The following is a 57,671-nucleotide window of genomic DNA, read 5'->3' as shown; positions in this document are numbered from 1 at the left end:
ACGCAAGGAGGAACAGATTAGACAAAGTATAGACCTTACCATAGCAAAAACAACCTACCCGGTTACAGAAGAGAACTTGGGCCTTATCTTTATGACGGACATTTATGAGATTGCCGTAGTTCAAAACATGAACTTTAACCTTTACAGTTTGGACGGGGAATTAATAAAGAGTTCCCGACCAAAATTCGAAAACGATTCCATATCCATTTGTATAGAACCGGAAATCCTTAATAAACTGGAAAGTAGTGTGGACAAGCGCTATGTGATGGAGACTGCGGCGGCCGGAGACAAATATCAATCTTCCTATACCTATATAGCAGATCGAAAATTTAAGCCTATAGGGATTTTAAACCTTCCTTATTTCGAGGATAATTCCTTTAACGACAAAGAATTAAAGGAATTTCTTATGCGACTGGGAGGCGTATACCTCCTAATGTTGGTCATGGCCATTGCCTTGGCCTTTGTTATCTCGAAATATATTACCCGATCTTTGGAAACCATTTCAAATATGATGGAACGCACCAACTTAAACCGTAATAATGAAAAGATATTCATAGACAGTCCGGGAGAAGAAATAGAAAAACTGATATCCTCTTACAACGGCATGATCGATGAACTAGGACAGAGTGCCGTAAAACTGGCCCGGAGCGAAAGAGAGCAGGCTTGGAGGGAAATGGCCAAACAGGTAGCCCATGAAATCAAGAATCCGTTGACCCCCATGCGTTTGACCGTTCAGAGTTTTGAACGCAAATTTGACCCTGAAGACCCTAATATTAAAGAAAAAGTAAAGGAATACTCCAATACGCTTATACAGCAGATAGATACCATGAGCAGCATTGCTTCGGCATTTTCTAATTTTGCAGAAATGCCCGCACAACAGAACGAGACGCTCAACGTGGTTAAAATTGTGAAACTGGCCCTGGACATTTTTAATGAGTCCTATATTCATTTTAGTGCCGATGAAGAAGAGATCATAGCAAAACTGGACCGTACACAGTTGATCCGTGTAGTTACCAATCTGGTAAAAAATGCGATACAGGCCGTACCGGAAGTCTTGGCGCCAAGGGTATTGGTCTCGGTTACCAGTGAAGGCGAATCCGTGAAGATTTCGGTAGCGGACAACGGTATTGGGATTCAGGAAGAGAATCGGGAAAAAATATTCGAACCTAAGTTCACCACAAAGAACAGCGGTATGGGATTAGGCCTTGGTATGGTGAAAAATATCGTGGAAACCTATAAAGGAAGTATCGATTTTACCTCGCAACCCGGTAAAGGCACCGTGTTCTACGTGAAATTTCCAAAAGAAAAAACAATTTAAAAAAACAGTAATCTTATGTCTTACAATACCCTATTAACCGCACAAGAGGAATCCATAGCAACCGTTACGATTAATCGCCCAAACAAGCTGAACGCCTTGAACAAGGAAACGATCGGCGAGCTGCATGCTGTTTTTAGCGAACTGGAAAAGGATGAAAACATTAAGGTCATTATCCTAACGGGTAGCGGAGAAAAGGCTTTTGTAGCGGGAGCGGATATTTCTGAATTTGCTCAATTCTCTGAAAAAGAAGGTGGCAAGTTAGCCGCAAAAGGTCAAAAACTATTGTTCGATTTCATAGAACATCTTTCTACCCCTGTAATTGCCGCAATTAACGGTTTTGCTCTGGGCGGAGGTTTGGAACTGGCCATGGCCTGCCATTTTAGAGTGGCTAGCGATAATGCTAAAATGGGCTTGCCAGAAGTTTCATTGGGCGTAATTCCAGGATATGGAGGTACCCAAAGGCTACCTCAACTTATTGGGAAGGGAAGAGCTATGGAAATGATCATGACGGCCGGAATGATTCCTGCCGAACGGGCTTTGTCCTATGGCTTAATAAATCACCTTACCTCTCCCGAAGAACTGCTGCCTTTATGTACTAAAATCGCCAAAAGAATTACCAATAACTCCTCCGTGGCCATATCTTATGCAATAAAAGCGGTAAATGCTGGTTTTATGAGTACTGTAAACGGTTACGAGCAGGAAATTAAAGCCTTTGGTGCTTGTTTTGGAACGGATGATTTTACCGAAGGTACATCGGCCTTTTTAGAAAAACGCAAAGCAAATTTCCCTGGGTCGTGATATTTAAACGGTCTAAACATGTTCAGGAAACACCTTTTTTTTGTCTTACTATCCATAACTATTTGGGGAAGCTATGCCCAAGACACCCAACTAAACTATACCATTGGCGAAACGCTTAAAGACAGGCACCAATACTCAAACCTGTTGTCCATTGCAGAAGATGGAAAAGGAGGCACCGTTATAGTCCGTTCTTATTACAGTGGCATCGTACTGAAACCAAAAGGCTATCTCGTAGAGCATTACAATAAAGATTTAGAGCTTATATCAGAATATAACTATAAACTCAAGGATGCTAATTTTGTAGAGGCATACATAAAAAATGGTCAGGTATATTTGTTGTTCTTGGAATACAATTACACCACATTGGCCTATGAGTATATAGTTCATCGAAGTCCGTTTACGGAATTCAATTTTACGAAAGAAACTTTATTATCCATCCCATCGGACTTGGTACAGCAACCGTTGGACAGAAATTACTACAATCGGAATTTCGCTTCGGGCTTTACGACCTCGGTCCTATTCAATGACGAAAAATCGGCCTTTGTCATCACCACCCATTACAAAAAACGAAAAGAGAACAAACATGTTATTCATGTATTCGATGCTAGTCTGCGTAAATTGATACAACATGATTTTTCAGACGAGGTAGAGGAGAAAAACTATGCCTTTGAAAACGTAGTATTCTCTACCGACTTAACGAATGTATACTTGGTAGGCAAAGCTTATTTTAAAAAGAAACGTTTTACCGCCAAGGAACGCAAATTCCAATATGAGTTGGTCCGTATTTCATCCACCGGAAAAAACATACAGGCCTTTGATACTCCGGGAAAATTCCCTGAAGCCCTAAAACCTGTCTTTAAGGGCACTGAACTATTATGCTTAGGTTTTTATGCCGACCGAAAAGATAACCGGTACAACGGTATCGCCTATTATAAACTACACCCCGGGAATTTGGCCATTCAAAGCGAGAAATTTAATCCGTTTTCGGGTCAGTTCATGACGGATAAATTTGGAAGGGGAGATGACACCACGGTCAAGAATTTAATCTTTAAGGGCATGGATATTACGGATGATGGTCATATCCTGTTCAACGCTGAAGAATATTTTACCAGTAACAGCATACAGTCCAACACCAGTGGTGGCCGCTTAATGGTTCGGCGTTATCATTACAATGACATCGTGAGCGTAAAACTAGCCCCGGATGGAGATTTGGTCTGGGCACGAAACATCAACAAGACCGAGGTTACCCAAGGTGATGGCGCCTATACGTCCTATTGCTCGTATACCAAGAACAACAACACCTATTTCTTCATTAGTACAGCTTCCGAAAACCCACAACAAATGAGCGGGGAACGCATCCAATTTAAACAGGGCTTGGGTAGAAACAGAAATATTTTTCTAATTAAGCTCGATGAACATGGGCAAATGACCTTCCAAAAAGCGATCGACAATAAGGAAATACGCCTACCGCTTATGGTTTCCAGACCTTTAAAGGACACTAGCACAGACGCATTATTATTTTATGCCAAGCGGGGAGCTAAAAAACAATTGGTTCAGGTGAGTCTTTGATTTTTTGCATACCTTGTACCGGTGTAGTCAATATTTTTTATATTGAGTTATTATTGGCATATGATCGCTAATATCTAACCATTGTTCAGCAGTTCCAACTTCTAGTTTTGTCAGAATATTTATAAATTCTATTGAACCAAAAACATAGTCAATGTGGTATGGTCTTTCAATTTTTCTTTGAAAATATAAGGTAGGTATACTTTCCTTACCTTGTTCTTCGCCATTTATTTTATGGTAAAAACTTTCCATACCTAGCTCTTTGAGCTCATTCACGACATCTGAATGATTCCACCACCTGTCCCATTCATCCCATATTTTATTGCTATTGAAATCGCCAATCAAGAGAATATTTCTCATCTTATCTCGGTTAACTTGAAGATATTTCCAAAATTGCCCCATGTAACCAAAGTTTGGCGAGTTGTTTCTATGGGTCCAAACAGCCTACAGATTAAATTGTCCATTAATTTCGCACGGTAAAAAATGTTTTACCTTATGGTTTTTAAATTCGTTCGACCAATTCAATTTTTTTAATGTTATTTCTGGTTTGGCGAATATCGCAAGGCCTTTATTTTTCGTATCTCCGTTCCAAATATAATTACCGGCCCAATTCTGATATTCTTTATGTTTGGATTCGATTGGATTTTCGCATTCCTGAATTACATAAATATCCGCATTTAGTTTAGCAATTCTGTCAAACTTCTTTCTAAATGCTCCATTACAATTCCAAGTTACTATTTTCAATTTTAAACGGTGTTTTTTAAAGCACGCCAACTTCCAAATATTAAAAGATATTGAATGGCAAGAACTAGACTTGTTTTCATTATCGGTTATAGCTAAATTTTATCCGTACATCTAAAAACATAGACTACTCCCCTTTTTCGTACACCACTTCCCCATTAAAAATGGTCATTGCAATTTCCGTTTCCAGAATTTTATTCTCGGCTACGGTCATCAAATCTTGATCATATATCGTAAAGTCGGCCAATTTTCCTGGGGTGATAGATCCTTTTATATCTTCTTCAAAGGCACCATAGGCCGCATCCAAGGTATAGGAACGTAGCGCCTGCTCCCGTGTCATTTTTTGTTCAGGTTCATAGCCACCCTCGGGTGTGCCCTGTAAGGTTTTACGGCTCACACTAGCGTAAAAACTAGCGATAGGGTTCAAGGGTTCTACGGGTACGTCGGTTCCGTTTACGATAGGAATACCACTTTGCAGCAAGGCTTGCCACATATAGGCGCCTTCCTTAATTCTTTTTTCTCCTAGACGGTCAATGGCCCAAGGCCTGTCCGATGACATGTGTACCGCCTGCATTGCAGGAATTACACCCAGCTCGGCAAATCGTGGAATATCGTCCGGATGCAGGTGTTGTGCGTGTTCAATACGGTACCTGTTATCATTGGTTTCATTGGGCATCTCCGTAAAGGCCGCTTCGTATCGGTCCAATATTTCTTTATTGGCACGGTCCCCAATAGCGTGGGCACATACCTGAAAGCCGTATTTAAGTCCGTTAAGTGCCGTTTCCTTCACAAATTCCATAGGCAGGGTTTCATGACCAAAATGTCCGGGCCTATCCGTATACTCATCCAATAGCCAAGCACCACGGGAGCCCAAGGCACCGTCGCAATTCAATTTTACAGAACGAATGGTGAACAAATTATCCTTGTCTACCATTGGCCCTTGCGCGTACCATTTTTTTAAAAGTTCCTTATCCCACCCGGTTAGCATGGCATAGATACGAACCCCCATCTTACCTTCCAACTTCATTTTTTCGAATAAGGAAATCGTTTCTTGACCAATACCTGCATCATGGAAGCCTGTAATCCCGTTTCTGTGGCAGGCGGCTACGGCGAGTTCAAATGCTTTGGCATCCTTCTCCGGAGTGGTCTCCGGAATGTGTTTTGCGATCAATGACATGGCGCGCTCGTTAAAAATTCCGGTAGGTTGTCCCAAATCGTCCCGCATCACTTCGCCGCCCTCCACTTCCAGACCATCTATGCCTTCTTTGGCCATCACCTGTAAACCCGCAATCTCCATGGCCTTAGCGTTGGCAAAGGCCGCATGGCCACTGGCATGTCTTAAAAACACAGGGTTTTCTGGGGAAACACTACTAAGCAATCCATGTGTTTGAAATCCGTTGACCGTTTCCTCTGGCATTTCGGTCCATTTGCTTTGGTGCCAACCGCGACCGGTAATCCATTCGCCCGGTTTCGCTTTTTCTACCGCTAGGGCTACGGCATCCACAATTTCTTGGTAGCTGGTGGTATTCATCAAATCCAAATTGAGCTCGTTATAGCCCAATCCCATAAAGTGACCGTGACCTTCAATAAGGCCGGGCGTCATGGTTTTTCCTTTCAGGTCTATTATTTTTGTTTGCTCCGTCTTATACGCTTCAGCTTCAGAAAGGCTTCCCGCAAAGAGAATTTTACTGTCCTTGGTAGCCACTGCTTCTACCTTGGTCTGTACACTATCCACCGTATAAATAGTTCCACCATGGATGAGCAGGGTTGCCGCTTCCTTTTCAGTTTTAGCACAAGAAGAAAAGACCAATACCACTAGGGCGATAGTCCATAAGACCGATTTTTTAATTGACATGAAATTCGTTTTAGGTTGCTATTTGGCAGCTAGGAATAATTACACAAATTGATGCATAAGAACCCAGTCTGCCACTCGTACGAAATATAGGAAAAATCAAGATGAAATAATAGGCATGGCACGCTAAGTGTTGTTTTAAAAATATGGGCAGGTGCCAAGTGAAATGGAAATAAGTACTAAATAACGGTTTTTTAATCCTTTACCACTGCTTTGCCTGTCCGATAATCTGAATGGTCTGTTTTAAGTCCGCCGGCCTTTTAATCCTGATTTTTATCTCCGAATATGTCCATACTTCACCATTTCTATGCGCAACGACATCCATTTTACTGCGTACTTTTCGCTCATGCTTTGTACCGTTGACATCAAAAGTGATTTGTAGCGTGTCATAATTATCTGAATATCGATGTGCCCCTTCCAAAATGGCCAAGGAGCTTAAAGGGCAGAGTTCTCCCAGCAAACCCAATACGGTTTCGTCTTGTTTTGCTATACGCAATGCGCCATCACATACCTCGGATTCTGAATAGACTTTTGCAATGCCCACAATATTCTCGCCCAATTTAGAAGTTGCCAAAAGGGCGAGGAACAAAAACAAGAGCACCACTACCGGAACACTCCATTTCCAATTCCGTTGAAACCAGTTTTTATGTTCAAGGAGTTCGTTCATTCCTTTTCTTGTTGCATTTGCAGCAGCACTTTTTTTCCATGTTCATTTTCTTGGTTCAGTTCAACTGATTTCCTATACATTTCTATTGCTTCCGCCTTTCGATTTGATTTCAGTAACGCTTCCCCATAACTATCATAAGCATTCCAACTATCTGGGAATAAAATTGTAGTTAATTTAAAAACTTCCAATGCCTTATCCAGTTCTTCATTCCTCACAAATGAATAACCTAATTCGTTCAAATCATGCTCTGAACGATTACTTACCTTAGTTTCGATAGCTAATTCTATGGCATTATCCAGCGCCTTATGTAGCAGCATATTTTGTTGCCCTTCGTCTAGCGTTTTTGAGTACGCTTTAATTATAGCATTGATGACTAACGCAGGATTATCCTGAAATACTGCATGCCCACTTCCTACGGCGATGATGTTATCTATTATATCGTTTTTCTCACCAAGTTCCACGTGGACTTTTTTCCATCTATTTGAATACATCTCTGGATATACCGGAGCCGATTTTTCGGGAAAAATATTTATAATAGGAATGCTATCTGGGAACTGCATATTTCTTACATAGCGCATAGTTTCATTGAAATTAAAGTTCATGTAATAGTCACCAGAAGGCTTTGGAATAGTATTTATATCAACGTGCATATCTCTCATGGTCAATAACTCCTCATTCCAGAAATCACTAAGTACTGCATCTATTAAAATGACAGATTTAACCTTTTTAGGATAATTACGTGCAAATAGCATATTGTAGAGTCCACCGTAGGAGTGGGAAACCAGAATAATTTCATCATCGTAGCCCAACTTTGAAAGACCTAACTCCAGTTCTTTTATACCGTTTAAAATTCCAAAATCGGTATCATCTTTTAGATTAGGGTTTAATTCACTTTTTCCAAACCCAGAGCGGTCATAGGTAATTAATGTTGTGCCCGTTACTTTGTGAATTTTTCCTAAAATATTATCCCATATAGACCCGTCATTACCAGCGCCTGCTTCAAAAAGAACTGGAGTTCCCTCTCCTTTCATGATATTGAAATGCATATTGTAACCTCCTACGTCTACTAGCGTATCTTGGGTCTGTGAATGCATAAAGAGCGGTAAACAAAAAAGCACTGAAAAGACAACATAGAAATATCTCATTTGGTCTCTAATTTAAAGGTTGAAGTCCGTTGCTAAACGTACTGCAGCACTTTTATTCTAATTTATCCGTAATTTAATGAAAATCGTATCAACTCCCTATTTGTTTCTAATTGCGACGTACTAAACCGTTTTAAACTTATCGCCAACAAACGATATATGAGAAAAAGGAAGGTAACTGCGTGAATACTATAGTCTAGCGTGTTGGTTATTCTTACTCGGTACGCCACTCGTTACAAACGAGCGGTAGCGTACAATCTGTCGAAAGCAAGGGAAAAGGGACGGTCACCCGACTAAAATCACCGAGTACTGGTTAAAATGTATATCTTGTAGCATGCTTTAATGATAATTCATCATGAAAAAAACCCTTGTATCGCTTCTGGGTATCCTTTGCGTTCTTGTAACGTACGGGCAATCGGAACTCGTACCAAAAACACCCTTTACCAAAGACTATTTACCCGTTTGGATTACGGCCAAAGATCACTGTTTGGATATCGCCAAAACAATGCCCGAAACACTTTATTCGTACAGACCTACACCCATTAGCAAAACTTTTGCCGAACAAATGGTACATATTGGCTATACCGTGCCTTTGCTCACCAAGAGATATGTACAGGGCATGGAGGTAAAACCTCAGGTTCCGGATGCATCCAAGATGAACAAAACAGAAATAATAGACTTGTTAGAAGCCGGATTTGCCTATACTACCGAGGTTATTAAAACTATAGAACAGGAACAATTGGATGAGACTTGTGTGATGTATCATAGTGGGAACACCGTGACTAGGGCCTTTGCCTTGTTTTATGTACAGGACCATATAACCAACCATAGGGCCAAGGCCAATTTATACCTTAGAATGAATGGAATAGACCCTCCGGAATATACGTGGTAATGTGCAGTTTTTATAAAGCTCACCGTAACGACTAGTATATGAACATGCAGCGGTTACAAAGCTTACAGTTCGATGGAGGTTTTGTGAAAGTCAATACTCCGTGATAAGTGGAATACAATTTCCTTTATCAACTTTAGTATTTTGTCCACAGGTAGCACAAAATTCACCACTAGTTAATTTATCGTAGTTTTTGCAATTCCTATTATTTTTTGAGTCCATTAAAAATTGCCATAATTGCAACCGCTAAAATTGCGGTCACTATTGCTCTAATCCAATCGACCTGTCCTACTGCAAAGTAATCGTAAATAGCAAATCCTGTTGCGAACCCAAGTGCAATCTTGAGATGTTTACTATTCAAAAAGTTTTTCATGTGCTTGATTTTTTGATCCAATGTATTCTTACGCACGACCATTGGCTAACCAGATCACGCTACGTAAACATCTTTTATATACGCAATGTATGGGAAATCGTGTTATGTTCCGTATTCATTGATACTAGCAGTATACTATACACTTACAAACGAAAACTAACGCTTAAACTAACGTAAAAACTTACCTGTACCTTACCGCTCAACGTAGCTTAAAACAAAAAAAGTGGCCCAACTTGGAGCCACTTTTAAATATGAGTTCGGTTAAAAAACCTTATTTCAAATCAAAACGATCTAGGTTCATTACTTTGGTCCATGTTTTGACGAAGTCGTTCACAAACTTTTTCTCGGAATCAGCGGATCCATATACCTCGGCATAGGCACGCAGTTCCGTGTTGGAACCAAAAATAAGATCGGCACGTGTACCGGTCCATTTAATACTTCCTGTTTTACGATCACGGCCAGAGAATAGGGTCTCATTATCCGATGCGTCTTCCCATTTAACGCTCAAATCGAGAAGATTCACAAAGAAATCGTTGGTCAATACCCCACGGCGATCCGTCCACACACCGTGTCTAGAACCATCAAAGTTGGTGTCCAATACGCGCATACCTCCAATTAAGACCGTCATTTCGGGAGCGGTCAATTGCATTAACTGTGCACGGTCTACCAATAGGGCCTCGGCTGAAGCTTTATAATCCGGATTTTTATAATTTCTGAATCCGTCCGCAGATGGCTCTAAAGCCTCAAAGGAATAGACATCTGTTTGTTCTTGTGTGGCATCTGTACGACCTGCTGTAAAAGGCACTTCTACCTCGTGACCTGCATGTCTTGCCGCTTCTTCGATTCCTGCACTACCTCCCAGTACGATCAAATCTGCCAAGGATATTTTTTTGTTTCCGGACTGTGCATCGTTAAATTCCTTTTGAATACCTTCCAAAACGTTCAATACATCGTTCAAGGCCTTAGGATTATTTACCTCCCAACTACGCTGTGGCTCCAAACGAATGCGTGCCCCGTTGGCACCGCCTCGTTTATCGGAATCCCTGTATGTTGATGCGGAAGCCCAAGCCGTGGATACCAACTGGGAAACGGTTAAGCCAGAGGCCAACAAGCGTTTCTTTAGTTCAACTACATCGGCATCCGAAACCAACTCATGATCCACAACGGGCACAGGGTCTTGCCAAATTAATTCTTCTTTAGGAACTTCCGGTCCTAAATAGCGGTTTATGGGTCCCATATCCCTATGCGTTAATTTAAACCAGGCACGGGCAAAAGCATCTTCCAACTCGGCAGGGTTCTCGTAAAAACGTTTGGATATTTTTAAATAATCAGGGTCTAATTTCAAGGCCATATCGGCATCGGTCATCATCAACTCCTGAGTTTTAGATGCATCTCCGGCGCGTGGTGCCTGTTTTGCGGCAGATGCTGCCGTGGGTCTCCACTGGTTGGCACCGGCAGGACTCTTGGTACGTTCCCAATCATAGTCTAACAGAACTTTAAAATAATCATGGTCCCATTTTATAGGGTTAGGTGTCCAAGGGCCTTCGATACCACTGGTTATGGTATCATCTCCCACACCGGTACCAAAAGAATTCTTCCATCCCATACTCTGTTCTACGATACTTGCACCTGCAGGCTCCGGGCCCACATATTCATCTGGATTGGCGGCACCGTGCGCTTTTCCAAAGGTATGCCCGCCAGCGGTCAAGGCTACCGTTTCCTCGTCGTTCATCGCCATACGACCAAAGGTCTCTTTCATCAATTTCGCCGTTCCCAAAGGATCGGACTCCCCGTTAGGTCCTTCCGGGTTTACATAGATAAGTCCCATGTGAGAGGCTCCTAAATTCGCTTCCAACACATATTCCCCGTCAGAAAAACGCTCTTCGTTCCCCATCCATTCGGTTTCAGAGCCCCAATAAATATCTTCTTCCGGCTGCCAAATATCTTCACGGCCACCACCAAAACCAAAAGTTTTAAAACCCATAGATTCCAAAGCACAATTACCGGTTAGGATCATTAAATCTGCCCAGGATAATTTTTTGCCGTATTTCTGTTTTATGGGCCATAGCAATAAACGCGCTTTATCCAAATTGCCGTTATCGGGCCAACTATTGAGCGGTGCAAAACGTTGCGAACCGGAACCGGCACCGCCGCGCCCATCGCCAATACGATAAGTGCCTGCACTATGCCAAGCCATACGGATCATAAAAGGCCCATAATGTCCGTAATCGGCAGGCCACCAATCTTGGGAAGTCGTCAAGGCTTCCACAATATCTTTTTTGACCTCGGCCAAGTCCAAAGACTTAAATTCCTCCGCATAATTAAAATCGGGGTCCATTGGGTTGGTCAAAGAAGAATTTTGACGTAGGACATTTAATCGCAATTGATTTGGCCACCAGTCCAAATTGTTGGTGCCACCACCTGCAGTTTCTTTTTGGGTTCCGCCCAAGTAAGGGCACTTGCCAGAGTCGTTAATATCCCAAGCGGTACCGTTTGAATTTTTGTTGTTCGTATCCATTGTTCTGTTGTTTTTAATCTTTAGGATATAAAGTTATAAAAATGTTGGGCGTTAGCGATAGTAAAACCCTTGTTTTGTCCTATTTTATCATCGATAGAATTTATTTAATAGTTTAGTTGTATCGTATACATCGATTTAATAAAAAAAACCTGCTACGTACAATACGCAGCAGGCCTTTAAAGCAGGGGAATTTAGATTTCGGGGGAGTATTTAAATTTTGCTTGTGGTTATTGTTTATAAAACTTTGCGCTTCGTTTGCCATGGTCATCTACAACTTGAAGTATATAAAGTCCGCCGGCAAGATCGGCCACACTTATTTTTGCATTCTTGGCCGCACCGTTCTTTACCGTTGTCCCGGATAAACTCATTATGGAATAGCGCGCGCTTTCACTTGTTTCTTCATGCAGACCGATGTATTCCACAGCAGGATTCGGATAGACCGAAAAATTGATTTCCGATGCCAGTTCCAATGTTTCAAAGGCCTCTAAAGGACCTACTATGGTATTTTCACCTAAGAAGGCAAATAGATACTCCATACTGTATGCAGATGCTATGTTCTGTGAACAGAAGGTCCGTAAACGAAATACATATTCTATATCTACTTCTAAACTGTCCAAAGTGATGCCCGGTTCGGTAGTATAATGCGTATGCCATACTTTATCGGTCGTTTTTTTATACTGCACTTCGTAAAGCGCATCTAACAGCGGGTCCCATTGCACACTTATTTCGTTTTCCTTAGCATCCGAAAGAAAAGCGCCTTCCGGCGCACTGAGCACACAATCCGTTAGGACCGCTCCTGAAACGAACAGCGTAAAATCCTGTTTTCCGTACCTAAGGTCACCCTTATGTGTTACGGTAATCGTATAGCTTCCTTTGGCATTGGCTATTTCGATTTGTTCAAAAGGGTCTACTTGATTATCGCCTTTTGAAGCTGCAGCATTTGGATACAAGGCATCTAACTTCCACGGATAAAAATCAATTCCGTTTTGTGTAATTCTGATATCCAGATCATTGACCAAAGCAGCTGTGGTATCGTTTAAACTTCCTCTATTTATGTAGTCGGATTCCGGATCTGTCCAACAAATCGATACCTTGAGATCTTCCAGACCGTTTGCGCTTACGGTGAGCGAGAAGGTTTCGCCTTCTTCCAGTGTAGTTTCCTCTATTAGGGAACCATAGTCCCTATTCAATAAAAGTTCAGCGGCCTTTTTAGCGTTCATTACGCCCCAGCCCAATTTATAATCTGGTCCCGGTTGGGCTACATCATCTGCCGTATGCAGTGTTAGACCTTTTAAAGTTGCGGCACGCATATAAGTGCCGTACAATTGTTCGTTGTATTGTTGTAGCAATAAAAGTGCTCCCGTAACCCCCGGGGTTGCCATAGAAGTGCCCGATGATGTACCATAACTATTGTTGGTATAGGAGGCCGTAGAGAAAATAGAAGAGCCGTCGCCGGCAATATCCGGTTTTATACGACCATCATCTACGGGGCCAAAACTACTGTAAGCAGAAACCGAAGCACTTTTTAAATCGCCGTTACGGGCAATTTTGGTGTCGGCCGCTGCAACCGTGAGGCTATTTTTTGTGAGGGTGAAACCGAGCATTAGGTCAAAACCGTCTGCCGAGTTCCCGGCTATGGGATCTAGGTTGTCATTTCTTTTTTGTGCGTTCCCGGCGGCGTTTACCATTAAATAATAGGGTGCATTGTACATTATCCTATCCCAATCCTGACTCACTTTTATATACGAGCCAAAGTACCAATCTGGCACACGATCGGTCTTTATACCATAAGAATGGTTAGAAAGAAGTAATCCGTTTGCAGCAGCGGTGGCAACTTCAATTTTATCCCTGGACCAGTCATTGCTCAGCACCTTGGCCCGGTAGGCAACGCCTTGTGCCTCTTTTTTGATGCCGGCAGAAATCAAACTCCCGGACACCATAGTGGCATGATTGTCAATTTCCTTGCTACCATCGCCAATTACCGCCCTTATATCATATTCTTGATGCGTGGTCAGTGCCACACCGGAATCCCATACCCCGACCTGCATTCCAGAACCGTCCAGATTCAAATCCATAATGCCGTTGGCGTGCAGGGTATTGGCCCGTGAAGCCCTACTCGCATTGTCGGAATAGGTTTCGTAGTATAGCGGACTCCCGTCCGTTCCTATTTCTTGTAGCGCTACTTTTGTACCATCTTTCATGACCTCGCTAAGTTTCCAGTGATTGGTCTTGGCAAGGGCCAAGGTCTTTCTTCGGTTTTCCTCAAAATCGAACTCCAGGTCTACGTGCATTGCCCCTATCTTGGAAAAATCATAGTCTTTCTTTATGATTTTCTTTAAGGCATCGGACTGCGCGGAGACTGTATAATTAGCGCACAAAAGCATCATCAAAGCAAACAAAACTATAGGTAGGAAATTCCTTGGCGATTGATAATCCATAGGTAAGTAGGTTAAAAATGTAAGATTTGGACTACAATTATATAACCTAAACGAACTCCGTAACTTAAAAAATGAATTTATTCGATGAATAACATAGCCAAAGATTACTTTTTGTTGTGAAAGTGCTCTTTTTTGATGTTTGTAGGTTTTTTCTTATAAATTAAGGTATCAAAATACCCATCAAAAAAGAGTGAAGTGTTATTACATGTACCATTCTTGCACCTCTAGGTTTACGACTGCGCTCAAACTCACATGCAACACTCGAATTAAACCACTACGAATTGGATATTCAACGGTTTTTACCATGCGATGGCACTACAATTAAGTTAAGCTGTTATTGTGTTACTAATTCAATACCACAACACAAAAACTTAGCAACCCAATAATCAAAATTCTGCCCAAATTTATAGAAACCAAAGTAACTGCAAAGTATTTGCAGGGTTTCGACCTAAAACTAGAAAGTACTACCTCGGGGCAAGCCCACGAGGCATTACATAAGAAAAAGATTTTTAATTTCGAGGCAAGCTTCTGATTATCAAACACTTTGGCGGTGCCAATGAACTGGAAAGACTACACTGAATGATTCGCAGTGTTCTTATGAGCAATTAAACTATCATAGGTTCACTGCAGACTGCATTTTTAAAGAAATCTTATTTAGGATTGAATTTCATTACTATATATACCGGAAAATGATCGCTATAACCTCCCAAATATTTACTGCCGGCATAAGTGCGGTGGGGATTACCCTTATATTTGCCAATTTTCTCCTTTAAAAAGGATGCGTCAAAAATATCAGCTTTTGAAAAACTATGTGTCCCTTTTTCATAATTGAGAAAATTATGGGATATGAGAATCTGATCAAAAAGACTCCATGTATTTTTATAATTGGCACTACCCCTTTGTTTGGGAAAATGTAGCTTTTCCATAGGGTTGTATAAAGTGGTACCTTCTAACAGGCTTTGAATACTCTTTGAAGTTGGGTCATCGTTAAAATCGCCCATAACCATATAATTAGGACTTATCTCGGTGATTTCAATCTTCTTCATTTTTTCCTTGATGACCTTTGCAGCAATAAGTCGTTTATATTCCGTAACATCACCGCCATCCCGTCTGGACGGCCAGTGGTTTACAAACACATGCACCGGTTCATTGTTCAAAGTTCCCTTTACATATAATATATCCCTGGTGGTATCCCGATCTCCGTTTAGGTTATCCACTATTAGGGGAAGTGCCTCGGAAGAAATCATTCTAAAATATTTTGGGTTGTACAGTAGTGCCGTGTCAATACCTCTCTCATCGGGAGATTCATAATGCACGAAGTTGTACTTTAAACTTTCCAGAGGTGTGGTGCCGATCAAATCCTTAATTACGGTTTGGTTTTCAACCTCCGAAACACCCACTAAAACAGGGGGATATTTATTCTCTTTCTTACCAATATCCAAAATAGTACGCGCCAGCTTTTTGCATTTACTTTTGTATCGCTTCTCTGTCCACTGTTTAAACCCAGTAGGCGTAAAATCATCGTCCAAGGTGTGTTTGCTGTTCTCGGCATCGAACAAATTTTCCAGATTATAAAAGGCAATGGTAAATAATTGATCTTTGGATTTTCGTTTGAAAAATGGGAAACGCATACCTTATTTTATTGTGTCTCTAAAAATACTAAAATAGGCTGGGTGCTTTTGCTTAATTTTGCACTTTACTTATGTATGATAGAAAAGAAAACAGTCGATTACGAAAAAGCGGTACTTATAGGCATCATTAATAGGGACCAGAACGAAGATAAAGTTACCGAATACCTGGATGAACTAGAATTCCTTACCTACACCGCCGGTGGCGAGGTGGTAAAACGGTTTGTGCAGCGTATGGATCTTCCAAACCCCAAGACCCTGATCGGTAGCGGTAAACTCTTGGAGGTAGAGGCTTATGTTCACGAAAACGATGTGGGTTCCGTTATCTTTGATGACGAGCTGAGCCCCACCCAACAACGAAACATTGAAAAGCAACTCCGTTGCAAGATCATTGACCGTACCAGCCTCATCCTTGATATTTTTGCCCAACGCGCCCAGACCAGCTATGCAAGAACACAGGTAGAACTGGCACAGTATGAATACCTATTGCCTAGGTTAACAGGGCTATGGACACACTTGGAACGGCAAAAAGGGGGTATTGGTATGCGCGGACCCGGGGAAACCGAAATAGAAACGGATAGACGTATCGTTCGCGACCGCATTACACTTTTAAAGAAAAAATTGCTCAAAATAGATCGCCAGATGGAGACACAGCGGGGAAATCGCGGTGCCTTGGTGCGTGTTGCCCTGGTCGGGTACACCAACGTTGGTAAATCTACCTTAATGAACGTGGTGAGCAAAAGCGATGTGTTTGCAGAGAACAAACTCTTTGCCACCTTGGACACTACGGTCCGCAAAGTGGTGATAGGCAACCTACCCTTTCTTCTGAGCGATACGGTAGGATTTATCAGAAAACTGCCTACGCAGCTGGTAGAAAGCTTTAAAAGCACCTTGGACGAGGTTCGTGAGGCAGATCTTTTATTGCATGTAGTTGATATTTCCCATCCACAGTTCGAAGAGCATATCGCATCTGTTCATAAAATCTTGGACGAAATAAAAAGCTCGGAAAAAAAGACCATCATGGTTTTTAATAAAATTGATCAATACCAGCACGAGACCATACAAGAAGACGATTTAATTACGGAACGCACCTCTAGACACTTTACCATTGAAGAATGGAAACAAACATGGATGGAAAAAGTGGGCGACCGTGCCTTGTTCATCTCCGCCCTGAACAAAGAAAATTTGGATGAGTTTAGAAAACGTGTGTACGACGAAGTACGGGATATTCACGTAACCCGTTTCCCGTACAACAATTTTCTGTATCCGGAACATTTGGACGAGTACTAAGTCTTATACAAAAGCTTCTAATTCATAGTTACCTTCTAATCCTTTAATCGTGTATGCTTTATCCATAAGTGCTAGGATAAAGTATGCGCTATTTTTAAAATCGGTAAAACTCCTTAGTAGTTTCTATCTATAACTACTATCTTAAACCAATTTTAAATTGATTTTTTTAGTTTACCGGCCAAAACTTTGGCAACAATTTAAAATTCCAATGCCCCCATTTGTGTAGTTCATCGATCAATTTAAACTGTTGCTATTTTTCACCACACCATAGGATGCCTTCACAACATAAATAGCGCTAAAAATGATATGATAACATACCTTTGACGTATGTTTAAGTAGTAGTGTTGACCCCAAATCAATACCCACTTATAGCTACAGTAAAACCCAAATTTTACGATAACAACTTAACCAAAAAAACCCCGCTCTTAGAGCAGGGTTTTTTGTTACTACTAGTTTTTTATACTACGGTTTTAGAAGGCGTAATTAAGGCCAAATAAGAAATAGGTCTGTAGAGCGTTGTCCACGTTATCAAAAGTAGTGGCAGGATCCGTAGCTTGTGCAAAGTTCAGGGCTTCCTGTTTGTTGTTTCTTAAACCAAATTCCAAACCAAGACCTATTCCGTTCCATAAGGTATACCCCAAAGAGTTGATCCAAGTATAATTGGACAGATCCCCGTTCTCATAGCTCTGGAACATGGAGAAATTTGTCTTGAAGTTTACTTTTCCAATTTGTCTGGTATAGTCCGCAAGGATTTTTGCACCTAAGGAGGATTGGAAAACGGCGTCGTTGTTACTAAATACAAAGTTGTAATTTAATGGGTGTATTACTATAACCAAATCCGTAATAGGTGTCCAAGTGGCACCCGCACCAAGATCAAGATATCCAGGATCGTTGAAGTTATCTAGAATAGTTGTCCTATATTCCCCTAAACCGGAAATGGCGAATTTATCACTTATCTTTCGGCCGTATAGGGATGAAATGGTAAAAACATCCGCAGCTTGTCTAAAGCTATCGTCATCTGTGTCGATATCGGTATCGTCAAATTTTACCCATCCAAGGTTGATATTTCCTGAATTTCTCCAGAAAAATTTCTCTTGGTTCAAATTGGCAAAAGCGTTCACCGTAACCCCAATATTACCCGAAGACACATTTGGTGTACCCTGTGCATACCAGTTGTTAAAGTTAGTGAGATTGGCGCCAATGGTTCCAAAGGCACCTTTTTTCCAGCCGGGAAGTGCATCTATTTTACCTTGTATTGCATCTACCCTAGCTTGGATAGCGGCAATAGAATCTTTTTTAGGCCCTAGTTGTGATGTAAGTTCTTCTTCTGTTTGAGAGAACCCGTAAGCACAAGTAAAAACCAGTGCAATTGTTAAAAAAATGTTTTTCATGATGTAGTGTTTATTTTTTTAGAAACGCAAAAGTAGTAATAGTCACTATTTCAAATGAAATAAAACTGTTTTATTTTCTTTTAAAGAGCGGTACGGAAGAACAAGCCTCGCCATACATGATGGATTTGGCCAGTGGCATTAGCTTTTCCGTTAGTTGTAAATAGGCATTGGGTGGCACAGGTTTATGGCTACATCCTTTTATAATTACAGGAACATCGGCGTAAGCGGTTACATCTAAATCTGTTATAATGGATTGGTACAAACTTGTTTCCAGATCTTGCAAACTACCTTGTACTATTCTTTTGGCGTAAGGCTGTAATTTCGTAGTGACCAACATGTATGCCCAACCGGGAACGATAGCGTCCGATGAACAAGTAAGGGCAACGAAAGCACTAGTGTATTGCTCCCAGTCATGTTCCGTAAGGAAACTCCTGAATTCCTTTTCCCTCAAAATAAAACCTTCGTACAGCCAGTCTTTTAAATCTAAGACTTTTCGCTCCCCTTTAGGATAATAATCCTCAAGATCAAAAGTGACCAGTTTGCTTTGGGCTACCTTATTTACGATTTCTTCTGCCATATTATGTATGGAATTAAAATAGGCGTTAGTAGGTAAGCACCTATCTCTTATTAAATGTACCTTATAATTGTCTGGCTGAGCACAGTCGAAGCCCAATTTAAGTTTTAGTGCGTTCTCGACCGCGCTCGAACCGACACCTAACAAATTCTATCTATTGACTTACAAATTATTATTATCCGGAGAACTCTAACTAAAGATTTCCGCTTTTACCAAAACCCTCGAATTTTCCAGAAGGCGCAACACGGAAATGACAATTAAACCTTATTAAAGCATTCCCAGTTCCAACTTGGCCTCATCACTCATTAAGTCCTGTGTCCAAGGTGGATCAAAGGTAATTTCTACCTCGGCATCTTTAATCGCGTTCAAAGATTTTACCTTCTCCTCTACTTCTACCGGTAAGGTTTCGGCAACAGGACAATTTGGCGAGGTTAACGTCATTAAAATCTTTACTTCATTGTCCTCGTTTACCAATACATCATAAATTAGTCCCAACTCGTAAATATCTACGGGGATTTCAGGATCATAAATCGTTTTTAGCACCTTAACTATTTTCTCTCCAAGTTCCTCACTGTCTTCTGCTGTGTTTATATCGCTCATGTCTTAACTTAATTGTGTTTGGTAGGCAACGGCATATAGCTTGATCTGCTTGATCATGCTTACCAGACCGTTGGCCCGGGTTGCGGACAAATGTTCCTTTAGTCCTATTTCGTCTATAAATTGCGTATCGGCCTCAATAATATCCTTTGGTTTTTGGTTGCTGAAGGCACGTATTAAAATCGCAATGATCCCTTTGGTAATTATCGCATCACTATCTGCGGTAAAGACCAATTTATCGGCCTCCAAATCGGCATGCACCCATACCTTGCTTTGACAGCCTTTAATAATGTTATCGTCGGTTTTATATTCCTCGGCAATCAGCGGAAGCGATTTTCCAAGGTCTATCATATATTCGTAACGCTGCATCCAATCCTCGAACATAGCAAACTCTGCTACGATATCCTCCTGTATCTCTTTAATATTCATCTTCATAATTTATACAAAAATACAACAAGAAAGCATGGATTTCAACACTTTAAGAGAATGATAACGCGTGCAGTTATACCAACATGGCAGTAGCCCGTTTTACCCCTGCGACCAAAACGTCTACTTCTTCCTTGGTGTTATAAAAGCTAAAGCTTGCACGGACCGTACCAGGAATTTTATAGAAATCCATTATGGGTTGCGCACAATGATGACCCGTACGTACCGCTATTCCCAGTTTGTCCAGAATCGTTCCGATATCGTACGGATGTACGCCTTTGATATTGAAAGAAATCACCGATGTTTTCTGCTTTGCGGTACCGTAAATTTTGAGTCCGTCTATTTTCGAAAGTTCATCCGTAGCATATTCCAACAATTCATGTTCGTACGCCGCTATAGTTTCAAAACCGATAGCGTTCATATAATCCAAGGCAGCACCAAAGGCAATACCTCCACAAATGTTAGGTGTTCCTGCCTCAAACTTGTGCGGTAAGCCGGCGTAGGTAGTCTTTTCAAAAGTTACTTCGGCTATCATTTCCCCACCGCCTTGGTAGGGCGGCAATTTAGTAAGCCATTCTTCTTTGCCATAGAGCATTCCTACTCCCGTGGGACCACAAATCTTGTGCGCGGAAACAGTATAAAAATCAACATCCAAAGCTTGCATATCCGCAACCAAATGTGGAGCGGCCTGTGCGCCATCTATTAGCACCACTGCACCAACAGCATGTGCTTTATCTATAATTTCTTTTATGGGATTTATTGTGCCCAAAGCATTGGAGATATGATTGCAAAAAACCAATTTGGTCTTCTGGGAAAGCAGGGTGTCGTACACGTCCATTAGAAGCTCTCCTTCCTGATTCATTGGAATCACTTTCAACACGGCACCTGTACGCTCGCAGAGCATTTGCCACGGCACAATATTGGAATGGTGCTCCATAGCAGATACCAAGACCTCATCCCCTTTTTTAATAAAGGAAGAAAAACCGTTTGCTACAATATTTATACTATGTGTAGTGCCCGATGTATAGATAATCTCATGCGCATGCTTGGCGTTGAAATGTTTTTGAATCTTGTGTCGTGCCTGCTCATACTTGTCCGTTGCCTCTTGTGAAAGGGCATGTACGCCCCTATGGATATTGGCATTGTAGTTGGAGTAATAATCCACGATCACGTCTATGACCTGTTGCGGCGTTTGTGAGGTAGCGGCATTATCCAGGTAGACCAATGGTTTACCGTTGACCTCTCGTTTTAAAATGGGAAAATCTTCTCTTATTTTGGTTACATCAAACATAGCAATTCAATTGAATTACAAAGATAAGTACTGTAAGGTAAACTAAAGACTCATGGTATTCCATAAATAAGAAAAGTCATGAAAGAGACCACAGAATGATAGCTATACTTTAGAAACGGAAACCTAAACCAAATTTTAAGAGTCCAAGATAATCGTTTTGATTTATCGTAGCCTCATAATCGATAAAATCATATTGCCCCTGCACGAACAGGGTTTTTGTAATATCATAGGATAGCCCTACGTTGACATTGAAAGCGGTATCATTCCCAGAGTTGTCAAAAACTACCCCATTAAGATTTCCATCAAAACTAGAATTAATAAATGTCACCCCTACTCCTAAACTTGGTCTCAGTTTTGAGAGACCTGGAAGTTTGAATTCGGAAAATAGTTTAGGTTGAACCAACCAATGAGTTTCGTTAATTTCCGAAGTCTCCGTTACGTTAGCATTTTTAGCAAAAACCGCAGAATTAACTCCAAAACCAATTGTAGCAAACGATAGATTAACGAAACGGTATTTTATGCCTAAATCAATTATGCCAGGCGCATCGTTCCCCAAATCACCACCTATCGATATCGGGTAATTCGCCTCAACACTCCATTTTTTTTCTTGGGCAAAAGTAGTTACGGAAACTAGGAATATTAGTCCCAAAAGTAATTTTACGTTCATGTAATTCGATTTTTAATTACCCAAATGTAAAACAAAGCTCCTGTAGGAGAATTAAACAAAAGGTTAAAGTGAAGCCAATTAAAAGATAAAAAACAATCGCGTAATGTTTTCCCTCCTAACGAGTAGAGACCAAGGGAGGTGTTATATAGGTGATGCTTTGTTAAAAGCACTTAGGAAATACCTTCTTTGATTAGGTGTAGCGTTTCTGCACACCCCCTACCCCCTCTTTCTAGAGGGGAAACTCTTATGGTTACCGTTAGTTGTTTTAGATATGGCTTATTAACAAATAAAAACTTGCATTTACCGAAACATATAATTCATCGATAATTGAATGGCGGCATTGTAGTTCTGCGCCCCTGCCAAAGCATTCAATCGATTTCGAAGTCCAACATAAAATCGAGGGGAAACCGATAATTCATCAGATAATTTTATACCTAAACCAACGGCGGCGCCATAATCCAATTGAAAATCTCCGGAGACAGAAGATCTTCTGTCCGCATTCACATTAGAGTTCTGGTCTAAATTTTTAGTCTTGGTTACTTGATTCAACAAGAATCCAAATTGGGGTCCAAATTCTACATCCACCTTATTATTTAAGGCAAATTTCCCCAAAATGGGTACCGTAATAAAGTTGAGTTGTACGTTGGTCCTAAAGTCGTTATCATCTGCAACCGCTCCTCCGTTTTGGATAGCGGCCAAATCCGTACTAAACTGAAATCCTTGGGAGGAATACAGGAGCTCGGGCTGTAGCTTGAATTTTTCGGAAAAATCAATCTCCATAAAAATACCGCCATGCCCGGAAAAGCGAAACTTTAAACCCTCTGTTAAATCGCCTACAATAGATGAATAATTTAACCCTCCTTTTATACCAAAACGGGTTTCCTGTGCTTTTCCTACTTGATAAATAAACATAAAAAGAGCCGCTATGAAAACGGCTCTTTTATAAAATGTATTTTGAAATTCCATTTATCTATAAATCGAAACCTAAATTAACACCTAACTTTTTAGCTATCAACTTATTGATCCTTGCTTTTACCTCGGGAATACCTACACTCTCCAAAACGTTGTTTGCAAAGGCATACATTAACAAGGCACGTGCCTCCTTTTTGGGAATTCCTCTACTCTGCATATAAAACAAGGCATCTTCGTCCAATTGACCAATAGTACAACCGTGGGAACATTTTACATCATCGGCAAAAATCTCCAATTGTGGTTTTGTGTTGATCGTGGCCTTATCGCTTATTAAAATATTGTTGTTCTTCTGAAAGGCATTTGTTTTTTGGGCGATCTTATCTACAATGATCTTTCCGTTAAAAACACCAGTAGCACTATCTCCGTAAATTCCTTTATAATCTTGATGGCTCTCACAGTTCGGTTCAATATGATGTACCAAGGTATGGTGGTCTACATGCTGTTTCTCCCCAAGTATCGTTACCCCTTTCATGGTAGAATCCATATACTCCCCATTTTGGTAAAAATTAAGGTTGTTGCGGGTTAGCTTTCCACCAAAAGAGAAGGTATGCACTTTTACGTGGCTCTTTCCTTTTTGGTCGATATAGGTGTTGTCTATCAATGAGGCCGTAGGAACATCGTTCTGTATTTTATAGTAATCAACTATAGCATTTTCCGCGGCAAATATCTCGGTTACGCAATTGGTAAGCACCTCGTTGGAAGTAAGGTTCTGATGACGTTCTATAATCTGTACTTCGGCATTTTCCTCAACAATAATTAGATTTCTCGGCTGCAGCATCAATGAGGCCTCGTTACCTGTTGCGAAATGTAAAATCTCTACGGGCTTCTTGGGCATTTTGTTCTTAGGAATATAGATGTAAGCTCCCTCCCTGCTAAATGCCGTATTCAAAGTGGTCAACGATTCATCTTTGGATGCCACCTTGTTAAAATACACATCTATGATCTGCTTGTACATGGGTTTGGTCAAGGCCGAGCTCATTAGACAGATATCTACACCATCATGCGTTGTTTCCGAAAGATGTGAGGAATATACCCCATCTATAAATACGATTTTATAGGTGTCTATTTCGTGAATAAAATACTTCTTAACATCCTTGTATTCAATGGCATTATCTTCTTTTGGGAAAATACTGAAATTTATCTTTTGCAGGCTGTTGAGCGACGTATATTTCCAAGCTTCCAATTTTTTGGTCGGAAAGCCTTTAAGTTCAAAATTCTTTATGGCCTCTGTACGTACTTCATGAACGGGATGTTCCACATCCACGTTGTTCTCGAACGCCATAAAAGAAGAAATTAATTTGTCTTTTAAATCCATATTTTTCTAAGTATTAAGTAGTGAGTACGAAGTAATAAGTACTTAATACTCATTACTGTTTACTTTGTACTTTTTTTAAACCGCGGCCTCCTGCTTTAACCAATCGTATCCTTTTTCCTCTAGTTCCAAGGCCAATTCCTTGGTGCCGGATTTTACGATTTTACCGTTATGGATTACGTGTACATAATCTGGTACTATATAATCCAATAACCTTTGGTAGTGCGTTATGACGATTACAGCGTTGTCCTTGCTTTTAAGCTTGTTAACACCATTGGCTACGATACGCAGGGCATCGATATCCAAACCGGAATCCGTTTCGTCCAATATAGCGACTTTTGGCTCCAACATGGCCATTTGGAATATCTCGTTGCGTTTCTTTTCACCACCGGAGAATCCTTGATTTAAGGAACGGGACAAAAATTTTCTGTCTATTTCCAAAAGTTCAGATTTCTCACGGATCAACTTCAACATTTCGTTTGCCGGCATGTCCTCTAGTCCTTTTGCTTTTCGAGTCTCGTTTATCGCCGTTTTCATGAAGTTGGTCACGGAAACACCTGGTATCTCAACCGGATACTGAAAAGAAAGAAATACACCTTTGTGCGCTCTTTCTTCCGGCGAAATATCTTCCAAGTCCTCCCCGTCCAAACTAACGGAACCCTTGGTGACTTCAAATTCCTCTTTTCCCGCAATTACAGATGCCAAGGTACTTTTGCCGGAACCGTTAGGCCCCATAATGGCATGTACCTCACCGGCTTTCACCTCTAGGTTGATACCTCTTAAAATTTCTTTATCCTCTACTTGAGCGTGTAAATCCTTAATTGTCAACATGTTGTTCTACTTTAAATATTCAGGTGCCTTAGGCATTTTATTAAAATCTTCTTTTTGATGTTGCAGATACACTTTTGCATCTTTCTCTTTTGCAAAAGCTTCAAAAGCATCCATACTCGCTAACGTTTGGTCTACGTCGTGGTTAAAACTTGGTACCCTTTTGTATTCCCTGTTTTCGTATAAATGATATAAATCTCCTGTTAACAACAACGGGCCGTGCTCCACAAGTTCCAAATATAAAACCTGGTGACCCGGCGTATGGCCCGGCATGGATTTGATGACTACCGTACCGTCACCGAATACATCATAGTCACCTTCCAGTTTTTTTACATTTTTAAGCTCCTTTATGGCTTCGTACAGTCCTGCGTTTTCTCCGTTTCTGATTTCATCGCTCGTAATCATATCGTATTCCGAACCTTGCACCAACCAAGTTGACTTGTGCATAACATTAGCATGACCAGTATGATCAAAGTGGGTATGTGAAAGCGCAACATACTGTACATCATCAGGTGTCATTCCAATAGACTTCAATTGATGTAAGACCGAATCCTGTCTGGAAACGGTAAAAGCGCCGCTAGGATCGGTGTAAGGGTCTTGACCTACCAACATTTCTGGCAAACCTGCATCCCACATCAGATTCCCTTTTGGATGACTAATAACGTAAAAAGGGTCTGCAAACTCCTTGGTCTGTCCTTGATATGTGGTGTCTTGCGAAAACAGTTCAAGCTTATTGACACCAACGGTACCACCGTTAAACGTATATAACTTTACTACAGGTTTTTGAACTTCGGCAACCGTTGGAACAGCTTCTTTCTTTGCTTGTTTGCAAGAGAAGGACAATACCGCTATCAAACCTACAAGTACTACTTTTTTCATTTTTTTAAATTTGCTTACTCAAACAAACCTACCTAAATCCCTCCCAAGGAGGGACTTTTAGCTGTTACCCTATTCGACTTTCAAATTATTCAAACATTTCCTTTATTGTTTCCTCTCCAATGGAAATTTTAGGTTTGAACACACTAGAATAAGAATTCCCCCTTTGGGGGCTAGGGGGCTTTTATCCTACTGATCCTTCCAAACTGATTTCCAATAGTTTTTGGGCTTCAACCGCAAACTCCATGGGTAATTTGTTCAACACTTCTTTACTAAAACCGTTCACGATCAAAGCAATGGCTTTTTCGGTATCGATTCCCCGTTGGTTACAATAAAAGATTTGATCTTCACCAATCTTACTGGTCGTTGCTTCGTGCTCTACTTGGGCCGTTTTGTTCTTTGCCTCTATATATGGAAAAGTATGTGCACCACACTCGTTACCCATTAGCAAAGAATCGCACTGCGAAAAGTTTCTCGCATTTTCCGCCCTAGAGCTGATCTGTACCAAGCCTCTATAGCTATTCTGTGATTTTCCTGCGGATATTCCTTTGGATATAATCGTACTTCTGGTGTTTTTTCCTAAGTGAATCATTTTGGTGCCCGTATCTGCCTGCTGGTAGTTGTTCGTTACAGCGATAGAATAAAACTCGCCTATAGAATTATTTCCTTTAAGCACACATGAAGGGTATTTCCATGTTACCGCGGAACCCGTTTCAACCTGTGTCCATGATATTTTGGAACGGTTCTCACAAAGTCCTCTTTTGGTCACGAAATTATACACTCCGCCTTTACCTTCCTTATTTCCGGGATACCAGTTTTGTACGGTAGAATATTTAATTTCTGCATCGTCCAAGGCAATTAATTCTACTACTGCGGCATGCAATTGATTCTCGTCTCGCGACGGTGCCGTACAACCTTCAAGGTAACTTACGTAACTGCTTTCATCTGCAATGACCAAGGTACGCTCAAACTGACCTGTACCACCTTCATTGATTCTAAAGTAGGTAGAAAGCTCCATTGGGCAGCGCACTCCTTTTGGTATATAGCAGAAAGACCCATCTGTAAAAACAGCAGAATTTAAGGCAGCGTAGAAATTATCCTTTTTAGGGATTACCGTACCCATATATTTTTGAACCAGATCCGGATGTTTCTGTATAGCCTCGGAAATAGGCATAAACAAAATTCCCTTTTCCGCTAGTGTTTTTTGAAAGGTAGTCGCCACGGAAACCGAATCTACAACGATATCTACGGCTACGTTCTGCAACTTCTTTTGCTCATCTACGGATATGCCCAGTTTCCTGTACATCTCCAAAAGTTCTGGATCTACATCGTCCAAAGTTTTGTTCGGATCCGGAGGTTTGGGTGCGGAATAATAACTGATAGCCTGAAAATCGGGCTTTTCATAATGTACGTTGGCCCATTCCGGCTCCTCCATTTGCTCCCAAATACGAAAGGCATCCAAACGCCATTCGGTCATCCATTCCGGCTCGTCTTTCTTTTTGGAAATGGCCCTAACAATATCCTCGTTTAAGCCTTTTGGAAAAGTTTCTGACTTTAGATCTGTATAAAACCCGTACTCATACTCCTTAGTTTCCAGCTCTTTCTTTAATTCCTCTTCTGTATATGCCATAAGCCCCCTTTTATCCCCCAAAGGGGGAATTTGTTCTTATATAATTTATTACTTCACAATCTTAAATCTCATCTATTTCGAATCCTAAGAGCTACTAATGTAGCAACTCATAAGGTTTACAACGAAAAACTCTCTCCGCAACCGCAGGTTCTTTGCGCGTTGGGGTTATTAAAAACAAAGCCTTTGCCGTTTAACCCTCCCGAATATTCCAAAACCGTACCTACCAAATATAAAAAACTCTTTTTATCTACTACGATACGTACGTTATTGTCCTCGAAAAGCTTATCGGTCTCTTGTACTTTGTTATCAAAATCCAGTTCGTAGGACAAACCGCTGCATCCGCCGCTTTTAACGCCTACACGAACATAATCCTTAGCTGCATCAAAACCACCCTCTGTCATGAGGTCTATGACTTTCTTTTTTGCCGTTTCAGATACTTCTATCATCTCTTAATTGGATTTGGTCTAAATAGTTTACAAATATATAGGATAAGTAGCTGTATTCCATAAAACCTAACATTATTATAACATATAATCGCATAGGGTTTTTTTATGGATAGCATAAGTAGATCCTTTATTTCAATTTTATCATCACAATATCCGATTTTCCTTTGGATGCCGCATCCCCAAAATCTGTACTTGAAGTTTCCCCAACAAGCACAATACTACCATCTAAATTCTCCACAATATCAAAAGCAAAATCAAGTCCTGAGCCGCCAAACGATTTTTGCCAAACCAAATTTCCTAAATCATCTGTCTTGACCAGCCATATATCATTTTCCCCATAATTGGCATCTGCATCCTTATTGATACTCTTGGAGCTACCTACTATAAAATATCCGCCATTTTTACTGGAAATTACAGCTTGCGCGGCATCGAAACTAGAACCTCCATAGGTATGCTCCCAGACCAAACTACCGGATGCATCAATTTTTACCAGCCAAACATCGGATTCGCCCTTTGTACCGGAAATATCCCCATCCGAACTAAACGTGTTTCCGGCAATTACATAACCGCCGTCCTGTGTTTTTGCAATGTCGTACGCAATCTCAATTCCAGAACCTCCATAGGAACGCTCCCAAAGCAGGTTTCCGTTTGCATCTACTTTTACTACCCAAAAATCATAGCTGCCTTGTGTGTTGCTGATATCAAAATCGTTGCTTTCGGAAAACCCGGCCATGACAAAACCACCGTCATCGGACTCCACTACGGCATGGGAACGATCATTGTTCGTACCCCCAAAATAACCCCTCCATTGCAATGCTCCGGATGCATCAATCTTTGTGCCCCAAAATTCCCCGACCCCATGTCTGGTGAGGGTGTTCGCTTTTTCCGTATTCCCATCGGCCCGTGCCGAGGTAATATCCAAAAAACCGGTAAAGAACAAACCGCCGTCCTGGGTTTCTACAATATCATAAGAGTGATCGTGCCCAGAAAAACCAAAACTTTTTTCCCATTCCATACTACCGAGCACATCAACCTTTACCACCCAATTATCATGAAAACCATTATTTATAGATCCATCACCATCATCGCTCATCGCATATCCCGTTAACGCGAAACCACCTTCCTTTGTTTGGACCAAACTCTGACCTCTGTCATCCTTGCTTCCGCCGTAGGTATTATTCCATTCTAAATTTCCCTGACCATCGAATTTTAGTAGCAAATAATCGTTCACCGCAGTCGATTTTCCGTCAATATCGCCATCTATACTGTTCGTAAAACCTAAAACTGCATAACCCCCATCCGTTGTAGTAATAATGGCTTGGGCTGTTTCTTCTCCGGTTCCTCCTACTGTTTTTATCCACGCCACTTCCCCCAAAAAAGTAGTGTCCGGAATTGGTGTAACCTCATTGCCATTTTCCGGTTCGCAGGAAAAGATCAAAACTGCGATAAATAGAACAAAAAAATACCGCTTCATTTATTGCGATTTTTGAATTACAAAAAGTCCCCTGTTTATATCACTGACTATAATTTTTCCGCTTTCAAAGAAGGGATACACACTCCAAACCCCATCGAATTGGGTATTATCGTTAGCAGGAAACGTATCAAAAAAACCTATTTCGGATATGGATTTATCCGCTATTCCAGAAATATCCAAAACACGGACCCCCGCGGTATAGTTGGCAAGAAAAAACTCCTCTCCTACCACATATCCGTTATGATCAATAGCGCTAGTAGGACCTAGATAGGTATCGTGTAAAATTGGGTTGTCCAAATCTGTCATATCAAAAATCAATGTTCTGGACCTAAATCCGGAATTGACCTCGTCCAATTCATCGCCCAATATAAAGTAACGTTGATCTTCGGTAAACCAGCCCTGATGCGTATACCCTATAAACGGATACACCAACGAAGCTATCGTAACCGGAGTATCTTTTTGAGAAATATCAACTATTACGACCTGACTCTCATTTGCACCTACAAATAGTTCCGCTCCGCTGTAATTGGTATCGGGACCCGTATAATTTATTACTTGGGCGTCATGGCAATATCCGTTTACTCCCCAACCACCGGCGGCAACCGGTAGTGCAGGGTTTTGCAAATCCAAAAAATGAACGCCTCCGTTAAACTCGTCGTTACGGTCCGTACCCACAGGATAGGCAAAACCTGTTTCTTCGTTGATGACAATGTTGTGCGCGTTTCCAATGGCCGTATAGCGATTCTCCGCAGAAAACACCGTAGGAACGGCACTTGCATTCCTAAGTTTTTTTAAATCGAAAACCTGTACCCCATGGTTGTTCGCCTCCGCAACGATGTAGGCGAAGTCTTGATAGACCTTTACATCTCGCCATGAACTGGAAGTAGTTGCCGTTGGTAGCTTGCCCAAATAAATCAAATTTTCAGTGTCCGAAATATCTATAAAAGCAGTACCATCATCCAAACCCATCAAGGCATATTCTTTTCCCGTAGTGCTATCTGTCCAACCCCATATATCATTACCGGCAACAGATCCAAAATCTTCCAAAGAAATCCTACCCAACAAATCATATCCATTACAAGGATATTCTCCCGCCATACCATTCTCACATGGCTCAAAAGTACTGGATGATCCAACACTATCATCACCAGTCATGGATGTGTTATCGGCTAGAGAAGATGAATCATCGGCATTGGAACAGGAAAACAATAATGCAAAAAAGATACAGATAAAAAGAAAATACTTCATTAGCTTATTTTGTAAGGTGTCTCTTGTAAAGATAGCAATTCGCAGCTACAGCGATTAAAATATCTCTAATCTTGGCTCTTACAATACAAATAATTTAATTAACTTGACATTTGTTTTTAATTTTTATCAAAATTTCGATACCGTTATGCCAAAAAAAACTTCATTTCTAAAGAACGAATCTAGACGATCGTTCGTGAAAAAATCTAGTATCGCTGCAGCAGGATTTATGATCGTACCCAGACACGTTCTTGGCGGCCAAGGTTATGTAGCCCCTAGTGATAAACTGAACATTGCCGGTATCGGTGCAGGCGGTAAAGGCAGAAGTGATATGTCTTCCTTTGCCGAAAGCCCTAACGTAAACATAGTTTCTATGTGCGATGTAGATGATAGGCAAGCCGTAGATTCCAGAAAAGCATATCCAAAAGCTAGCTATTACCATGATTTTAGGGAAATGCTGGAGAAAGAAGGCAATAACATCGACGCCGTTTCCGTATCAACACCGGATCATAACCATGCCGTTGCCGCCTACCAAGCCATGGCCATGGGAAAACATGTTTACGTTCAAAAACCACTGACCCACGATATTTGGGAAGCCCGCATGCTTACAGAAGCAGCGAAAGAATTTAAAGTGGTTACCCAAATGGGAAACCAAGGAGGTTCTGGCGACGGGGTTCGTAAGATGAAGGAGATTTATGACACGGGCATTATTGGAGAAGTCCATACGGTTAAATGTTGGACTAACCGAGCTATTTGGCCACAGGCACTGCAAACACCTACAAAAAAAGACAAAATCCCTAAAGGCCTAAACTGGGACCTTTGGTTGGGAACTGCGGAAATGAGAGATTATAACAACGCCTACCTACCCTTTGATTGGAGAGGGTGGTCAGATTTTGGCACGGGTGCCCTAGGCGATATGGCCTGTCATATTATGGACCCAGTATACCGCATACTCCCTATTTTATATCCAGAAACCTTTGAATGCAGTATTTCCGATTCCTTCAGTGGAAACTTTGCCTATAGGGATTATCCTAAAAGTTTCCCGAGCTCCAGTAAGATTCACCTAAGCTATCCAAAAACAGATGGTAGCGGAAACATAAAAGTGACTTGGATGGACGGTGGACTCCTGCCCGAAAGACCAGAAGAACTTGGAGATGACGAAGCTTTGGGCAACTGGGATGGGGGTGTTTTGTTTATTGGTGATAAAGGAAAGTTATTAGCGGATTGTTATGGTGCCAATCCTAGATTACTGCCTTTAAGCCTTAATGAACAGTTTGAAGTAGAAGAAACTATTGCTCGTGTACCCGAAGGCCACTACCTACAATGGGTAAACGCCTGTATCGCCGGATATGGAAATGCGGAGACGAGTTCTTCATTTGATTATGCAGGTCCGTTTACAGAAAGCATCCTCATTGGAAACCTGGCCTTAAAAGCCTATTTTGAAATAGACCCTGCAGCGGAAAACAAAAGTTTCTGGGGCGGTGGAAAACAATATTACGGTAGAAAGCGATTACAATGGGATGCAGAGAACATGAAAGTAACCAATTTTGATGCTGCCAATAAATACGTGAAACGAACCTATAGAGATGGTTATTCCTTAGGGTAGCCACAAAATTTATATGTATGAACTAAAACCGAAACGTATTGTTTCGGTTTTTTTATGCCCAACAATTTCCGACAACTGCGTACTTTTGCAGTATGCTAGAAAACAAGAATAACGAACGTACCTCATTAGAAAAATTAGGTGAATTTGGACTTATAGACCACCTGACCCAAGGCTTTGAAATTGCTCAGAAATCGACGATAAAAGGTATTGGGGATGATGCCGCTGTTCTAAATTTTACGGATAAGAAGACCGTTTTAACTACCGATCTCTTGGTTGAAGGCATCCACTTTGACCTCAGCTATATGCCTTTGAAACATTTAGGCTACAAAGCCGTCATGGTCAACCTGAGCGACGTATACGCAATGAACGCTACCGCTACACAGGTAACGGTATCCATTGCAGTATCCAATAGGTTCCCGTTGGAAGCTTTAGAAGAACTATATGCCGGTATCGCAACGGCTTGCAAGACATTTGGAGTAGATTTGGTAGGCGGGGACACTACGTCCTCAAAGACCGGATTAATAATAAGCGTTACTGCTCTTGGCGAGGTGGAGGAAAATAAAATCACCTATCGCTCCGGAGCCAAACCAAACGATTTATTGGTGGTTAGCGGCGACTTGGGAGGTGCCTACATGGGACTACAAGTATTGGAACGGGAAAAAGAGGTTTTTAAGGTAAACCCTAACAACCAACCCGACCTTGAGCCGTATTCCTATATCGTAGAACGCCAGCTAAAACCAGAGGCAAGAAAGGATATCGTAGCACTACTTCAACAATTGAACGTACAACCTACGGCCATGATCGATATTAGTGATGGACTATCCTCCGAAATATTACATCTCTGCAAAAACAGCAACGTAGGTTGTAACTTGTACGAGGATAAAATTCCGCTAGATCCAACGGTAATCTCTGCCTGCGAGGAATTTAAGGTAGATAGTACCATGATCGCTTTAAGCGGAGGGGAAGATTATGAACTATTGTTTACGGTAGACCAATCCGCATTCCCAAAAATAAAGGGCAATCCTAACTTATCCATTATCGGACATATTACGCAAGCGTCCGAAGGTGCACATCTAATTACGAGAGGGGAAACCAAAATACCGTTGACTGCGCAGGGGTGGAACTCGTTTGGGAACGAATAGAGAATATTTATACAACTCGGTCTCAAATTTAACGTAGAGGCGTCCGGCCAAAGAACTTGACGGATACTGCAGCTATTTCGGCACAAAGGGTCGGGGTTCGCCTGCCTGCCGGCGAGGCAGCTTCGACGATGAAATTTCAATACGCCTTCGGCTTTTGAAATTAGGGTAGTACGAAAAATTCCCGAAAACAAGGGCAATCTTTACTTATCTGTTGTGGGGCGTTACGACAGTTAAGATGAAAGTTACTTACTTAATTCGCGGGAATAGCTATTAAATTCCTTTACCGGCCATGGGAACGGAATCTAAAGATATGTTGGAATGCAATTACGCTACTTGTTGTGCAGCGTGATGTCTTTTTTGATAAATGTGCTCCAATGTTCTATTGATATCCTGTAGTTCAGGAGTCAATATAGAGAGGTTTCCACTTACATCTGTGGTTACCTGCTTTTGGCAGTGGATACATTTGTATTCTTTAATGTGGGAAGTTACCTTCTTTGAGATGGAGTAGTGATGGCCAAAAATATTACAGAATATTTTTTTCATTTGGTAGGGTTTTAGAATTGCATTGGTACGATTTGGGAATCTTTATAATGCTTGGTTAACGTTATGTCTTTAGATAAAGCCAATGATTACTTGGCCTATTGATTAATTTTGGTTCAAGGTATATTATTTTAATCATCTGAGCCATAAATTGTTGTGATGTGTTCAATTCCTGTTGTCAACCTCCAAAATTTATAGGTGAGGAATTTTAGTTGTTTCGCTTTACTATTTTTAATTTACCTTGCGTGGTAGTTTTTACCATGCACCAGACCAAAAAAATCTTAGTTACCGCCTTTGCCCTATTCTCACTATTTTTTGGGGCGGGGAATCTTATTTTGCCTCCCTTATTAGGTTTTAATTCAGGAGGCGTTTGGTGGTTGGTCGTATTGGGGTTTTGTCTGTCTGCCGTTCTGATTCCCATATTGGGAATTCTAGCCCATGCCAAATTGCAAGGAACTATTTTTGATTTTGGCAAAAAGGTGTCGCCCATCTTTAGTTTGGTGTATTCCTTTACTATTTACGCTATTTCCATTAGCCTACCATCGCCTAGAACAGCATCGGTAACCCACGAAATGGCCATACAGCCTTTTTTTGACAGCCCTTCTTGGCTTACTAGCATTATTTATTTTGGATTCGTATTCGTCTTTGTAGTTAATCGGTCCAAAATTTTAAGTGTTATAGGAAAATTATTGACTCCAGCTATCATTCTCATCTTGTTACTATTAATCGGCAATGTGTTATTTTCTTTTCCGTTTGATTTTTCCGGAACTAAAATCCAAGGCCCATTTACAAGCGGTATTTTGGAGGGTTACCAAACCTTCGACGCCATAGGTGCCGTAGTTGTTGGTGGAGTCATTATTATATCGATTAATCTAGAGAACAAAGAAGCTTCCTACTCGGATAAGAAAGCCCTTATTCGCAAGGCTGGATGGTTGGCCGGATTAGGTCTTTTTCTTATATATGCGGGATTGATACTTTCTGGCAGCTTAATGCATGGTTCATTTAACGAAGAGGTAACAAGAACTGCGCTGCTTAGTGGGATGACTATCTTGAGTTTAGGAACTATTGGACATCTTGGGCTTAGCATCTTAGTAAGTTTGGCATGTTTTACAACGGCCGTTGGTATCGTAACGGGTACTTCGGATTTTGTAAAGTCGCAATTCAAGGACGCTAAACCGGCGTATACACTAACCGCTGTTTTAGGCTGCATATTGGGCGTTGTGATGGGGCAGTTTAACGTAGCGTATATCATTGCAGTTGCCTTACCCGCACTCATGTTTATTTACCCTATTACCATAGTGCTTATTCTTTTAAATGTAGTTCCCGAGAAATATGCCTCGGCCGGAGTTTTCAAGGCCGTTGTGTTTACTACTATAATATTCAGTATTCCAGATTTTTTAGGTTCGATCGGGTCATCCGACAAATTAGCAGCTATACAAGAATTCATTCCTTTGAGCACCTACAGTATGGGATGGGTACTGCCAGCTTTGGTTGTTTTTGGATTGGCAAATGCTATTCCACATAGATTAGATTATTAATTTACTACCTTTATTATGAACGTCTTGTTTGGATTTCAACTATAAAAACCGACCCACATGAAACAACTACTCCTTGTCCTAATCTTGGCTACTTCTTATTTTGCGATTGCCCAAGTACAACCCGCTCCCGATCGCGGACCCAACGAAGGTGAAGGTCCCTTTGAACGTATGGTAATTCGTGGGGCAAATCTTATAGATGGAACCGGAGCTCCAACTTATGGACCGGTAGATATTGTTATCGAAGGCAATAAAATAAAGGAGATAGTGCTAGTGGGCACGCCCAAAGTTCCGATAAAAACTAAAGATCGTCCTCGAAAAGGCACAAAGGAAATAGATGCCAACGGAGCTTATGTTCTACCGGGTTTTGTAAATATTCATACCCATGTGGGCGGTGACCCAAAAGCACCAGAATCTGAGTATGCCTATAAGCTTTGGTTGGGCCATGGCGTAACAACTATTAGAGGTGTGCCGGCAGGAGAATTAAATTGGGTTGAAAACGAAAAAAAACGTAGTTCCCAAAATAAAATAGTTGCGCCGAGAATCATAAACTTTCAAGTTCCAGGTACTGGAAAAGAGTGGAAAGGTGGCCCGCTGATTACTCCAGCTAAAGCTAGAGAATGGGTAGCATGGGCAGACAGTAAAGGAGTGGAGGGCATCAAAATATTTAACTTAGATCCCGAAATTTTCGCTGCGGCCATAGATGAAGCACGAAAACGAAAAATGGGATCTGTAGCACATCTATCGCAAATGATGGTAAGTAGGGTCAATGCACGTGACGCGGCTGAAATGGGCTTGCAAAACCTTACTCATTTCTACGGGCTTTTTGAGGCGTTATATAAGGATGAGGATATACAACATTGGCCACGCAATCTTGAATACAACAACGAACAGGACCGATTTAGCCAAGTAGCGTACCAATGGGATAAAATTCACCCAAGAGGTAGCGATGAATGGAACCAGCTCATCGATTTCTTTTTGGAGAAAAACCTTATAATAGACCCTACAATGACTGCCTATCTTGCAGGCAGAGACGTAATGAAAGCACGGAATGCGGATTGGATGGATAAGTACGTACTACCCTCTTTACATGATTTTTATGAACCAAATCGTTTGGACCACGGTTCTTATTTTTACAATTGGACCACTTGGGAAGAGGTTGCTTGGAAAAACTTCTACCGGGTATGGATGTCCTTCCTTAACGATTATAAAAACGCAGGTGGCCGCGTAACCGTGAGCGACGATGCTTCTTTTATTTATAACTTATATGGTGTTGGCGTTATAGAAGAGATGGAGTTACTACAAGAAGCGGGTTTTCATCCTCTAGAAGTCATTAGAGGTGCTACCCTTCATGCAGCGGAAGCTATATTTGAGCCCAAAGGAAAAGCTATTGAGTTCGGAATAGTAAGACCAGGACTTTTGGCAGATTTGGTCATCATTGAAGAAAATCCTATCGAAAACCTAAAAGTCTTATACGGAACAGGATTTCCTAGACTAAACGATGAAACAGGTAAAATGGAACGGGTAGGCGGCGTCAAGTACACGATAAAAGATGGTATTCTATATGATGCAAAACAACTCTTAAAGGATGTAGAGGCAATGGTAGAAAAGCAAAAAGCGGAACGTAAAAAACAGTAGTTCCCTGAACATTGAAACACTGTTGTTCATCAAACCTTTTATTCTATACCATTTAAATTTCTTTGTATATGGATATAGATAACCGAGTTCTAAAATACTTTAAGACTACTTCCCTGTATCCCTCCGTTTCTTGGAATAATAGTAAAACAAATAAGCTATAAGTACCAAAACAACAAAAGGCAAGTAAGTACCGATCATCACACCGATCTCATACCCGCTGTCCGGTGCTTCCTGCATCTTTTTTTCAATATCCGCGGTATCTTGCAATAAGGTCACTAATGGCATCATCTCCTAAAATTTAAGTTCAATACTTATGGGGCAGTGATCGCTTCCCATGACCTGATCGTGAATTTCTGCGGAAACAACGTTGGGCCAAAGCGATTCGCTCACCAAAAAATAATCGATGCGCCAGCCTACGTTCCTGCTTCTAGCCCCACCCCTCATACTCCAAAAAGTATATTTGTCAAAAGTATTGGGGTGTTTTGCCCTATAGGTGTCCACTAGGCCTACCTCTTTTAATATGGCATCCAAGCCATCAATCTCTACTTGGGTAAATCCCGATGTTTTGTTATAGTTGGATTTGGGGTTGGCCAAGTCGTTTTCGGTATGGGCTACATTAAAATCGCCTGTGACCACCAAAGGCTTGCTTTTGGACAAGTCTTTAAGGTAAGTGGAAAAGTCCTTGTCCCATTTTTGACGGTAGTCCAACCGTTTTAAACCACTGCCGCTATTGGGCACGTAGACGTTTACCAAATGAAAGTGTTCGTATTCGGCATGGGTAATCCGTCCTTCCATATCATGCTCCTCCTTGCTCATATCTACCGAAAATGACAAGGGCTTTTCCTTACTTAGAATAGCCGTCCCGGAATACCCTTTTCGCTCCGCACTATTGCAATGCAACTGATATTCTTCGATATCTTTTAAAGCCTCGCTAACCTGATCGTCCTGCGCCTTGGTTTCCTGAATACAGAATACATCCGCATTAAAATCGGATACCACATCCGCGAATCCTTTCTTTACCGAGGCACGGATTCCGTTTACGTTCCAAGAGACTAGTTTCATTATTTTTATTTTATTAGTATAATTCGTTGTGAAATCTTTAAAACTAAATACGCGTGTAAATTTTGATTGCTTGTGATCAACGGGGAGCTAAAGGCTTTCAACCCCTCCGACCTTTTCGTCACGTTTGCCTCTCGGCAACGAGACTCAAGTCCACCTCCCCTCGTCTGAGGGGAGGAGCTTTAACCTTATTAAAAACAAGACTAATTACACCAGAGTAAGAGTTCCCTCTTCGGAGGTTAGGGGGCTTTTTGCATCAAACTCTCAATCTCATCGGCTTCAATAGGAATATTCCCCATCAAATTAAACGGCTCTCCTTTTTCCTGTATCACTACATCATCCTCTAAACGTACGCCAAAACCTTCTTCGGGAATATAGATGCCCGGCTCCACGGTAAAGACCATATTTGCCTTCATGGGTGTTTTCAACAAGCCGTAATCATGTGTGTTTAAACCTATATGGTGACTAACACCGTGCATCATATACTTTTTGTACGCGGGCCAATCCGGATTTTCGTTCTGTACATCGGCCTTGTCCAATAGGCCTAAGCCCAATAATTCAGAAGTCATAATTTTACCACATTCCTTATGGTATTCTGCCCAAAGTGTTCCGGGAACCAGCATTTTGGTCGCGTCATTCTTTACGCGTAAAACTGCATCGTAAACTTCTCGTTGGTGTTTCGTGAATTTTCCGTTAATGGGAATGGTACGTGTAAGGTCACTGGAATAATTCGCGTATTCCGCAGCTACATCCATTAATATCAGATCACCATCCTTACATTCTTTATTGTTCTCCAGATAATGTAAGACATTGGCGTTGTTTCCCGCTGCAATAATGGGCGGATACGCAAAGCCCTTTGAGCGGTTACGAATAAATTCATGTATCAGTTCCGCCTCTATCTCGTGTTCCCAAACCCCTGGTCTTACAAAGCCCAATAATCTGCGAAATCCTTTTTCTGTAATATCGCAGGCCGTTTGCATCAACTCTAGCTCTTCCGGCTCTTTGATCCCGCGTATTTCCTGAAGTATAGGATTGCTTTTGGCCACCTGGTGTGCAGGATACTGTTCTTTTGTCTTTTTAATAAAACGGTCTTCGCGGGTTTCGTTCTCTACGGCTTGGCGGTAGTGCTCGTTGGTGTTTAAATAAATAGTTTCCGCCTCGGTCATCAAGTCAAAAAAGACCTTGTCGAAGTCCGACAACCAATAAATGGTCTGGATTCCAGATACTTCCGTGGCCTGTTCCTTACTCAATTTTGCGCCCTCCCATACCGCAATATGGTCATTGGTTTCGCGAACAAAGAGGATTTCCCGGTGTTTTTTATCCATGGCATCAGGAAAGAGCAACAAGATAGTTTCTTCCTGATCGGCACCGCTTAAATAAAAGATATCGCGATGTTGCTCAAAAGGCATTACACTATCCGCACTTATGGGATAGATATCGTTGGAGTTAAACACCGCTATACTTTTAGGCATCATGCGCTGCATGAATTTTTTACGGTTTTTTATAAAAAGAGAATTCGGAATTTGTTCGTATTTCATTTGGTAGTGCTTTAAATCGGCTATAGTTTATAAAAAATAACAGCATTGACCTTCAATTTTTTCAGTTGGCCTAGCTCTTAACTTCGTCTTAAACCACTAAATTAAGGATTCCGAAATTTCTCTGCGAATATTGAGATATATTTAAGTAATTATTCTTTGTTCATGTGCCATAATTTTAGTTCCACTACAGCGAAAATAAGGGCTATACCTCCTAGAAAACTGAATATGAACAAATCGTCGCTATCCATAAATTTTAAGTCCTGATTGATATATAGAAGAACACACATGAGGACACTAACCCCTAAAAATAAACGTGACGCCCATGTATTGGCGACCTCCCAATTTTTATCATTTTTTGTAGACGAGGGTGTTCTGTATCCGTAAGCCGGATTGATACCCTTAGGAGGCGCAAAGAAATAGAACAGACCAACCGCAAAAAGAATGCCTGAACCAAGAAGAAAAATATCATACATAAGCTGTGAACAATTGTGTTTCCTGATTTAGAGAAAAAAGCTAAAAAAGTCAAGAAATCCAGTTCGGCTGCTGTGGTGTACATCAACTAAACAAAAACTATATGCAGTTTTTAATTTTGGTTATCTTAGTACACTTTGAATTTGAACACTAGACAACTTCGCTATATGTACAAAAATTTATTGTTTCCGATGCTTCTTTTTTTTGTAGTCCTATTTTCAAACGGACAAAACGACCCATCGGTTTTCGAAAATCTGGATTTTCGTTTTATTGGTCCAGAAGGAAACCGTACCATCGCCATTGCCGGTGTTCCAGGTGACCCAATGATCAATTATATTGGCGCTGCCTCTGGCGGATTATGGAAAACTACGGATGGTGGAGTCAATTGGGACCCTATCTTTGATGATCAAGATGTTTCTTCCATAGGTTCCTTGGCCATTACACCTACCAATCCGGATATCGTTTGGGCAGGTACCGGGGAAACCTTTATCATTCGCCCCGCACATGCCATGGGAGACGGCATATACAAGTCCGAAGATGCTGGCAAGACTTGGAAAAATATGGGGTTGGAAAAAACAGGGCGCATAGGGCGTATTATCGTCCATCCCACAAATCCCGATATTGTCTATGCCGCGGCTCTAGGCCATACCTACGGACCGCAACAGGAACGTGGCGTTTATAAAACCGTTGATGGCGGTAAAAACTGGAAACGCATCTTTTTTGTAGATGAGAATACCGGAGCCGCTGAATTGGCATTGGATGCTAAAAATCCAGACCGCCTCCTAGTAGGCATGTGGTCTATTCATATTAATACGTGGGGATTGCGAAGTGGCGGTCCCGGTGGTGGAATCTACAGAACTCTGGACGGTGGAGATTCATGGGAACCCATGACGACAAAGGGACTTCCCGGCGGCAAGGATAATCCAGTGGGTAAAACTGCCGTGGCTATATCCCACTCAGAACCGGATATTGTATATGCACTTTTCGAAATTGATAGTCCGGCGTTGTACCGTTCAGAAGATTTTGGCGAAACATGGACGCTACAGACACGTAATCATGATATCGGAGAACGTGCTCCTTACTACATACGCATGGCGGTATCCCCTTCCGACCCCAACGAACTTTATTTTGCGAATGTCAAATTCAGCACTTCAAAAGACGGTGGCAAAACTATAAAAGGTGGCTACCGTGCAGGAGGGGACAACCATGATATTTGGATAGACCCTGCAAACGCGGACCGGCTTATGGTGGCACATGACGGCGGTGCCAGTATTAGCCAAAACCATGGGGAAAGTTTTCAGCGAATCGTACTACCAATAGCGCAGATGTACCATGTTTCGGTCGATGACCAAATCCCATATAATGTGTACGGCAACAGACAGGATGGCTACTCCTACAAAGGCCCTAGCAACAGCAGGCAAGGATATATACCCTTGGGATTATGGAAGGGTGTTGGCGGTTGTGAAAGTGGTTTTGCCCAACCAGATCCGTTTGACAACGATATTGTTTGGTCCGGATGTTATGACGGAGGCTTACAGCGTTACAATGCAAAAACCGGCCATGCCAGGGATGTACGCGTTTGGCCCGAGGCCGGCTACGGATGGGAACCGGGAAAATTAAAATACCGCTGGCATTGGAATTTTCCATTGGCCTTTTCTCCCCATACCAAGCATAGGGTGTATGTTGGTAGTCAGTATGTACACAAAAGCGATGATGACGGACAAAGTTGGCAGGTAATTAGTCCGGACCTGACCTTAAACGATAAAACACACCAACAGAATTCTGGTGGAATCGCGGTAGACAATCTCATGACCTTTGATGGTTCGGTACTGTTCAGTATTTCGGAATCGAAATTAGAACCCGGACTTATATGGGCGGGAACAAACGACGGACAGGTACAATTAACGCGTGACGGGGGAACCAAATGGACCAATGTAACGGGCAATATTCCTGGTTTGCCCAAGTGGGGCACCATTGCCAATATCGAAATTTCCCGCTTTAAAAAAGGAACGGCCTACATTACGGTAGACCTACACCAAATGGGCGATTTTAACGCCTATGCCTATAAAACGGAAGATTATGGAACCACTTGGAAATTGATAACAGAGTCCATGCCTAAATCGGTGCATACGTTTGCCCATGTGATCAAAGAAGACCCCAAAAGGGAAGGGATGTTATACTTAGGCGTTGATAACGGACTTTACATCAGCTATGATGATGGCGATACTTGGATGCGTTTGCGAAACAACCTACCTCCCGCACCGGTGTATTGGTTGGAAATTCAGGAGCGTTTTGATGATTTGGTGGTAGGTACCTACGGTCGTGGCTATTATATTCTGGACAATGTCGCTCCTTTACGCGAATTCGATGTCGATGCCAAAGACCAAAAAGCACATTTATTCAGTATGCGACCTGCCTATCGGTTTATTGACAAACAAGCCATAAAGACCGATGGCCCCAGTATGAATTCGGGCCGAAATCCTGCGTATGGAGCAGACATCCATTACTACCTGAAGGATAGCACGGACCAAAAAGTAGCCATAGAAGTAATGACTATGGACGACCAATTGATACGAAGTCTAGAAGGCAAACAGGATGCTGGTATCCATAGGGTGATGTGGGACCTACGCTATGAACCCACGTACAAACCAAAATTACGATCAACGCCTCCGGGAAGACCTTGGGTGCAGTTAAACGGGGAAGGTTGGCGACCTTTGGTCACTTGGGACTTGGACCTATGGCGGGGACAGTTTGGTCCGCGGGTAGTACCACAGCGCTACAAGATAAAACTGATTGTAGGCGATGAAGAATTTATACGCGAGGTTGATGTGCTTAAAGATCCGGACACCGAAAGCACTTTGGAAGAACTTGCAGAGCAAGTAGCCTTTTCTCTTGAGCTGCGCGATGCCATGAACCTTGCCGTAACCATGATCAATGATATTGAAACCATACGGGCAGAGCTTAATGAAATCATCCCAAAACTGAAGAAAAACAGCGACCGTAAAAAAGCGGAGGAATTACGAATGCTTGCGCAATCCATTGCAGGTTCTTTATACGATATCCATTTAACGGGAGCTCGTGAAGATGCTTTTCGATCCCCCATGAAATTATATGGTCGCATAAGCGCATTGGCCAGTGATATTGGAGGTTTTGGCGCAGATTTTAAACCCACGGACCAGCAACGCGAAGTATATGCTATCTTTAACAAACGTTTGAAAGATGTAGATACAAAATTCAAGAAATTCATGGATGTCGAGGTGAAAAAATTGAATGTCCAATTGAAGAAAAGCGAACTTGAAATCCGAACTAACAAAAAACTGAAATCATAAAATCCCACACCAATACCATGAAAAAAATTATCCTATTTACTATAGCGTCCCTGTGCTTATGTGCTTGTACAGAAACAAAAAAACAAGAAACTCAAGCAGAACTATTCGCCCGTATCGATACGGAAATACAACAAAACTCCAGGGCATACAGTACCTTGCAAGAAGCCTCGGAAACCATTGGACACCGCCTAACCGGCTCGGAAAATGGAGCGAAAGCAGAGGAGTACACCTACAACCTATTCAAGGAATACGGATACGAAGACGTGCAATACCAAACCTTTGAGGTTGAGGCGTGGGCAAGGGGAACGGTTGCGTTGGAAATAGACGATGAACCCATGAAAGTAGTAACCCTAGGTCATTCGCCCATAAAAGCGGATGTGACCGGTGAAATCATGGATTTGGGCAACGGGCTGGAGGCTGATTATCTCGAAGACCCTGATGGTGTACGTGGTAAAATAGCATTGGTCTATATTAATATTTTGGAGGGTAGTCCGGAGGGCTTGACCAATTTACACCGTAGTGAAAAAACGGCGTTGGCCATGAAATATGGTGCCATAGGAATTATCATTATCAACCAAGTACCTAATGGGGTCCTTTTAACCGGAACAGCATCCGTGACCGGAGCCCTTATTCCTATTCCGGCCGTATGTATTGGCATGGAAGACGGTTTGGGCCTTAAGGAGAAGTTAAAGAAACAAACGGTATCCGCCTATATCGAAATGACCAACAAAAGTGATGTTATCAAAGCGCGGAACGTTGTGGCTACTTTGCAGGGCAGTGAACTGCCCCAAGAGGAAATCGTTCTTGGAGGCCATTTGGATTCTTGGGACTTGGCCTCGGGAGCCATAGACAACGGTATCGGTTCTTTTGCGATTATCGATATCGCACGGGCTTTCAAAGCAAATAACTTACAGCCCAAACGTACCATTAAGTTTATCATGTTCATGGGCGAGGAACAAGGTTTGTTGGGTTCTAAATACCTGGTAAACCAAGCCATTGAGAACAACACGATAGACAGTATCAAATACATGATGAATTTGGACATGGCCGGAAATCCAATAGGAATGAACGCCGGCGGAAAACTGGAAAACGAAGCCTTCTTTACCGAGCTGGGAGCGGCCATACAGCAACAGGACAGCATTTACCAAAATACCTTCTCTAACCGTTCCGGGCTGCATAGCGACCATCAGCCGTTTATGCTGGAAGGTGTTCCTATCCTTTCCATACACAGTAACTTGGATCGTGCCGTTTACGGCTGCTACCATAGCGATTGTGATCATTTTGACTTGGTGAACAAGGACCATATTACGAACACGGCCCGTTTTGGTACCATGATGCTTTACGGTTTGGCCAATGCCGAAACCTTACCTGCAACCAAAATGGATAGCGAGACCACCAAACAGTTTATGATCGATAACAACCTTAAAGAGAAGTTGATTATTGGAGGCGATTGGAAATGGGAAGAGTAGGTTTAATTAAGTATATTTTATCAAATGAAGAAAAATCTATTTCTTATTGGCTATCTGTTCGTAATTACCCTCGGCTGCTCCCAGGAAAAAAAACCGACATCCGTATCCCAAGAATACTTTGATATCATCCGGCCTGCCTTTATGGGAAACTTGGCTTACGAAACCACGGAGTATGTTGCCCAATTCTGGCGTGTGGCCGGGAATACGGGTTTTAACAAGAGTGTGTATTGGATTGCCGAGCATTTGGAAAAAGCGGGCTACGTATTGGAGGACAAGGCAACAACAGCGGACCGACTTACCTACCGTATGGAAACCCGTGCCATGGAACACCCTACCTGGGAACCTGTTTCGGCATCCTTGCAAATTGCAGGAGAAGGAACGCCGCTTTTAGTTTCCGATAGCAATCCTAACATGACCTACCTCAACTCGGCCTCCACACCAAAAGAAGGAGTTACGGCAGAAGTTATCCATCTAAAGAATGCATCGGAACTTAGTAAGTATAAGGTAAAAGGAAAGATCGTTTACATAGCGGCGAGCGCACGGAGACTTGTTCAAGAATTAATGAACCAAGGTGCATTAGGTGTTATCACCTATAACAACCCTGATTATCTTCAACCCGAAAAAAACACGACCTCCATTCAGTTTCGTAGTCTGCCACCAGACCTAGATAGCCGGTTTTGGGGCATCGCACTTTCTTATGCTGCAAAGAAGCGATTGGAGTCCGCCTTGGCAAAGGGAAAACTAGAAGTACTCGTAAACATCCAAACCAAAAGGTATACCTCTGAAGAACTTACCGTTGTAGCCAATATCAAAGGTGCTAAATTACCAAAAGAACGATTGGTATTTAGTGCGCACGTTCAAGAGCCCGGTGCCAACGATAATGCATCCGGAGTTGGAGCGCAATTAGAAATGGCTACCCTAGCGGCAGAACTCTTAAAGACCCAAAAGATTTCCTTAGACCGCACCTTGACCTTTTTATGGGGCGATGAAATTATTTCTACCAGGCGGTATATTCAAGAGGATAAAGAACGTGCAAAAGACATCAAATGGGGGATTAGTTTGGATATGGTTGGCGAAAATACGGCGATTACCGGTGGTAGTTTCTTAATTGAAAAAATGCCCGACCCCAGTGCGATATGGACGCGCGGAAACGATAAACATTCCGAATGGGGAGGTGAAGTTTTATCCTTGGAGGCTATGACGCCGCACTACCTCAACGATTTTATGATTGAAAATTTTAAGAATCAAGGTGCGTTCGCCAATTGGGAAGTAAATACCAATCCGTTTGAAGGTGGCAGCGACCACACGCCTTTTTTACATGCCGATATTCCCGGATTGCTACTCTGGCACTTTACGGACCAGTTTTATCATACCGATCGCGATACCATTGACAAAGTATCCCAAGAAACACTCAAAAATGTGGGAACAGGTGCCTTGGCCAGTGCGTTTACACTAGTAAATGCAGACTCCGCTACAGCGGAACAAGTACTAAATAACATAGTAAAAGTGGCTGAAAAACGCCTAAAGACCGAGTTTGACCTAAGTCGAAAAAGCATTAAAAATAGTGGCGCCTTAAATGAAGAAATTATCATCCTTAAAGCTTGGGAGGATTGGTATTCCAGAACCATGATGACCGTAATGGATTTGGAACAACAACCTACGAAAGAACTGAAAAGCAAAATTTTACAAGCTCAAAAAGACCTGACAACCAGCGTAAGTACTCAAATTGAAAAGCTTAAATATAATTAGTCCAAGCGCACGTCATATTCTTTTAATTCTTGCGCGGTCATCATCAACACATTTACATCCATTGTAATCGGAACCAAGGGTTCGTCCAAGCTGTCCCGCTTTACGTTCACGATGGCATCGACCACATCCATACCTTTTATCACCTTTCCGTAAACGGTATAATCACCGTCCAAACGATGCTCACCTTGTTTGTTTTGGACAATATAAAACTGGCAACGCGCCGATAGCTTTTCAGCATTACCATCGCGTCCTGCACCAAAAGCACCATAGGTATGCGTGAGTTTATCGTTGAACTCCGGTTCCAATAAATATTCCGGGTCATTAAACCCTTCGGGCGTATCCGGACAGCCGGCCTGTGCAACGAAATTGGGTATGACACGATTAAATGTAAAGCTATCCCAATAGCCATCGTTTGCCAACTGTACAAAACTCTTTTTATGATTGGGCGTTTCTTCGTTGAGCCAAACCAATATTTCGCCCTTTGGCGTTACAATCTGGCCTACTTCGTAGCTTTTAACGGCCGAACAGGCACTAAAAAGTATCAAAACAAGACAAAGTAGTATATGCTTTTTCATTTGATATGGTTTTATCCCCTAAACTACAAACACCGTCTGATATATGAAAATCCATGGGCTCTTGTTTAAAACAACCGTTCGATTACAGCACGGCATTTTGGAGATTTTGCCTTTTTTGACGCAAAGGCAAGAACAAAAGTCCGAAAATCAACCTATTTTTACCTGAACACAGTTAAATACGATTATTGGTTTTTTGTTGATGCAAGAAAAAACGAAGCTATCATGTTTAAACTAAAGGGAATATTGAAAGTAAGTCATATTGGATTTCTTTGCTGCCGCCCCGCAATGAAAATAAAACAATACATAAATTTTTGAACAATGAATTTTTCTAAAATACTATTCGCTTTTTTATGCACATTACTAGGGTTCTATGCTATAGGCCAAAATAGCGACAAACCGATAACGGTATTGATCGTAGACGGCCAAAATAACCATGACCAGTGGCCAAAAACAACCGTAATGCTCAAAAATTATTTAGAGGAGACCGGTCTTTTTAAGGTCGATGTGCAACGCTCCGGCTATACCTGGAAAGGCGAGGTATATATTTCCCAGTTTCCAATTGAAGGCCTACCGCCAACCATTGCCTTAGAGGAACCCAAATCCGATCCGGAGTTCAGTCCCAACTTTTCCGATTACGATGTGGTCATCTCCAATTTCGGATGGAACGCCGCATCTTGGTCCGAAACCACGCAAATGGCATTGGAAACCTACGTAGAAGACGGTGGCGGATTAGTGGTGTTCCATGCAGCGAACAATTCTTTTCCGGAATGGGCGGCCTACAATAAAATGATCGGACTTGGCGGCTGGGGCGACCGTAACGAAAAAGATGGTCCCTATGTGTACTACAACGATAATGATGAATTGATTTATGACACCTCACCAGGAACGGGTGGCGGACACGGCCCACAAAGCGAATACCAAATCCGAGTTAGAAAACCGGCCCATCCTATTACCAAAGGAATGCCAACCCTGTGGATGCACACCAAAGACGAACTGTACGACAAGTTGCGAGGACCGGCAGAAAATATGGAAATCTTGGCAACCGCCTACGCCGACCCCAACAACAAAGGAACTGGAAGGCACGAACCCGCACTCATGACCTTAACCTACGGAAAAGGCCGTGTTTTTCACAACATCATGGGGCATGCCGACTATTCCGTTGCCTGCGTTGGGTTTATCACAACAATGCTCCGTGGAACGGAATGGGCCGCAACAGGTAAAGTTACCCAAGAAATTCCGGATAATTTTCCCACCGCAACCAAATCCAGTAGCGTACCAAAAACCAAGTAATAATGCTAAGAAATATCGTTTTCTGCTGTATTGGCAGCATTGTTCTATGGTCATGTACCGATGCGCAGGTGCAAAATACCAAAAAGTATATTCCTGTTGATGCCTTTCCCCTATTTGAAGAAATTGTGCGTGATGAAGTGACCTTTGAACCCAAAAATTTTGAAAATACAGCTCATAGTTCCAAGGTGCGAATGATACATGGCTTGGATAACACCGCTTTTCATTTTTACAACGCGGTAGCTTTTGAAACCGAGCAACAAGGGGTGCTGGTGGGCGGCACAGGTATGCGCATACGGAGTACCTTAGACGGTGGCAAAACGTGGAAAGATATACGTTTATCCCGTTTTGCAAATGCATTTCACAGCACTGCGATTCGTAATGGCGAAGCTTTTGCCGTTGGCGAGGGTTCCTTTATCGTAAAAAGTGATGCCGGTTTTAACAATTGGAGCGTGTTTGACCTAAAAGATGCGGAAGGCCTAAAAGGCGATTCCCAAACGCTGTATAAAATCAAGTTTACGGATTCCTTAGGATTCGCGATGGGTTTCGATACGGGCTTTGGCATCGCCCGTCCGCTTATCGTAAAGACCCAAAATGGAGGCGATACTTGGTCCGTAGTAACGCATGCCGGACTTGAAGAAGAAACAGGGGCCATTAACGATTTTGATATCGTCTCCGAAAATCTTATCTACATGGTAACCCAAATGGGAAACAGCTACAAAAGCACCGACGGAGGCACCTCTTGGACAAAAATTTTCGAACCAAAACAGGACTATACCAATCTGAATTCGGTTGCCTTCAAAAATGAAAATACCGGATTTATTTCAGGGATATCGGGCTTGTTATACGCTACTAACGATGGCGGCGATACGTGGAACCAAAATACAGTCTTTAAAGATTCTACAAAATTGAATATTTCGGACATCCAGTACATTACGGATGACCTCATCGCCATAACAACGGCGGAGTCTTTTGTAGATGAAGAAAAGCCCATCTTCAGCTATCTGTTGGATGGAAACGGACAAAATGAAACCCCGCGGCCCTTATTGACCAAAAAAGACAGTAGCATTTTCTTTGAGGGCGATGCCTTTCATCTCTTTTTACTGGATAAGAAACGCCTTTTTCTAACGGATAGAAATAACATCTATTCCCTAGACGCCAAAACCTTGAGTCTAGAATAACAGATCAGTACATCACTTATGGAACTTAGCTTAAGTATTCCCGCTTTATTGTTTCCGGCCATATCCTTGACCATGTTGGCCTATAACGCACGGTATTTGGCCATCGCCGCCTTAATCCGACAGCTACACCAAAAATATCAGGAAACAGCATCTGAATCCGTAAAACTACAGGTAAAAAAATTGAACAAACGATTGACCATCATCAAGAATATGCAGGCTACGGCCATCTTCAGTTTTTTACTGGCCGTAATCACCATGGCACTCATTTACTTGGAATACGCTGTCATGGCCAAAGTGGTGTTCGGCTTCAGTCTGCTGGCCTTAATGATTTCTTTAATTCTTAGTTTGATAGAAGTGCAGTTATCTACCAGGGCGCTTTCTATTCAGCTTAAAGACATGGAATAAACCTTATTGAGATAAACCAAGGGGTCATGACCCCTTGGGACAATGACCCCTTGACACATAACAACACCCCTGAAAATAGTGATATATGGCATACTGCTTTAGAGGAACGCAGCTACATGTTTTTTTGGATTATTGTAGTATAGAACAAACGTGTGCTAATTTTTTTGTTGAATCAATAAGCCAATAAAAAAACTGTAAAATGCTCAAAGATGCCATGAACACAAAAAAGATGTGGTAAAATATGTGTTGGAGGCAGCAGCAGATGTGTCTATCGTAAACGCCAAAGAACAATTGGCGATCGATTACTCCAATATTAAAGGCTTTAACGAGATTACCGCATTGATTTTGGAAACCAAAGGAGCCAAAGCTCCTACCTCGGTTGCCGCGCAACCGAAAGAAATTGCCCCTACAGCAACCGGATCAGGCATGGCCGACAAGAAAATAGCTTTGATGGATTTAAAAGACCTCCTGGATGTAGGCGTTCTTACCCAAGAAGAATTTGACGCCGAAAAAGCAAAGATTTTGAAAGGTTGATGGTTGTATTTTTATTGCTTTAGGATGAATTTTTAGCTAAAACAAAGGTTAATATTTTTATAAAATACATATATCGATAAATTACACCAACCGACTCCCGAGTCGGTTTTTTACTGGTGAATTTTCTCTTGGCGCAAATGGAGGTCCTTTAACTTACACTTTTCCGCGACATATAGCACAAAACAGCCTTCACTGCGCATCGATTTATAGAAAACAGACCAAACAGTTTGTTCTACAGATATTCCAAAGTGTATTTCAGCGATGGGACGCTAGTCCGCCAGCATCCCCATTATCTCATCTTAGCATGGACTAACCCAGGAAACAAGTAAGAGTTTTCACGTATCTAAAAAATAAGGCGGAATCAAAAACAAAATCCCTACTTGGTGCTTCTATTTTCAATTACGCCATATATATCCCGCCTTGTTCTTTTGCCCTAACGCATCAATCTATGATCAAGGGTTCGGCCACCCAACTGTTGTTTGTCTGGAACAATAGATAATAAAAGCCTTTTGGATAGTTGTCCAAAATCAACTGGTTCATATCCTCATGATCTTTATCCACTTTAAACACCTCTAACATCCTATTGTTCTGATCGTACAACTTAATTTCCACCTCTTTATTTTTATAAGCTGATAGATCAACATTCAAAACTCCTTTGGCGGGTACAGGATACATGCTTATCTGCTTACCTGTCGGCGCCACCACTTCAATAAGTATACTTGCGTTATACCCGCCATCATCTGTCCTCACCGTAAGATCTATTTCACCAATTCCCGTAGCCGTTACCCTGCCGGTATTGGCATTTACAGAGGCAATTGACGGATTATTGGAAAACCATGTTACGTCTTTGTTCGTAGCGTTGGAAGGTTCCACATTTGCCCTTAATGAAAATGACTCCCCCAAATTCAATCGTAATTTAGCAGGACTTATGGTTACATTATAAACCCCTACTACCGGTTCCGAGCCACCAACGACCTTTACGAGGGCACTTGCTTTATAACCCCCATCATTGGTCGTAACCGTTACATCTATTTCGCCATTACCAACTGCGGTTACTAGTCCCGTATCGGCATCAATACGAGCAATTCCAGGATTGTTGCTTATCCAGGTTACCGCCTTGTCCGTAGCGTTGGAAGGCTCAGTATTCGCGGTTAATTGAACTGTTTCCCCAACATTCAACGTAACCTCGGACGGAGCAGCGAGGACATTATAAACAGGTATTATTGGCTCATTGCCACCAACTACGGTTATTAAGGAGCTGGATTTAAAGCCACCATCCTCGGTAGTTACCGTTACATCTATTTCTCCGTTGCCTACGGCTGTGACCAACCCTGTATTTTTATCAATAGCGGCAATAGCTGTATTGTTGCTAAACCAGGTTACTTTTTTATTTGTTGCGGTTGTAGGTTCGATCGTTGCGGAAAGCTGCACCGTTTCACCAACACTAAGGGTTACCTCTGCTGGTGTTGCGATTACATTGTATGGAGCAATAGTAGCAACGGGTTCGTCGTCCAACTTTCTGATCCATTCCTCGATCAAAGCAACACCGGCTGTGTGTATTCTGCCCTTCGCCAAGGGTGGCATGGCCACTCCGGGCTGTAAACTGTTCGTTCTTAAATATAAAATGGATTTGTCCGGATCGCCTTCTACAAGGATGGCCTCTCCGGGCACGCCTAGGGAGTTATTAAAACCTGCGGTCAATAAACCGGTTTCCGATAAATCTAGAGACATTCTTAGGTCAAAATTGGCACGAACGTCCGAACCTTGTTGATGACAATAGGCGCAATTGATATCCATATACGACCTTGCCCTTTCATCAATGGTAGCAGTTTCATCGTCAATGGCCTTGTAGGTTAACAAGTCATCGGTATCATTGTCGGTTATCAAACGGTCCAAAATGCCCAAATGGCTTAAGGTAACCAGTTGATTTGCCGTTCTACCGGTTTTTGGGTAAGTGAAATCCTTGTTCAAATAACGTGTTCTTACCCCAATGGTACCTCCGGTACTTTGGTTGTGGCAGGTAACACACTCCGCCGTGCTGGGATAACGCCAGATCTGTGAATCGGTAGTTCCGTCGGCCTTTGCAATGTTCAAAGTCTCGTCCAAACCACTGGTTAACAAGGTCGCATCTGTTTGCGCGTTATTCCATTTATAGGTGGCAAAGTAGAACGACCCATCCTTGGCCTTCACGGAAAAACGTGTTTCCAAGCGTTTTGTTACCGATGGGTTGTTTTCGTCCAAGGGCATTTCAAAATGCTTGATCAATACCGACCCTATGGGAAGGTTCCAATTACCATTTTCCGAATATTCGATACGCTCTGCACTGGTATTGTGCGTTCCGTTATTTGGAATCCCGATCCAACGTTTTTTAAGCGCACCATCGGACCAAAAGGATTCTACCAAATCGTAAGGAATCAGACCGTCTGTTGGTGTAAGGTTCTGTAAATTGGCAAAGGCACCCGTTTCCGAAAGTTTTTGGGGTAAGGTTTCCTCAAAGGTCTTTTTTGTAACCATCTTAAACAAGGTTGAAACACCTTGTTTTAAAATGTATAGCTCGCCTTGCCGGTCCTCCCCAAAAGAAATGATGTTGGTAGAGGAAAAGCTCCCCAACTGTTCATAACTCCCATCGGACGTGTCTACGGCCCAAATTTCTTCACCGTTACCATAATCGGCACATATATATTTTCCCCGTAACTCGGGAATTTCCTCACCACGATACACGTAACCTCCAATGATGGCATTGGCCTGAGACCTCGGGAAGGCGACCAAGGGCTCTTCATGGGGCATATTATTGTACAGGCTAGGCACACAAAACGTACTACGATACAATCCTTCATATAACGGCCAACCAAAGTTGCCCCCTCTTTTTACCACGTTGACCTCCTCATGACGGCCGCCACCTATTTCCCCTATGTACAAATCACCTGTTTCCCTGTCTTTGGTCATTCGATGCGGATTTCTATGCCCCATGGAATAGTACTCCTCAAAAAGTTCACCGTTTGGACTCTGAAAAGGGTTGTCATTCGGAATCCAATAGTTCCTACCGCTAATTTCATCTGAAAAACCATGGTCTTCCGGCATTGTTCTCACCGGAGGGTGGCTGTTTCCTCTCCAAGAAAGCATGTCCACATCAAAACGCAGCACACCACCATCAAGGTTGTTGGCTATATCCTGCGATTTTTTAAAGGCGGTTTGGTCTCCCGTGGTTAAATAAAGAAAACCATCGTCCCCGAACAACAAACCACCTCCACGATGCGTAGTCCCGTACATACGAAGTTTTAAGAGTATCTTTTCGGAACTTGCAGAGGCGGCAAAGGTTCTAGGGTTTACCGTGTATTTGGAAAGCACTAAGAAATTACCCCAGTACTCTTCACTATCGCAGCTCTGTCTGGTATATCTATTCGGAAAGTTGTTTCCGTTCCTGTCCTTAGTTGTGTAATAGACGTAGATTGAATTACTTCCGTTGCCAAAATTAGGATGTATGGCAAGCCCCAAGAAACCTCCGTCCCATACCACACCTACTCTATCGCTCAAATCCAAAAGCAGATTTTTCTGTGGGACTGCAGCCCCCTTGTCAATCCAATATATTTTACCGTCTCGCTGTCCTATAATAATCCTTCCACTTTCTGCTGGATCTTCGTTAAACGTAAGCGGCGAATCAAATGTAAGGTTTGGAAAAACCGGTTCATAAGGAACACCTTGCGAGGTAGAAACCGTTGCCGGAAAGTTATTGTTCAGGTAATTGCCCAAAGGTTCCGCACTACTTAGTCCAGATCCAGAAAAGTAGGACATAGCACTAAAAAGGAGTAAGGCAAAAATTCCAAAAAAGTAGTTTAGTGGTTTTTTAAATAGAAATTTCATTTTTTGATATAGTTTGGTCTAACAATCTAAAATGAAATTTACTCCCAAAAACCCGCAAAAATATTGCGATTTTTCGGTGATATGTCAATAAAATCGATAAACCAACACTTTTACATGAGCTACATAAGCCCTTATTTTACGGCTTATAAACCGTGATTTTAGCGCGAAAAAAGGGAAACGACTTATATTCAAGAATTAGCTGTGGTATTTTCCTTTACATTTGATGGCATAAGGGCTCGGAAATAACTTACAACTCCTTGTTCATTATTATATTTCCGTAGGTTTTTCCTTAATCCACACGTTAAAATCCCTTTAATCCCTATATTTAACACACGCCAAACCAAAAAACTGAGTTATGAAATGTGTAAAGGAACTACCCTACTTTAAGAACATAAGGGAAGTAAGAGAGTTCGAATTCGGTGTTTTTTACTTTTTCGACACATTGGTTATTTCGGAAATCAATAATGGTGTATATTTCCAATGGAAAATGGCCGAAAAAGCCGTGAAAGCGTCAAAGGAGTTTTACGGCGAAAACCAACCAATAGTCTATATTTCCAATAGAATAAACAATTATACCGTAGCGCCGACGGACTGGTTAAAATTTTACCAAAATAGACATCAGCTAAAATACTACTCGGTCGTAGGAAGCACAAAGGGCAGCCTTCCAAGCACACTATTGGAAAAAATGTTTTTTAACGGTTCCTTAAAGCAATTTGATGATTTGGAAGATGCTATAACCTGGAGCTTGGATAAAATCAAAAACACTAAATCTACACCCTAAAAAGACAACTGGATGTTTACTTACATCGCTACTTATTTAATTTAAAATAAGTTAAACCGTTTTGCGCTAATGAACCATGGGTGCCCCAACATGTAGTAACGCATCACCTTGATTTACCACTGCCTGATGATTTAAGCAAATAATATAGCCATCAAAAGGCGCTTTAATCTGCTTTGTCTTGTTTGCATAGGTATCGGAAACCAAACCTAACAATGCCCCTTTTTCAACCTTACTTCCGTTCCTGACCTTTGATACAAAAATACCAGCTGTGGGTGCCCTGATCCATTTTCTCGCCTCTAAATAAACCGACTGGTTTAATTCTTTCTTTCCCTCAGGGTTTTCATCGACCATGCCCAGATGTTGAAAAACGCTTAGAATCCCTGAAATGCCCTGCTGAATAGAAAATTCATCAAAGCGCATACTTTCACCAGCTTCAAAAACAACGGCCGGTATTCGCAAACGAAAAGCAGCGTTCCTAAACGAACCTTTAATCAGTTTTGACGTGAACGTAAACGGAGCATTGAACATCTTTGCCAAGTCAGCACTTTTTTGATCTTCTTTGGTATACCTGACCTGTGGAAAGTTATGACGTTGTCCGCCACCTGTATGTAAATCTATGGCCACGTCTATTTGCGGGAGTATTTCACGCAGATAATGATAGGAAATCCTGCTTGCCATGGAGCCTGATTTTGTTCCCGGAAAGCTACGGTTCACATCCTTACCGTCGGGCACATCCCTTGAATAATGTATAAATCCGAATATATTAAGTATAGGAACTGCGATAACCGCACCGGCATTCACCTTAAAACTGCCATCGTGTAGCATGCTGCGAACGATTTCCACCCCATTTATTTCATCTCCATGTAATCCGGCCTGTACAAGCACAACAGGACCGGGCTTTTTAGCATTGAACACATATACCGGTATGTCGATGATGGTACCTGTTGGCAAACGATCTATCGTTATTTTCACAAACTTGGACCTACCCGGAGGAACAGATTCTCCTCCTATGGTTATTGTTTTGTTTTCCCTTTTTATTTCCATAAACCTTACATCTAGCATATATTTTTTAACCTCCTAAAACGGATCGGCCATTTTCAAATTCGCTTAATTACAAAAAAAAATATTTCCAAACTAACTATTCAAGTTTTACCCTTAGGCTAATTGATCAATTAAGCCAAACCCACGAACTAAAGAATGTAGCCTATACGCAAGTAAGCTTACGTATTCTTTTTAAAAGCAATCTAAAGTACAATTATGCAAAATAAGTACTCAAATTTATGTTGAAAAATGGACTCCATAATATGCTCTATTAGGTTCTATTGTTTTTTGGTTTCAATTAAAACCTTAAAATCTAGATGTGGTCGATTCATAAACGCTTACTTTTAAAATTAGTTTTGGTTTCGAAGGTATACCTCAGGTGCATTCCCCAAGATTGTTTATTTTGGCTGTAGTTTAATTTTACGTTGACAGCTTTATGTTGTACTAAGCAAAATAGAACCTTTTGAAATTATCGCTATACACTTTCATTTTCGGTCTGTGTTTCTTCCCCTTTGCAGGGCAAAGATGACGGAAGGGGTAGCGCCCCGACCACCGGGCAGGACGGATATTTATATTGGCGCAAACACGACGCATCGGCATGTTACCGTGAGAGACTGCGTTTGGACATGGGTCTGAGTTCAACCCCTTCCGTCTTGCCATCCCGACTTTAGGTCGGGTTGGCAATCCACCTTCCCCTGCTAGGGGAAGGAACCATAACGGGAACAGTTTGTTCAAAAAAAAGGAGTGCCTGTCAAGAAAAATGGGCAAGCGACCCATAGCCCACAGGGCTTCGAACATTAGCGACCGCTTTTAAACGATACGTTTATGGATTTGGTAAATCAACGCTGTTTTTAACTAGCGCTTTGATTTTCTGTTTAATAATCACGTACAAAAACTGGATAATTGGGCTTAAAAATCTAAACAGCTTTTCCATTATGATCAAAATGGGTCTAAATAATATACTAAAGCCATTTAAAAGTT

The 57,671-nt window shown here is 41.8% G+C and carries 48 protein-coding genes (1 of these 48 only partly in view); 17 read left to right on the top strand and 31 right to left on the bottom strand.

All coding sequences use genetic code 11. From position 1 onward, the window contains the following. The 3 genes in view from ACFQZJ_RS00810 to ACFQZJ_RS00800 are tightly spaced (at most 18 nt apart) and all read left to right on the top strand, a layout consistent with a single transcriptional unit that may run on beyond the window. Positions 1-1,318, top strand: the 3' portion of a protein-coding gene (locus ACFQZJ_RS00810; RefSeq protein WP_379931654.1) for a sensor histidine kinase. It extends 98 nt beyond the left edge of the window; only the last 1,318 of its 1,416 coding nucleotides appear in the window; the start codon falls outside the window, past its left edge; the stop codon is at positions 1,316-1,318. A 15-nt stretch (positions 1,319-1,333) separates the two neighbouring features. Beyond that, positions 1,334-2,116: an enoyl-CoA hydratase/isomerase family protein gene (locus ACFQZJ_RS00805; protein ID WP_379931653.1), complete on the top strand. Its 783-nt coding sequence runs from the start codon at positions 1,334-1,336 to the stop codon at positions 2,114-2,116. An 18-nt stretch (positions 2,117-2,134) separates the two neighbouring features. Further along, a complete protein-coding gene (locus ACFQZJ_RS00800; RefSeq protein WP_379931652.1) occupies positions 2,135-3,685 on the top strand; it encodes a hypothetical protein in 1,551 nt (516 codons plus the stop codon). A 27-nt stretch (positions 3,686-3,712) separates the two neighbouring features. Here the strand turns inward: ACFQZJ_RS00800 and ACFQZJ_RS00795 are convergent, their stop codons facing one another. The 5 genes from ACFQZJ_RS00795 to ACFQZJ_RS00775 all read right to left on the bottom strand — a co-directional run bounded on the left by ACFQZJ_RS00795 (position 3,713) and on the right by ACFQZJ_RS00775 (position 8,087). Continuing rightward, positions 3,713-4,084 carry a hypothetical protein gene (locus ACFQZJ_RS00795; RefSeq protein ID WP_379931651.1) on the bottom strand — a complete coding sequence of 124 codons (372 nt, stop codon included), beginning with the start codon at positions 4,082-4,084 and terminating at the stop codon, positions 3,713-3,715. A gap of 42 nt (positions 4,085-4,126) precedes the next feature. Next, positions 4,127-4,426, bottom strand: a complete 300-nt coding sequence (locus tag ACFQZJ_RS00790; protein WP_379931650.1) for a hypothetical protein — start codon at positions 4,424-4,426, stop codon at positions 4,127-4,129. A 124-nt stretch (positions 4,427-4,550) separates the two neighbouring features. Further along, positions 4,551-6,278 (bottom strand): amidohydrolase, encoded by a 1,728-nt coding sequence (locus ACFQZJ_RS00785; RefSeq protein ID WP_379931649.1) that lies wholly within the window; start codon positions 6,276-6,278, stop codon positions 4,551-4,553. A gap of 199 nt (positions 6,279-6,477) precedes the next feature. Next, positions 6,478-6,942, bottom strand: coding sequence for a cytochrome c oxidase assembly factor Coa1 family protein (locus tag ACFQZJ_RS00780; protein WP_379931648.1), 465 nt, complete (start codon positions 6,940-6,942; stop codon positions 6,478-6,480). Next, positions 6,939-8,087 carry an alpha/beta fold hydrolase gene (locus tag ACFQZJ_RS00775; protein ID WP_379931647.1) on the bottom strand — a complete coding sequence of 383 codons (1,149 nt, stop codon included), beginning with the start codon at positions 8,085-8,087 and terminating at the stop codon, positions 6,939-6,941. The genes ACFQZJ_RS00780 and ACFQZJ_RS00775 overlap by 4 nt, the downstream gene beginning before the upstream one ends. Before the next feature lie 352 nt (positions 8,088-8,439). Between ACFQZJ_RS00775 and ACFQZJ_RS00770 the strand changes: the two genes are divergently transcribed. Further along, positions 8,440-8,976 (top strand): DinB family protein, encoded by a 537-nt coding sequence (locus tag ACFQZJ_RS00770; protein ID WP_379931646.1) that lies wholly within the window; start codon positions 8,440-8,442, stop codon positions 8,974-8,976. Between the two features lie 202 nt (positions 8,977-9,178). Here the strand turns inward: ACFQZJ_RS00770 and ACFQZJ_RS00765 are convergent, their stop codons facing one another. The 4 genes from ACFQZJ_RS00765 to ACFQZJ_RS00750 form a co-directional block, all read right to left on the bottom strand. Further along, positions 9,179-9,346, bottom strand: a complete 168-nt coding sequence (locus tag ACFQZJ_RS00765) for a hypothetical protein (RefSeq protein WP_379931645.1) — start codon at positions 9,344-9,346, stop codon at positions 9,179-9,181. A 271-nt stretch (positions 9,347-9,617) separates the two neighbouring features. Then, positions 9,618-11,864, bottom strand: a complete 2,247-nt coding sequence (katG, locus tag ACFQZJ_RS00760; RefSeq protein ID WP_379931644.1) for a catalase/peroxidase HPI — start codon at positions 11,862-11,864, stop codon at positions 9,618-9,620. A 227-nt stretch (positions 11,865-12,091) separates the two neighbouring features. Beyond that, on the bottom strand, positions 12,092-14,302 hold the full coding sequence (locus ACFQZJ_RS00755; protein ID WP_379931643.1) for a S8 family serine peptidase: 2,211 nt from the start codon (positions 14,300-14,302) through the stop codon (positions 12,092-12,094). Positions 14,303-14,952: 650 nt separating this feature from the next. Further along, entirely contained in the window at positions 14,953-15,933 is a 981-nt protein-coding gene (locus tag ACFQZJ_RS00750) for an endonuclease/exonuclease/phosphatase family protein (protein WP_379931642.1), read from the bottom strand. 75 nt (positions 15,934-16,008) lie between these two features. Between ACFQZJ_RS00750 and hflX the strand changes: the two genes are divergently transcribed. Further along, positions 16,009-17,220 carry a GTPase HflX gene (gene hflX / locus ACFQZJ_RS00745; protein ID WP_379931641.1) on the top strand — a complete coding sequence of 404 codons (1,212 nt, stop codon included), beginning with the start codon at positions 16,009-16,011 and terminating at the stop codon, positions 17,218-17,220. 470 nt (positions 17,221-17,690) lie between these two features. On the opposite strand, the gene ACFQZJ_RS00740 is transcribed toward hflX, so the two are convergent. From ACFQZJ_RS00740 to ACFQZJ_RS00675, 14 genes are all read right to left on the bottom strand, one after another. Continuing rightward, on the bottom strand, positions 17,691-18,611 hold the full coding sequence (locus ACFQZJ_RS00740) for a DUF3078 domain-containing protein (protein WP_379931640.1): 921 nt from the start codon (positions 18,609-18,611) through the stop codon (positions 17,691-17,693). A 70-nt stretch (positions 18,612-18,681) separates the two neighbouring features. Continuing rightward, positions 18,682-19,188 carry a DUF2480 family protein gene (locus ACFQZJ_RS00735; RefSeq protein WP_379931639.1) on the bottom strand — a complete coding sequence of 169 codons (507 nt, stop codon included), beginning with the start codon at positions 19,186-19,188 and terminating at the stop codon, positions 18,682-18,684. 264 nt (positions 19,189-19,452) lie between these two features. Further along, positions 19,453-19,785 (bottom strand): SUF system Fe-S cluster assembly protein, encoded by a 333-nt coding sequence (locus ACFQZJ_RS00730; protein ID WP_379931638.1) that lies wholly within the window; start codon positions 19,783-19,785, stop codon positions 19,453-19,455. Between the two features lie 3 nt (positions 19,786-19,788). Beyond that, positions 19,789-20,211: a SufE family protein gene (locus tag ACFQZJ_RS00725; RefSeq protein ID WP_379931637.1), complete on the bottom strand. Its 423-nt coding sequence runs from the start codon at positions 20,209-20,211 to the stop codon at positions 19,789-19,791. Positions 20,212-20,284: 73 nt separating this feature from the next. Next, positions 20,285-21,499 (bottom strand): aminotransferase class V-fold PLP-dependent enzyme, encoded by a 1,215-nt coding sequence (locus ACFQZJ_RS00720; RefSeq protein ID WP_379931636.1) that lies wholly within the window; start codon positions 21,497-21,499, stop codon positions 20,285-20,287. Positions 21,500-21,608: 109 nt separating this feature from the next. Continuing rightward, a complete protein-coding gene (locus tag ACFQZJ_RS00715) occupies positions 21,609-22,166 on the bottom strand; it encodes an outer membrane beta-barrel protein (RefSeq protein WP_379931635.1) in 558 nt (185 codons plus the stop codon). 300 nt (positions 22,167-22,466) lie between these two features. Continuing rightward, the gene (locus tag ACFQZJ_RS00710; RefSeq protein ID WP_379931634.1) at positions 22,467-23,132 is read right to left on the bottom strand and encodes a porin family protein; all 666 of its coding nucleotides are present in this window, start codon (positions 23,130-23,132) and stop codon (positions 22,467-22,469) included. A 4-nt stretch (positions 23,133-23,136) separates the two neighbouring features. Next, positions 23,137-24,453 carry a Fe-S cluster assembly protein SufD gene (gene sufD / locus ACFQZJ_RS00705; RefSeq protein WP_379931633.1) on the bottom strand — a complete coding sequence of 439 codons (1,317 nt, stop codon included), beginning with the start codon at positions 24,451-24,453 and terminating at the stop codon, positions 23,137-23,139. 75 nt (positions 24,454-24,528) lie between these two features. Then, positions 24,529-25,281, bottom strand: a complete 753-nt coding sequence (gene sufC, locus ACFQZJ_RS00700; protein WP_379931632.1) for a Fe-S cluster assembly ATPase SufC — start codon at positions 25,279-25,281, stop codon at positions 24,529-24,531. 6 nt (positions 25,282-25,287) lie between these two features. Next, on the bottom strand, positions 25,288-26,157 hold the full coding sequence (locus ACFQZJ_RS00695; protein ID WP_379931631.1) for an N-acyl homoserine lactonase family protein: 870 nt from the start codon (positions 26,155-26,157) through the stop codon (positions 25,288-25,290). Positions 26,158-26,338: 181 nt separating this feature from the next. Beyond that, on the bottom strand, positions 26,339-27,784 hold the full coding sequence (gene sufB / locus ACFQZJ_RS00690; RefSeq protein ID WP_379931630.1) for a Fe-S cluster assembly protein SufB: 1,446 nt from the start codon (positions 27,782-27,784) through the stop codon (positions 26,339-26,341). Positions 27,785-27,900: 116 nt separating this feature from the next. Continuing rightward, entirely contained in the window at positions 27,901-28,230 is a 330-nt protein-coding gene (locus tag ACFQZJ_RS00685) for a HesB/IscA family protein (RefSeq protein ID WP_379931629.1), read from the bottom strand. A gap of 127 nt (positions 28,231-28,357) precedes the next feature. Next, positions 28,358-29,704 (bottom strand): hypothetical protein, encoded by a 1,347-nt coding sequence (locus ACFQZJ_RS00680; RefSeq protein WP_379931628.1) that lies wholly within the window; start codon positions 29,702-29,704, stop codon positions 28,358-28,360. Next, positions 29,705-30,952 carry a choice-of-anchor B family protein gene (locus ACFQZJ_RS00675; RefSeq protein ID WP_379931627.1) on the bottom strand — a complete coding sequence of 416 codons (1,248 nt, stop codon included), beginning with the start codon at positions 30,950-30,952 and terminating at the stop codon, positions 29,705-29,707. Between the two features lie 145 nt (positions 30,953-31,097). Between ACFQZJ_RS00675 and ACFQZJ_RS00670 the strand changes: the two genes are divergently transcribed. Beyond that, entirely contained in the window at positions 31,098-32,555 is a 1,458-nt protein-coding gene (locus tag ACFQZJ_RS00670; RefSeq protein ID WP_379931626.1) for a Gfo/Idh/MocA family protein, read from the top strand. A 92-nt stretch (positions 32,556-32,647) separates the two neighbouring features. Further along, positions 32,648-33,697 (top strand): thiamine-phosphate kinase, encoded by a 1,050-nt coding sequence (gene thiL, locus ACFQZJ_RS00665; RefSeq protein WP_379931625.1) that lies wholly within the window; start codon positions 32,648-32,650, stop codon positions 33,695-33,697. A 324-nt stretch (positions 33,698-34,021) separates the two neighbouring features. Here thiL and ACFQZJ_RS00660 read toward each other — a convergent pair whose 3' ends face one another. Next, the gene (locus ACFQZJ_RS00660; RefSeq protein ID WP_379931624.1) at positions 34,022-34,240 is read right to left on the bottom strand and encodes a hypothetical protein; all 219 of its coding nucleotides are present in this window, start codon (positions 34,238-34,240) and stop codon (positions 34,022-34,024) included. Between the two features lie 257 nt (positions 34,241-34,497). Between ACFQZJ_RS00660 and ACFQZJ_RS00655 the strand changes: the two genes are divergently transcribed. Next, complete coding sequence (locus tag ACFQZJ_RS00655) at positions 34,498-35,775, top strand: branched-chain amino acid transport system II carrier protein (RefSeq protein ID WP_379933100.1); 1,278 nt, start codon at positions 34,498-34,500, stop codon at positions 35,773-35,775. A 57-nt stretch (positions 35,776-35,832) separates the two neighbouring features. Further along, the gene (locus ACFQZJ_RS00650; protein WP_379931623.1) at positions 35,833-37,410 is read left to right on the top strand and encodes an amidohydrolase family protein; all 1,578 of its coding nucleotides are present in this window, start codon (positions 35,833-35,835) and stop codon (positions 37,408-37,410) included. 105 nt (positions 37,411-37,515) lie between these two features. On the opposite strand, the gene ACFQZJ_RS00645 is transcribed toward ACFQZJ_RS00650, so the two are convergent. From ACFQZJ_RS00645 to ACFQZJ_RS00630, 4 genes are all read right to left on the bottom strand, one after another. Next, the gene (locus ACFQZJ_RS00645; protein WP_379931622.1) at positions 37,516-37,698 is read right to left on the bottom strand and encodes a hypothetical protein; all 183 of its coding nucleotides are present in this window, start codon (positions 37,696-37,698) and stop codon (positions 37,516-37,518) included. A 3-nt stretch (positions 37,699-37,701) separates the two neighbouring features. Then, entirely contained in the window at positions 37,702-38,472 is a 771-nt protein-coding gene (locus ACFQZJ_RS00640; protein WP_379931621.1) for an exodeoxyribonuclease III, read from the bottom strand. Positions 38,473-38,708: 236 nt separating this feature from the next. Then, a complete protein-coding gene (locus tag ACFQZJ_RS00635) occupies positions 38,709-40,007 on the bottom strand; it encodes an aminopeptidase P family protein (RefSeq protein ID WP_379931620.1) in 1,299 nt (432 codons plus the stop codon). 149 nt (positions 40,008-40,156) lie between these two features. Beyond that, positions 40,157-40,480 (bottom strand): SdpI family protein, encoded by a 324-nt coding sequence (locus ACFQZJ_RS00630; protein WP_379931619.1) that lies wholly within the window; start codon positions 40,478-40,480, stop codon positions 40,157-40,159. 189 nt (positions 40,481-40,669) lie between these two features. Here ACFQZJ_RS00630 and ACFQZJ_RS00625 point away from each other — a divergent pair, with 189 nt between their 5' ends. The 3 genes from ACFQZJ_RS00625 to ACFQZJ_RS00615 are packed head-to-tail and all read left to right on the top strand — an operon-like array spanning position 40,670 to position 47,025. Continuing rightward, entirely contained in the window at positions 40,670-43,807 is a 3,138-nt protein-coding gene (locus ACFQZJ_RS00625) for a WD40/YVTN/BNR-like repeat-containing protein (RefSeq protein ID WP_379931618.1), read from the top strand. A 17-nt stretch (positions 43,808-43,824) separates the two neighbouring features. Further along, complete coding sequence (locus ACFQZJ_RS00620; RefSeq protein WP_379931617.1) at positions 43,825-45,276, top strand: M20/M25/M40 family metallo-hydrolase; 1,452 nt, start codon at positions 43,825-43,827, stop codon at positions 45,274-45,276. Between the two features lie 24 nt (positions 45,277-45,300). Beyond that, positions 45,301-47,025: a M28 family peptidase gene (locus ACFQZJ_RS00615; RefSeq protein ID WP_379931615.1), complete on the top strand. Its 1,725-nt coding sequence runs from the start codon at positions 45,301-45,303 to the stop codon at positions 47,023-47,025. Here the strand turns inward: ACFQZJ_RS00615 and ACFQZJ_RS00610 are convergent. Next, positions 47,022-47,600, bottom strand: a complete 579-nt coding sequence (locus ACFQZJ_RS00610; protein WP_379931613.1) for a peptidylprolyl isomerase — start codon at positions 47,598-47,600, stop codon at positions 47,022-47,024. The two genes, ACFQZJ_RS00615 and ACFQZJ_RS00610, sit on opposite strands and share 4 nt — an antisense overlap. Before the next feature lie 318 nt (positions 47,601-47,918). Here ACFQZJ_RS00610 and ACFQZJ_RS00605 point away from each other — a divergent pair, with 318 nt between their 5' ends. From ACFQZJ_RS00605 to ACFQZJ_RS00590, 4 genes are all read left to right on the top strand, one after another. Then, complete coding sequence (locus ACFQZJ_RS00605) at positions 47,919-48,890, top strand: ThuA domain-containing protein (protein ID WP_379931611.1); 972 nt, start codon at positions 47,919-47,921, stop codon at positions 48,888-48,890. Between the two features lie 2 nt (positions 48,891-48,892). Then, entirely contained in the window at positions 48,893-50,068 is a 1,176-nt protein-coding gene (locus ACFQZJ_RS00600; protein ID WP_379931609.1) for a WD40/YVTN/BNR-like repeat-containing protein, read from the top strand. Between the two features lie 18 nt (positions 50,069-50,086). After that, positions 50,087-50,473 carry a DUF2721 domain-containing protein gene (locus tag ACFQZJ_RS00595; RefSeq protein WP_379931607.1) on the top strand — a complete coding sequence of 129 codons (387 nt, stop codon included), beginning with the start codon at positions 50,087-50,089 and terminating at the stop codon, positions 50,471-50,473. 231 nt (positions 50,474-50,704) lie between these two features. Continuing rightward, a complete protein-coding gene (locus tag ACFQZJ_RS00590) occupies positions 50,705-51,007 on the top strand; it encodes an SHOCT domain-containing protein (protein ID WP_379931606.1) in 303 nt (100 codons plus the stop codon). A 441-nt stretch (positions 51,008-51,448) separates the two neighbouring features. Here the strand turns inward: ACFQZJ_RS00590 and ACFQZJ_RS00585 are convergent, their stop codons facing one another. Beyond that, positions 51,449-54,868 carry an Ig-like domain-containing protein gene (locus ACFQZJ_RS00585; RefSeq protein WP_379931605.1) on the bottom strand — a complete coding sequence of 1,140 codons (3,420 nt, stop codon included), beginning with the start codon at positions 54,866-54,868 and terminating at the stop codon, positions 51,449-51,451. Positions 54,869-55,223: 355 nt separating this feature from the next. Here ACFQZJ_RS00585 and ACFQZJ_RS00580 point away from each other — a divergent pair, with 355 nt between their 5' ends. Beyond that, entirely contained in the window at positions 55,224-55,649 is a 426-nt protein-coding gene (locus tag ACFQZJ_RS00580) for a hypothetical protein (protein WP_379931603.1), read from the top strand. A 66-nt stretch (positions 55,650-55,715) separates the two neighbouring features. On the opposite strand, the gene ACFQZJ_RS00575 is transcribed toward ACFQZJ_RS00580, so the two are convergent. After that, positions 55,716-56,693, bottom strand: a complete 978-nt coding sequence (locus ACFQZJ_RS00575; protein WP_379931602.1) for a succinylglutamate desuccinylase/aspartoacylase family protein — start codon at positions 56,691-56,693, stop codon at positions 55,716-55,718. Between the last annotated feature and the right edge of the window lie 978 nt (positions 56,694-57,671).

It is taken from the genome of Maribacter chungangensis (assembly GCF_042676845.1).
Taxonomy (GTDB): domain Bacteria; phylum Bacteroidota; class Bacteroidia; order Flavobacteriales; family Flavobacteriaceae; genus Maribacter; species Maribacter chungangensis.
This window is presented reverse-complemented; position numbering and strand designations above follow the sequence as displayed.

Excerpts from the sequence above, each read along its gene's own strand:
- ACFQZJ_RS00805 (WP_379931653.1), top strand. The coding sequence starts at position 1,334 with ATGTCTTACAATACCCTATTAACCGCACAAGAGGAATCCATAGCAACC.
- ACFQZJ_RS00800 (WP_379931652.1), top strand. The coding sequence starts at position 2,135 with ATGTTCAGGAAACACCTTTTTTTTGTCTTACTATCCATAACTATTTGG.
- ACFQZJ_RS00795 (WP_379931651.1), bottom strand. The coding sequence starts at position 4,084 with ATGGGGCAATTTTGGAAATATCTTCAAGTTAACCGAGATAAGATGAGA.
- ACFQZJ_RS00785 (WP_379931649.1), bottom strand. The coding sequence starts at position 6,278 with ATGTCAATTAAAAAATCGGTCTTATGGACTATCGCCCTAGTGGTATTG.
- ACFQZJ_RS00780 (WP_379931648.1), bottom strand. The coding sequence starts at position 6,942 with ATGAACGAACTCCTTGAACATAAAAACTGGTTTCAACGGAATTGGAAA.
- ACFQZJ_RS00775 (WP_379931647.1), bottom strand. The coding sequence starts at position 8,087 with ATGAGATATTTCTATGTTGTCTTTTCAGTGCTTTTTTGTTTACCGCTC.
- ACFQZJ_RS00770 (WP_379931646.1), top strand. The coding sequence starts at position 8,440 with ATGAAAAAAACCCTTGTATCGCTTCTGGGTATCCTTTGCGTTCTTGTA.
- ACFQZJ_RS00765 (WP_379931645.1), bottom strand. The coding sequence starts at position 9,346 with ATGAAAAACTTTTTGAATAGTAAACATCTCAAGATTGCACTTGGGTTC.
- katG (WP_379931644.1), bottom strand. The coding sequence starts at position 11,864 with ATGGATACGAACAACAAAAATTCAAACGGTACCGCTTGGGATATTAAC.
- ACFQZJ_RS00755 (WP_379931643.1), bottom strand. The coding sequence starts at position 14,302 with ATGGATTATCAATCGCCAAGGAATTTCCTACCTATAGTTTTGTTTGCT.
- ACFQZJ_RS00750 (WP_379931642.1), bottom strand. The coding sequence starts at position 15,933 with ATGCGTTTCCCATTTTTCAAACGAAAATCCAAAGATCAATTATTTACC.
- hflX (WP_379931641.1), top strand. The coding sequence starts at position 16,009 with ATGATAGAAAAGAAAACAGTCGATTACGAAAAAGCGGTACTTATAGGC.
- ACFQZJ_RS00740 (WP_379931640.1), bottom strand. The coding sequence starts at position 18,611 with ATGAAAAACATTTTTTTAACAATTGCACTGGTTTTTACTTGTGCTTAC.
- ACFQZJ_RS00735 (WP_379931639.1), bottom strand. The coding sequence starts at position 19,188 with ATGGCAGAAGAAATCGTAAATAAGGTAGCCCAAAGCAAACTGGTCACT.
- ACFQZJ_RS00730 (WP_379931638.1), bottom strand. The coding sequence starts at position 19,785 with ATGAGCGATATAAACACAGCAGAAGACAGTGAGGAACTTGGAGAGAAA.
- ACFQZJ_RS00725 (WP_379931637.1), bottom strand. The coding sequence starts at position 20,211 with ATGAATATTAAAGAGATACAGGAGGATATCGTAGCAGAGTTTGCTATG.
- ACFQZJ_RS00720 (WP_379931636.1), bottom strand. The coding sequence starts at position 21,499 with ATGTTTGATGTAACCAAAATAAGAGAAGATTTTCCCATTTTAAAACGA.
- ACFQZJ_RS00715 (WP_379931635.1), bottom strand. The coding sequence starts at position 22,166 with ATGAACGTAAAATTACTTTTGGGACTAATATTCCTAGTTTCCGTAACT.
- ACFQZJ_RS00710 (WP_379931634.1), bottom strand. The coding sequence starts at position 23,132 with ATGGAATTTCAAAATACATTTTATAAAAGAGCCGTTTTCATAGCGGCT.
- sufD (WP_379931633.1), bottom strand. The coding sequence starts at position 24,453 with ATGGATTTAAAAGACAAATTAATTTCTTCTTTTATGGCGTTCGAGAAC.
- sufC (WP_379931632.1), bottom strand. The coding sequence starts at position 25,281 with ATGTTGACAATTAAGGATTTACACGCTCAAGTAGAGGATAAAGAAATT.
- ACFQZJ_RS00695 (WP_379931631.1), bottom strand. The coding sequence starts at position 26,157 with ATGAAAAAAGTAGTACTTGTAGGTTTGATAGCGGTATTGTCCTTCTCT.
- sufB (WP_379931630.1), bottom strand. The coding sequence starts at position 27,784 with ATGGCATATACAGAAGAGGAATTAAAGAAAGAGCTGGAAACTAAGGAG.
- ACFQZJ_RS00685 (WP_379931629.1), bottom strand. The coding sequence starts at position 28,230 with ATGATAGAAGTATCTGAAACGGCAAAAAAGAAAGTCATAGACCTCATG.
- ACFQZJ_RS00680 (WP_379931628.1), bottom strand. The coding sequence starts at position 29,704 with ATGAAGCGGTATTTTTTTGTTCTATTTATCGCAGTTTTGATCTTTTCC.
- ACFQZJ_RS00675 (WP_379931627.1), bottom strand. The coding sequence starts at position 30,952 with ATGAAGTATTTTCTTTTTATCTGTATCTTTTTTGCATTATTGTTTTCC.
- ACFQZJ_RS00670 (WP_379931626.1), top strand. The coding sequence starts at position 31,098 with ATGCCAAAAAAAACTTCATTTCTAAAGAACGAATCTAGACGATCGTTC.
- thiL (WP_379931625.1), top strand. The coding sequence starts at position 32,648 with ATGCTAGAAAACAAGAATAACGAACGTACCTCATTAGAAAAATTAGGT.
- ACFQZJ_RS00660 (WP_379931624.1), bottom strand. The coding sequence starts at position 34,240 with ATGAAAAAAATATTCTGTAATATTTTTGGCCATCACTACTCCATCTCA.
- ACFQZJ_RS00655 (WP_379933100.1), top strand. The coding sequence starts at position 34,498 with ATGCACCAGACCAAAAAAATCTTAGTTACCGCCTTTGCCCTATTCTCA.
- ACFQZJ_RS00650 (WP_379931623.1), top strand. The coding sequence starts at position 35,833 with ATGAAACAACTACTCCTTGTCCTAATCTTGGCTACTTCTTATTTTGCG.
- ACFQZJ_RS00645 (WP_379931622.1), bottom strand. The coding sequence starts at position 37,698 with ATGATGCCATTAGTGACCTTATTGCAAGATACCGCGGATATTGAAAAA.
- ACFQZJ_RS00640 (WP_379931621.1), bottom strand. The coding sequence starts at position 38,472 with ATGAAACTAGTCTCTTGGAACGTAAACGGAATCCGTGCCTCGGTAAAG.
- ACFQZJ_RS00635 (WP_379931620.1), bottom strand. The coding sequence starts at position 40,007 with ATGAAATACGAACAAATTCCGAATTCTCTTTTTATAAAAAACCGTAAA.
- ACFQZJ_RS00630 (WP_379931619.1), bottom strand. The coding sequence starts at position 40,480 with ATGTATGATATTTTTCTTCTTGGTTCAGGCATTCTTTTTGCGGTTGGT.
- ACFQZJ_RS00625 (WP_379931618.1), top strand. The coding sequence starts at position 40,670 with ATGCTTCTTTTTTTTGTAGTCCTATTTTCAAACGGACAAAACGACCCA.
- ACFQZJ_RS00620 (WP_379931617.1), top strand. The coding sequence starts at position 43,825 with ATGAAAAAAATTATCCTATTTACTATAGCGTCCCTGTGCTTATGTGCT.
- ACFQZJ_RS00615 (WP_379931615.1), top strand. The coding sequence starts at position 45,301 with ATGAAGAAAAATCTATTTCTTATTGGCTATCTGTTCGTAATTACCCTC.
- ACFQZJ_RS00610 (WP_379931613.1), bottom strand. The coding sequence starts at position 47,600 with ATGAAAAAGCATATACTACTTTGTCTTGTTTTGATACTTTTTAGTGCC.
- ACFQZJ_RS00605 (WP_379931611.1), top strand. The coding sequence starts at position 47,919 with ATGAATTTTTCTAAAATACTATTCGCTTTTTTATGCACATTACTAGGG.
- ACFQZJ_RS00600 (WP_379931609.1), top strand. The coding sequence starts at position 48,893 with ATGCTAAGAAATATCGTTTTCTGCTGTATTGGCAGCATTGTTCTATGG.
- ACFQZJ_RS00595 (WP_379931607.1), top strand. The coding sequence starts at position 50,087 with ATGGAACTTAGCTTAAGTATTCCCGCTTTATTGTTTCCGGCCATATCC.
- ACFQZJ_RS00585 (WP_379931605.1), bottom strand. The coding sequence starts at position 54,868 with ATGAAATTTCTATTTAAAAAACCACTAAACTACTTTTTTGGAATTTTT.
- ACFQZJ_RS00580 (WP_379931603.1), top strand. The coding sequence starts at position 55,224 with ATGAAATGTGTAAAGGAACTACCCTACTTTAAGAACATAAGGGAAGTA.
- ACFQZJ_RS00575 (WP_379931602.1), bottom strand. The coding sequence starts at position 56,693 with ATGGAAATAAAAAGGGAAAACAAAACAATAACCATAGGAGGAGAATCT.